The organism is Candidatus Poribacteria bacterium (assembly GCA_026706025.1).
Classification (GTDB): domain Bacteria; phylum Poribacteria; class WGA-4E; order WGA-4E; family WGA-3G; genus WGA-3G.
The window spans coordinates 115,344-173,014 of the sequence record JAPOZO010000020.1 but is presented as its reverse complement, the minus strand read 5'-3'; the positions used below and the strand labels follow the sequence as shown (position 1 = coordinate 173,014).

47 protein-coding genes (2 of these 47 cut by a window edge) are annotated in these 57,671 nt (G+C 48.3%); 17 read left to right on the top strand and 30 right to left on the bottom strand.

What is annotated here, in order from left to right:
- Both OXH00_04665 and OXH00_04660 read left to right on the top strand, forming a co-directional pair.
- Nucleotides 1-320, top strand: partial view of a hypothetical protein gene (locus OXH00_04665; GenBank protein ID MCY3740291.1) — the end only. It extends 1,636 nt beyond the left edge of the window; the window shows 320 of its 1,956 coding nt (coding positions 1,637-1,956); its start codon lies beyond the left edge, outside the window; its stop codon occupies nucleotides 318-320.
- Between the two features lie 77 nt (nucleotides 321-397).
- Nucleotides 398-1,234: a 3-oxoacyl-ACP reductase FabG gene (locus OXH00_04660; protein ID MCY3740290.1), complete on the top strand. Its 837-nt coding sequence runs from the start codon at nucleotides 398-400 to the stop codon at nucleotides 1,232-1,234.
- A 3-nt stretch (nucleotides 1,235-1,237) separates the two neighbouring features.
- On the opposite strand, the gene OXH00_04655 is transcribed toward OXH00_04660, so the two are convergent.
- Nucleotides 1,238-2,086, bottom strand: coding sequence for an acetoacetate decarboxylase family protein (locus OXH00_04655; GenBank protein ID MCY3740289.1), 849 nt, complete (start codon nucleotides 2,084-2,086; stop codon nucleotides 1,238-1,240).
- 167 nt (nucleotides 2,087-2,253) lie between these two features.
- Between OXH00_04655 and OXH00_04650 the strand changes: the two genes are divergently transcribed.
- The 6 genes from OXH00_04650 to OXH00_04625 all read left to right on the top strand — a co-directional run bounded on the left by OXH00_04650 (nucleotide 2,254) and on the right by OXH00_04625 (nucleotide 9,955).
- Nucleotides 2,254-3,600, top strand: a complete 1,347-nt coding sequence (locus tag OXH00_04650) for a hypothetical protein (GenBank protein ID MCY3740288.1) — start codon at nucleotides 2,254-2,256, stop codon at nucleotides 3,598-3,600.
- Nucleotides 3,601-3,652: 52 nt separating this feature from the next.
- The gene (locus OXH00_04645) at nucleotides 3,653-4,879 is read left to right on the top strand and encodes a superoxide dismutase family protein (GenBank protein MCY3740287.1); all 1,227 of its coding nucleotides are present in this window, start codon (nucleotides 3,653-3,655) and stop codon (nucleotides 4,877-4,879) included.
- Nucleotides 4,880-5,035: 156 nt separating this feature from the next.
- Nucleotides 5,036-6,205 (top strand): L-rhamnonate dehydratase, encoded by a 1,170-nt coding sequence (locus tag OXH00_04640; protein MCY3740286.1) that lies wholly within the window; start codon nucleotides 5,036-5,038, stop codon nucleotides 6,203-6,205.
- Nucleotide 6,206: 1 nt separating this feature from the next.
- Nucleotides 6,207-7,178 (top strand): SurA N-terminal domain-containing protein, encoded by a 972-nt coding sequence (locus tag OXH00_04635; protein ID MCY3740285.1) that lies wholly within the window; start codon nucleotides 6,207-6,209, stop codon nucleotides 7,176-7,178.
- A 4-nt stretch (nucleotides 7,179-7,182) separates the two neighbouring features.
- Nucleotides 7,183-8,853 (top strand): tetratricopeptide repeat protein, encoded by a 1,671-nt coding sequence (locus OXH00_04630; protein ID MCY3740284.1) that lies wholly within the window; start codon nucleotides 7,183-7,185, stop codon nucleotides 8,851-8,853.
- Between the two features lie 385 nt (nucleotides 8,854-9,238).
- Nucleotides 9,239-9,955: a cytochrome P460 family protein gene (locus tag OXH00_04625; GenBank protein ID MCY3740283.1), complete on the top strand. Its 717-nt coding sequence runs from the start codon at nucleotides 9,239-9,241 to the stop codon at nucleotides 9,953-9,955.
- A gap of 90 nt (nucleotides 9,956-10,045) precedes the next feature.
- On the opposite strand, the gene OXH00_04620 is transcribed toward OXH00_04625, so the two are convergent.
- The 6 genes from OXH00_04620 to OXH00_04595 all read right to left on the bottom strand — a co-directional run bounded on the left by OXH00_04620 (nucleotide 10,046) and on the right by OXH00_04595 (nucleotide 17,002).
- The gene (locus OXH00_04620; protein MCY3740282.1) at nucleotides 10,046-11,806 is read right to left on the bottom strand and encodes an alpha-amylase family glycosyl hydrolase; all 1,761 of its coding nucleotides are present in this window, start codon (nucleotides 11,804-11,806) and stop codon (nucleotides 10,046-10,048) included.
- A gap of 103 nt (nucleotides 11,807-11,909) precedes the next feature.
- The gene (locus tag OXH00_04615; protein ID MCY3740281.1) at nucleotides 11,910-12,836 is read right to left on the bottom strand and encodes an Ig-like domain-containing protein; all 927 of its coding nucleotides are present in this window, start codon (nucleotides 12,834-12,836) and stop codon (nucleotides 11,910-11,912) included.
- 250 nt (nucleotides 12,837-13,086) lie between these two features.
- The gene (locus OXH00_04610) at nucleotides 13,087-13,935 is read right to left on the bottom strand and encodes a fumarylacetoacetate hydrolase family protein (protein MCY3740280.1); all 849 of its coding nucleotides are present in this window, start codon (nucleotides 13,933-13,935) and stop codon (nucleotides 13,087-13,089) included.
- Nucleotides 13,936-15,060 carry a Gfo/Idh/MocA family oxidoreductase gene (locus OXH00_04605; protein ID MCY3740279.1) on the bottom strand — a complete coding sequence of 375 codons (1,125 nt, stop codon included), beginning with the start codon at nucleotides 15,058-15,060 and terminating at the stop codon, nucleotides 13,936-13,938. It abuts the gene before it with no gap.
- A gap of 15 nt (nucleotides 15,061-15,075) precedes the next feature.
- Nucleotides 15,076-16,095: a 3-dehydro-L-gulonate 2-dehydrogenase gene (yiaK, locus tag OXH00_04600; GenBank protein ID MCY3740278.1), complete on the bottom strand. Its 1,020-nt coding sequence runs from the start codon at nucleotides 16,093-16,095 to the stop codon at nucleotides 15,076-15,078.
- Nucleotides 16,096-16,144: 49 nt separating this feature from the next.
- Nucleotides 16,145-17,002, bottom strand: a complete 858-nt coding sequence (locus tag OXH00_04595; protein MCY3740277.1) for a phytanoyl-CoA dioxygenase family protein — start codon at nucleotides 17,000-17,002, stop codon at nucleotides 16,145-16,147.
- A 166-nt stretch (nucleotides 17,003-17,168) separates the two neighbouring features.
- Here OXH00_04595 and OXH00_04590 point away from each other — a divergent pair, with 166 nt between their 5' ends.
- Nucleotides 17,169-18,542: a hypothetical protein gene (locus OXH00_04590; GenBank protein MCY3740276.1), complete on the top strand. Its 1,374-nt coding sequence runs from the start codon at nucleotides 17,169-17,171 to the stop codon at nucleotides 18,540-18,542.
- Between the two features lie 10 nt (nucleotides 18,543-18,552).
- Here OXH00_04590 and OXH00_04585 read toward each other — a convergent pair whose 3' ends face one another.
- From OXH00_04585 to OXH00_04540, 10 genes are all read right to left on the bottom strand, one after another.
- On the bottom strand, nucleotides 18,553-19,986 hold the full coding sequence (locus tag OXH00_04585) for an ABC transporter permease subunit (protein MCY3740275.1): 1,434 nt from the start codon (nucleotides 19,984-19,986) through the stop codon (nucleotides 18,553-18,555).
- Between the two features lies 1 nt (nucleotide 19,987).
- The gene (locus tag OXH00_04580; GenBank protein MCY3740274.1) at nucleotides 19,988-21,445 is read right to left on the bottom strand and encodes an ABC transporter permease subunit; all 1,458 of its coding nucleotides are present in this window, start codon (nucleotides 21,443-21,445) and stop codon (nucleotides 19,988-19,990) included.
- 305 nt (nucleotides 21,446-21,750) lie between these two features.
- Nucleotides 21,751-23,178, bottom strand: a complete 1,428-nt coding sequence (locus OXH00_04575; GenBank protein MCY3740273.1) for an ABC transporter permease subunit — start codon at nucleotides 23,176-23,178, stop codon at nucleotides 21,751-21,753.
- A gap of 1 nt (nucleotide 23,179) precedes the next feature.
- The gene (locus OXH00_04570) at nucleotides 23,180-24,655 is read right to left on the bottom strand and encodes an ABC transporter permease subunit (GenBank protein ID MCY3740272.1); all 1,476 of its coding nucleotides are present in this window, start codon (nucleotides 24,653-24,655) and stop codon (nucleotides 23,180-23,182) included.
- Between the two features lie 359 nt (nucleotides 24,656-25,014).
- Nucleotides 25,015-26,208 (bottom strand): trans-2-enoyl-CoA reductase family protein, encoded by a 1,194-nt coding sequence (locus OXH00_04565; GenBank protein ID MCY3740271.1) that lies wholly within the window; start codon nucleotides 26,206-26,208, stop codon nucleotides 25,015-25,017.
- A gap of 204 nt (nucleotides 26,209-26,412) precedes the next feature.
- The gene (locus OXH00_04560) at nucleotides 26,413-26,967 is read right to left on the bottom strand and encodes a hypothetical protein (protein ID MCY3740270.1); all 555 of its coding nucleotides are present in this window, start codon (nucleotides 26,965-26,967) and stop codon (nucleotides 26,413-26,415) included.
- On the bottom strand, nucleotides 26,964-27,995 hold the full coding sequence (locus OXH00_04555; GenBank protein ID MCY3740269.1) for a hypothetical protein: 1,032 nt from the start codon (nucleotides 27,993-27,995) through the stop codon (nucleotides 26,964-26,966). The genes OXH00_04560 and OXH00_04555 overlap by 4 nt, the downstream gene beginning before the upstream one ends.
- Nucleotides 27,982-28,284, bottom strand: a complete 303-nt coding sequence (locus OXH00_04550) for a phosphopantetheine-binding protein (GenBank protein ID MCY3740268.1) — start codon at nucleotides 28,282-28,284, stop codon at nucleotides 27,982-27,984. The genes OXH00_04555 and OXH00_04550 overlap by 14 nt, the downstream gene beginning before the upstream one ends.
- The gene (locus tag OXH00_04545; protein MCY3740267.1) at nucleotides 28,274-30,202 is read right to left on the bottom strand and encodes a beta-ketoacyl-[acyl-carrier-protein] synthase family protein; all 1,929 of its coding nucleotides are present in this window, start codon (nucleotides 30,200-30,202) and stop codon (nucleotides 28,274-28,276) included. The genes OXH00_04550 and OXH00_04545 overlap by 11 nt, the downstream gene beginning before the upstream one ends.
- Nucleotides 30,202-30,753, bottom strand: coding sequence for a hypothetical protein (locus OXH00_04540; GenBank protein MCY3740266.1), 552 nt, complete (start codon nucleotides 30,751-30,753; stop codon nucleotides 30,202-30,204). The genes OXH00_04545 and OXH00_04540 overlap by 1 nt, the downstream gene beginning before the upstream one ends.
- A gap of 1,167 nt (nucleotides 30,754-31,920) precedes the next feature.
- Here OXH00_04540 and OXH00_04535 point away from each other — a divergent pair.
- The 4 genes from OXH00_04535 to OXH00_04520 all read left to right on the top strand — a co-directional run bounded on the left by OXH00_04535 (nucleotide 31,921) and on the right by OXH00_04520 (nucleotide 35,476).
- On the top strand, nucleotides 31,921-33,318 hold the full coding sequence (locus OXH00_04535) for a CUAEP/CCAEP-tail radical SAM protein (protein ID MCY3740265.1): 1,398 nt from the start codon (nucleotides 31,921-31,923) through the stop codon (nucleotides 33,316-33,318).
- Nucleotides 33,319-33,646: 328 nt separating this feature from the next.
- On the top strand, nucleotides 33,647-34,333 hold the full coding sequence (locus OXH00_04530; protein ID MCY3740264.1) for a DUF169 domain-containing protein: 687 nt from the start codon (nucleotides 33,647-33,649) through the stop codon (nucleotides 34,331-34,333).
- Nucleotides 34,334-34,338: 5 nt separating this feature from the next.
- Nucleotides 34,339-35,148 (top strand): SDR family NAD(P)-dependent oxidoreductase, encoded by an 810-nt coding sequence (locus OXH00_04525; protein MCY3740263.1) that lies wholly within the window; start codon nucleotides 34,339-34,341, stop codon nucleotides 35,146-35,148.
- Between the two features lie 136 nt (nucleotides 35,149-35,284).
- The gene (locus tag OXH00_04520) at nucleotides 35,285-35,476 is read left to right on the top strand and encodes a hypothetical protein (protein ID MCY3740262.1); all 192 of its coding nucleotides are present in this window, start codon (nucleotides 35,285-35,287) and stop codon (nucleotides 35,474-35,476) included.
- Nucleotides 35,477-35,556: 80 nt separating this feature from the next.
- On the opposite strand, the gene OXH00_04515 is transcribed toward OXH00_04520, so the two are convergent.
- The 4 genes from OXH00_04515 to yjjX all read right to left on the bottom strand — a co-directional run bounded on the left by OXH00_04515 (nucleotide 35,557) and on the right by yjjX (nucleotide 38,002).
- Nucleotides 35,557-35,805 carry a hypothetical protein gene (locus OXH00_04515; protein ID MCY3740261.1) on the bottom strand — a complete coding sequence of 83 codons (249 nt, stop codon included), beginning with the start codon at nucleotides 35,803-35,805 and terminating at the stop codon, nucleotides 35,557-35,559.
- Nucleotides 35,798-36,109, bottom strand: coding sequence for a DUF4258 domain-containing protein (locus tag OXH00_04510; protein ID MCY3740260.1), 312 nt, complete (start codon nucleotides 36,107-36,109; stop codon nucleotides 35,798-35,800). The genes OXH00_04515 and OXH00_04510 overlap by 8 nt, the downstream gene beginning before the upstream one ends.
- 87 nt (nucleotides 36,110-36,196) lie before the next feature.
- Nucleotides 36,197-37,279 carry a Zn-dependent alcohol dehydrogenase gene (locus tag OXH00_04505; GenBank protein MCY3740259.1) on the bottom strand — a complete coding sequence of 361 codons (1,083 nt, stop codon included), beginning with the start codon at nucleotides 37,277-37,279 and terminating at the stop codon, nucleotides 36,197-36,199.
- Nucleotides 37,280-37,450: 171 nt separating this feature from the next.
- A complete protein-coding gene (gene yjjX, locus OXH00_04500; GenBank protein MCY3740258.1) occupies nucleotides 37,451-38,002 on the bottom strand; it encodes an inosine/xanthosine triphosphatase in 552 nt (183 codons plus the stop codon).
- Between the two features lie 145 nt (nucleotides 38,003-38,147).
- Between yjjX and OXH00_04495 the strand changes: the two genes are divergently transcribed.
- Both OXH00_04495 and OXH00_04490 read left to right on the top strand, forming a co-directional pair.
- Nucleotides 38,148-38,666, top strand: coding sequence for a hypothetical protein (locus OXH00_04495; protein ID MCY3740257.1), 519 nt, complete (start codon nucleotides 38,148-38,150; stop codon nucleotides 38,664-38,666).
- A gap of 136 nt (nucleotides 38,667-38,802) precedes the next feature.
- Nucleotides 38,803-39,669: an ABC transporter permease subunit gene (locus OXH00_04490; GenBank protein ID MCY3740256.1), complete on the top strand. Its 867-nt coding sequence runs from the start codon at nucleotides 38,803-38,805 to the stop codon at nucleotides 39,667-39,669.
- A 3-nt stretch (nucleotides 39,670-39,672) separates the two neighbouring features.
- Here OXH00_04490 and OXH00_04485 read toward each other — a convergent pair whose 3' ends face one another.
- The 4 genes from OXH00_04485 to OXH00_04470 all read right to left on the bottom strand — a co-directional run bounded on the left by OXH00_04485 (nucleotide 39,673) and on the right by OXH00_04470 (nucleotide 42,921).
- On the bottom strand, nucleotides 39,673-40,533 hold the full coding sequence (locus OXH00_04485; protein MCY3740255.1) for an amidohydrolase family protein: 861 nt from the start codon (nucleotides 40,531-40,533) through the stop codon (nucleotides 39,673-39,675).
- Between the two features lie 157 nt (nucleotides 40,534-40,690).
- A complete protein-coding gene (locus tag OXH00_04480) occupies nucleotides 40,691-41,458 on the bottom strand; it encodes a phytanoyl-CoA dioxygenase family protein (protein ID MCY3740254.1) in 768 nt (255 codons plus the stop codon).
- A gap of 144 nt (nucleotides 41,459-41,602) precedes the next feature.
- On the bottom strand, nucleotides 41,603-42,442 hold the full coding sequence (locus tag OXH00_04475) for a LamG domain-containing protein (protein ID MCY3740253.1): 840 nt from the start codon (nucleotides 42,440-42,442) through the stop codon (nucleotides 41,603-41,605).
- A gap of 176 nt (nucleotides 42,443-42,618) precedes the next feature.
- Nucleotides 42,619-42,921, bottom strand: coding sequence for a hypothetical protein (locus OXH00_04470; GenBank protein MCY3740252.1), 303 nt, complete (start codon nucleotides 42,919-42,921; stop codon nucleotides 42,619-42,621).
- 188 nt (nucleotides 42,922-43,109) lie between these two features.
- On the opposite strand from OXH00_04470, the gene OXH00_04465 reads away from it, so the two are divergent.
- On the top strand, nucleotides 43,110-45,341 hold the full coding sequence (locus tag OXH00_04465; protein MCY3740251.1) for a TonB-dependent receptor: 2,232 nt from the start codon (nucleotides 43,110-43,112) through the stop codon (nucleotides 45,339-45,341).
- 65 nt (nucleotides 45,342-45,406) lie between these two features.
- Here OXH00_04465 and OXH00_04460 read toward each other — a convergent pair whose 3' ends face one another.
- The 5 genes from OXH00_04460 to OXH00_04440 form a co-directional block, all read right to left on the bottom strand.
- Nucleotides 45,407-47,449 (bottom strand): leucine-rich repeat domain-containing protein, encoded by a 2,043-nt coding sequence (locus tag OXH00_04460; GenBank protein ID MCY3740250.1) that lies wholly within the window; start codon nucleotides 47,447-47,449, stop codon nucleotides 45,407-45,409.
- 22 nt (nucleotides 47,450-47,471) lie between these two features.
- Nucleotides 47,472-49,496, bottom strand: a complete 2,025-nt coding sequence (locus tag OXH00_04455; GenBank protein MCY3740249.1) for a leucine-rich repeat domain-containing protein — start codon at nucleotides 49,494-49,496, stop codon at nucleotides 47,472-47,474.
- Between the two features lie 97 nt (nucleotides 49,497-49,593).
- On the bottom strand, nucleotides 49,594-52,266 hold the full coding sequence (locus tag OXH00_04450; protein MCY3740248.1) for a sigma-70 family RNA polymerase sigma factor: 2,673 nt from the start codon (nucleotides 52,264-52,266) through the stop codon (nucleotides 49,594-49,596).
- Between the two features lie 298 nt (nucleotides 52,267-52,564).
- Nucleotides 52,565-54,055, bottom strand: a complete 1,491-nt coding sequence (locus tag OXH00_04445; GenBank protein MCY3740247.1) for a dockerin type I domain-containing protein — start codon at nucleotides 54,053-54,055, stop codon at nucleotides 52,565-52,567.
- A gap of 61 nt (nucleotides 54,056-54,116) precedes the next feature.
- Nucleotides 54,117-56,321, bottom strand: a complete 2,205-nt coding sequence (locus tag OXH00_04440; protein ID MCY3740246.1) for an RNA polymerase sigma factor — start codon at nucleotides 56,319-56,321, stop codon at nucleotides 54,117-54,119.
- Nucleotides 56,322-56,611: 290 nt separating this feature from the next.
- On the opposite strand from OXH00_04440, the gene OXH00_04435 reads away from it, so the two are divergent.
- Nucleotides 56,612-57,671, top strand: the 5' portion of a protein-coding gene (locus OXH00_04435; GenBank protein ID MCY3740245.1) for a glycerate kinase. Its footprint extends 89 nt past the window's final position; only the first 1,060 of its 1,149 coding nucleotides appear in the window; it begins with the start codon at nucleotides 56,612-56,614; its stop codon lies beyond the right edge, outside the window.

The following is a 57,671-nucleotide window of genomic DNA, read 5'->3' as shown; positions in this document are numbered from 1 at the left end:
CATCAAAATTCGAGCAAATAGCTACTATATCTTCTCTCGTATATTCTCCAGATGGAAAAACAATCGCAAGCGGAAGTGGGGAGGTAATACACTTGTGGGATAGCACGACAGGGGAACATAAATTTACACTTGAGGGACATACATCAGATGTCACATCCGTTGTGTATTCTCCAGATGGAAATACGATCGCCAGCGTGAGTTACGACGGGACAATTCTACTCTGGTATATTCCTTCCCCTACATCGGTATTGAGGTCGATCGTATTGAAGTCAACAGAGGTTATTATCTATTTATGGGCACTTTTGCCATTCCTCTGGTAACTTCACAGGACAGAAAGTTTAGTTCCATAGGGGAAACTACAGAAATAAATGATACAATTCAAGGGAGTTATATCTGAATGTACAACCTACATGGAAAAGTCGCTTTGGTAACAGGCGCGGGAGGCAAAAATGGCATCGGACGGGCAATTGCGACGCGCTTGGCGAAAGAGGGTGCTGATGTTGCTGTTAATGACATCACCGAGCATCCCTACGCTGCAGATCAGACAGAATGGCAGGGTTTACCTGATGTTGTTCACGAAATTGAAGCGATGGGACGACATGCCATCAGCGTTGTCGCGGACGTTGGGGACGCAGAACAGGTAAAAGAGATGGTTGACAAAACCGTTGCACACTTCGGTAAAATCGACATTCTCGTCAACAATGCCGGAACAATCGCTGGTAAGGATCGTGTGCCTGTCGTAGATCTGACTGAAGAAGATTGGGACAGAGTCCAGCGGGTCAATGTGAAAGGCGTATTCCTCTGTTCACAAGCGGTGGCACGCCATCTTATTGCGCAGGGAACCGGGGGTAAAATCATCAATATGTCTTCTGTTACTGGGAAACGCGGGTCAGCGCGCTTTGCCGCATACAGTGCCTCGAAATTCGCTGTGATCGGTTTCACACAATCGCTCGCCTGTGAACTTGCCCCTTATCGGGTCAACGTCAACGCCATTTGTCCTGGACTTGTAGACACAGAACGCGTTACACATCTGGCATCTGTGCTAATGCCGGATAATCTTTCCGCTGATGAGCAACTCTCGGAATACACACGCCAATCCGAAGCAAATGTACCCTTTGGGCGACTCGCCGAGGGAGCAGATGTCGCCAAGATGGCTGCTTTCCTCGCCTCAGACGAAGCCGCTTATCTTTCAGGGGTCTCTATCACTGTTTCAGGCGGCACAGTGATGGACTGAAAATTAACGCAAGATGCGTTGATCACTGAGGTCTTTCCCACCGACTGTTTTGACGATAGACGCGCCACGCCACTCCTTGACTTCCAATTCGTGGAAGGCGTTGACAATGTTGTATTGTGTCGGTAGGTCTTCCCAGCGCGCTTTGTGGAATTGCACTGTGCCTTCACCGCGCCAATGCTCCTTCACAACTCGGTTCGGGGTACTCGCAGGCGTTAGCACGGCGTAAGTAACGTCGGCAGTGCCCCATTCGCCGGTTCTTGGCATATATTTATAATGGAGCGTGCCGGTGAGCGGTTGTTCGCCAGTCGTCTGTTGCGGTGAAGGGGACGTGGTTGGTATTGGAACCTGTTCTGTCGCTCGGACGTGCATGTCCATAAACTTAAAGCCGAGCCAACTGGCGGTACAGTGTGTCTCACCATTAAACGTCAGCGGATCTGGCAGTTCGCAATAGATTTTGGAGAAACCTAATTCCTCGCGTCCCGTCAAAATCGGATCTGTCAGATTTTCCCAGAGCACTGTCAAAAACGATCCCGTCGCTCGGTCTACTTCACCCTCGAAAACGACTGGAAAACTAACACCGAGGGTATTATAACCGCGTCCTGCCAACCACTCAATTTCTTTCATGTAGCCGCCTGACACGGATACGACGGGTTCACCGTTAAGCGAAAATCCCGGCGGTAGAAAAGCCTCCAATTGCTCGCTATTTGTCAGGAAACTCACCGAAACTGACGTTGATTTCGGGTTATCTTTACACTCAAATTTTCTGCCATCGGGTCCGTATCTCGGGCCTGTCCTCGGTCCAAAATGCGTCGGCATCCGGTACATTGCTTTCGGATCGAACTTATATCCCATCTCATTCCCTCCATGTATGTGATATATTTCTATTCTATCAATATAGAGTGGAATGTCAAGCCTAAAGTATAAACCTGATGGCTCTGATCGGATATGGATTTTGTGCGAGAAATATGATATAATACCTTCCAATACAACTATATCTCTAAAACAGAATCGATCATTTTATGAAAACGGATAAAAAGGGGAGCCTTGTTCTCCTCATTCTTTTCCTCTGTGGAAACATCGTAAACGTATTTGCGAATGGCACTCACGCCGCATCAAAAAAAGAATCGACTGAGCAGATAGCCGCCGCTCGCCCTGATAGCTATCCACCACTCGGTGTTATGGGAGACCATGGGCACAGGGCAGGAGAGATGATGTTGTCATACCGTTCCATCGAGATGGCAATGGACGGACTTCAAGACGGGAACGCCATCTCAATCGAAGAAACACTTGACGACTACCTGATGGTACCCGTCAGAATGCGGATGCGAACGCACATGTTCGGAGCGATGTTTGCTCCGCACGACAGGATTACGCTCATGGCAATGATGAGTTATCGGAACAACTTCATACAAATGAAAGGGGCACACCTCCACAGTCCCGGAGGAGACGGGCCCGTAGGACACCATCACATCATAGGAGATCCGTCAGGGACGATCGCCGGATTCGGGGATATTACACTTGCCGCCCTCATTCCACTGCTCAACGCGTCAAACGCCGATCTCCGCCTCAACGCCGGTGTCTCTATACCGACAGGATCTATTATTTCTGCAAGAGGCGCGTACACCAGCAGCACCGGCGTAACCGGTCTTCATTACCCGATGCAGGTGGGATCTGGCTCCTTTGAACTCAGACCGGGACTCACCTTTGCAGCAACGCACGGTGCTTGGTCTTATGGTGCTCAAGCACGCGGTGCGATCCGGCTCAACAAAAACAAGCGCGATTACAGATTAGCACCCACTATCGGTTCCACGCTTTGGAGTGCACGCAGGCTTAACGACTCTCTTAGCATTTACCTCCGCGGTTCATTTGAAAATTGGGGGAACATTACCACGTTCACCTCGGAAGAAGAGATGGTATCCCACGATAGGTACGCCGCACTCACCGGAACGACACGATCTGACTATACATCTCCGACGATGGATCCAAATCTTCAAGGGGGGAGGCGCGGAAGCATGTCCGCCGGTGTGAACTTCATCTTCCCCGACACACCCGGCGGAATTTTAGCAGGCCAACGGTTCACTTTTGAATTCCAGATGCCTGTCTATGAAAACCTTGACGGACTGCAGATGGCACTCGACGCAACAACCCTTCCCGATTGGCAAAATTTCATGCTACTTCACTATATCGACTGGACAATCGTCGCCGGTTGGCAATACCCTCTTGATCAGAATCCCGATGGGGCACAGATGAAACTCGACTGGACAGTCGTTGTGGGTTCGCGCAATTTCCTGTACCTTACCGATGTCTATATCTCCGAATTCGACTGGATAATCGTTGCCGGTTGGCAATACGCTTTCGGGTTATGATAAATGTTTTTTACCAGCACTCCACAAAACTGAAAGGATAACCTAACTATCTATGCGCATAAAATACAACACGCACGCAGCGTTAATAACGCTCATTATCACGGCATGTCTTCTGAGCAGTTGTGAAAGAATTCCGACACAGGTTATTCCCACGGAACCTGCTGAAAAAGTCGCAGTTGCCGTCATCTCTGAGAAAGACGGAAGCGGTCTGACGGGCAAAGCCGCGTTCACGGAAATGGATGGAGCAGTTCACGTCAGGATTGAGATTCAGCATGCGGTCCCCGGTTTGCACGCAGCGCATCTCCACGAAGGCACCTGCGCCGACGTGGGCCCACATTGGCATCCTATGGCGGTTCCCGCAGGGACAGTCGGTATCCCCGTCGCCGAGGCGACACCTGAGGCACCGCCTATCGGTGTCGGTGAAATCGGCAACATTCCAGTTGGTGAAGATGGAACAGGTGTCTTAGAATTTAAAACGCCGCTCTGGTCGCTTGGCGGCGATCCGAATACCGATATTCTCAGTAAACTGTTACTTATCCACGAAACAGGCGACACGTTCCAGACCAATCCCCATGCACACCATACAGCAATGGCGATGTCAGAGATGCCTACCGCTGATGCAGGCACAGCCGGGCATACCCACAATATGGCACAGATGCAGATGGAAACGGAAATGGCGATGGCGGAAGCCGCACACGTTTGTACGCTGACGGTACTTGGTCAACAAGTTGACTTGGAACTCGATCACCATCTTCCGGGTCAAACCGTGGATCAGCATAGCCATGACCCGTCGGAACTACTGCTGAATTGTTTCTTTACCGCTGAACAACTGCTGGACCTGGCGTTTTTGCCTGTGATTCAGATGACAGAATCGCCGGAGTTTCAAGCACTCTTGGCAAGTGAACAGCGCAGCTTAGCTGCCTACCACGAATTTTTTCGTTCTCAAGGCACGCCTATCGATCCCGATTTCTTCACCAATCAGTATCGCCAAACCTTTCCGACCGAAGCACCTGAAGCATTTGAGCAGGAGATGCGGATGCGGTTAACACACCTCTACATTTCATCCGGCATCGATTTTGAGAACCCTACAGACTTAGTGGGTTACAACCAACTCCTCATCACGTTTCTGGATGCACGGACGACTGCGTGGATGTTAGGCTATTTCCAAGGGGACGATGTGGCGTTTGGTGTGTGGATTGTTAACGTGCTTAAAGACGTACAAGTTAGGACAGGCGGCGGAGCTCGGATTGGCTGTGGTTTGATTGAGTTGATAAAATAAAATTATCTCTGCTGTAGGAGGGGCCTCCCCAGTCACGACCGTCCAATCAAATTGCTTAAAAAGTCGAAACTGAACAACCCTATCATTCTTGGCAAACCCCTTGAATTAAACATCGAGTTATGCTACGATGCCACAAACCTTCAACGGAGTAAGCGTATGAAAATCAAAGACATACAGACCGTCCGAATCAACGTACCACCGCGAGACATCAAACGCACGGAGCCGCGCCGTGAAGCGTGGAACGCACACGCCGAAGTCGCGAACCCGATGTCGCGCTACCCGCAATACAAACGCCACCGTTCGAGTTGGATGCCGAAGTGGGATACCGTCTACGTCAAAGTCACCGCTGAAGACGGAACTTGGGGGATAGGTGAAACTTCGTTCGGTACACCGGTCGCGGCGATTATTGATGAGCATTTCGCACCGATGCTGATTGGCGAAAACTGCTTCGCCGTTGAGAAGATTTGGGATATGATGTTCCGTATGTCCAAACCCTACGGTTCACAGGGTTTAACGAGTTGTGCGATGAGCGGGGTTGATATTGCCCTATGGGATTTGAACGGCAAGATTAAGAACCAACCTGTCTATGAACTCCTCGGTGGCCCCTTGCGTGAGAAGATGTTCGCTTACGCCACGGGTAACGATACCGATTGGCAGTTGGAGCTCGGATTCAAGGCAGTAAAGTTAGCATGTCCGTATGGACCCGTAGACGGCGAATGGGGCTTGAAAGAGAACGAAAAACTGGTGGCAAAAACGAGAGAGACCGTTGGCGATGATGTTGAGATTATGCTTGATTGTTATATGGCGTTTGATGTCGATTACACCATCCGCTTGGCACACCGGCTCCGTCCGTATCGTCTCAAGTGGATCGAGGAGTTCCTCATCCCCGAAGACATTGACGGTTTAGTGAAGGTCAGAGAGGCTGTTGATTGGGTGAGTTTAGCGAGTGGCGAGCATCATTATACTCGCTTCCCGTTTCAACAGATTATTGAGAGACGATGCTTGGACATCTTGCAACCCGATACCTTCTGGGTAGGTGGCATCACCGAATGCGTCAAAATCTGTCATCTCGCAGACGCTGCAGGACTGACTGTTATTTTTCACGGGGGTGGTCTCCGACAATCTGGACTCCATCTTTCTGCTGCGATGCCAAATACACCTTGGGTAGAATACTATCTCGGTGTCCCACCGGGTGTGCCGTTGGAGGAGACAAAGTTGTTTGAAGGCGAAACTCTCCCGACAGATAGTTATATCGCTCCAAACAACGGGCCTGGACTCGGTCTGCATATTGAAGAGGAGTGGTTGACACCGAGAAATCCGCGATAATATGCTGCGCTACATCACTTGTTTTCTCTTGCTTTGTATCGGCGGTAACACGAACGCGCAAGTGCTTATTGATTCGGTTATCGCGGTTGTCAATACGGATGCTATCACGCGCAGCGAACTCGAAAATGAATTTCGTATCGCTGCTATCATGGGGAAGCCTCGTGCCGAGGCACCAACATCTGCCGAAAAACGCGCCGTGTTAGAGACTATCATCAACCGTAAATTCGTCTTACAAGAATCGGACCGAATCGGAATTGTGGTTGCCGAGCGCGATGATGAAGTTGCGGGAAAGATTACGGAGATCCGCACAAGGCATGCTTCTATGGCAGATTTCCAGAGCGTTTTACAGCACTACCGGTTGGAAACCGAAACCTTGAAAATGTGGGTTTATGAACAGCTCATTTACGATGAATTTTTCCGGCGTAAATTTTTCAATGCTGTCAACAGTGCAGAAGTCGAAAAATTAGCCAAATCACACTATGATATGAATAGTGCCGAATTTGTCGTCCCCCCCACGGTCACCTTCAACTCGCTCCTTATAGTCGCTCCTGCAGATATATCAGAAGCGGAAGATCAGAACATGGTGGACCTGGTACACCAACTCAGTGCACATTTGCAGCAAGGGAAAACATTTGAGGCGGTGCGTAAAACTTACGAGACGCAGCTGACACTTAGATTTTCGGTCTCGACAGTTGAGACAGACACGCCGTTGGGGAACATTGTAACCGAATTGAAAACTTCTGCGCGAAGTCAACCGATCATGGTCGCGCAAGGATACCAGATTGTTGAACGCATTCGGCATAACCCGGCGTATCAAAAAGCATATTCAGAGGTCAGTGAGGAGATCACAGATCGGATTCGACAAGCGGAAGCAGAAAAAGCGTTTAAAACGTGGTTAACCAGACAGAAAGAAGAGAAAACCTGGCATATTTTAGATGATGAACTGACGCGAACGGAAAACGAGGTAGAATAAACAAATGTGGGATCATCAGGGTTTGATTCATCACGAAAATAGACGATCACGCGGGACTGTTCCTCAGGTGAAGTGGAAGCATTGCGTCATCGGCATGCTTCTGTTTATGTTCGCCACATGGGTGTCTGGAGATATATTGCGAGGGGATATAACAGCCTATCCTAAAACGTTTCAGGAGCAGTTGAAAGACGCACAACGCGCCTTTCAAGCCGAACAGTGGCAGGAGGCATTCCATTTATATCAAGTCCTCACTGAAGAGGCACCAGAATTGCCGATTGCTCATATTGGTAAAGGAGATGCCGCCGCAAAACTGAAAGACTATCCGACCGCGATTACTGCTTTCCAACGTGCCTTGCAACGCCTCTCAACGCAACAGCACGCCGACATCGCGATCGCGCGCCTGCGATTCATCGTACAAGCCAAACTTGCTGCGGCGTATCATCGCAATAAGCAGCTTGATGAAGCCGACATGTGGTTCCAAAAAGCCATCAAAGGTGCTGGTGAGGACGCACCGGTGGCGTGGTATGTGGCTTTAGGACAAATTGAAACCGAGCGTGGGAATTTAGAGCAGGCACGCAGATACTATATCGTCGCTGTGCAACTGCAGCCGGACACAACTGCTGCATACAACAATCTTGGGCATGTCCTTCTCAAACTCAACCGTATTGACGAAGCCGATGCCGTATTTAGGGAAGCACTCACCCAAGACGAAACGCTTGCGAGTGCGGCGTTCGGACGCGGTGAGGTAGGCGTAAGCCGTGGACACCTTGATGTTGCCCGTCATTTTTACAAACATGCTATCCAACACGCGCCGGACGAACCCACATTTCACAAATCACTCACAGATGTCCTCCGCGGTATGGGAAACAGTGAAGCAGCCGAAGCCTCTGAAGCGCGGTACCGCCGAACACTTGCTGAACGTTATCTCCGTCAAGCCCATTGGTTCATTGAGAAACAGCAGCTGCAGCGTGCCTTAGAACCTCTCAAGAAGGCACTTGAAACGGACGATACGTTTATGTCAGCACTTAAAGATTATGCGTATGTCCAGATGCAACTCGGCAAACTGGCAGCCGCGAAGCAGACATATCAGCGTGTTCTAACCGTAGAGCCGACCTCCCGTCAGGCACTTTTACATCTCGGCATGATAGAAGGTAAGCTCGGAAACGTGACGAATGCCGCAGCACACTATCTCACGCTCATCAAACACAATCCTGATTTTATGGATACCTACGTGCAACTCGCCAATTTATATGAGCACTCGGGAGACTTAGCAGCGGCCGAGCAAGCACTTACGATGGGAATAGAACACGCATCGACATGGGCACCCGGTTATTTATGGCGTGGAAAGATTTACCAAAAACAGCATGCGTCTGACCTTGCGGAAACCGATTTCCGTCATGCGATCCAACTTGCCCCGGATGTGCCATTTCCGAAAGAAGCGTTGGCATCCCTACTCGCGATGGAAAATAGGAAACTTGCTGAGGCACTTACACTTGCGGAGACTGTCGTTAAAAGGGATAACCGACCGGCACACCGTGCCACGCTTGCCTTTGTCTACTACCGCCTCAAGCGTGTGTCCGATGCGAAACGTGAAATTGAAGTGGCTTTTACGCAAGCCCGTAAACACCCTTATGTCCTAAAAATTCGCGCACAAATTCTAAAAACCGATAAGTAGTGACTCTTTATAGTAAATTCCAAAAATAAATACACACTTTCAACCCCCGGTAGGTGCGGTTTCCTAACCGCACCGATGCTGAGTGTATAAATAATTACAGAATCTACTATAATATTATTTTTTTCTTGAAAATTAAAACGAAGTATAGTACTATTTAATAAGGTTGTGTATACATAAACCAGAAGAGTTAAATTCTGAAATGAATGAGCTTTGTTGCATTAAGCTCGAAACTCTTCGTCAATTCTTTTTCAAATACAGAGGAAGGAGCATTATAATGCTTAGATTTCAGATAGCTTTGTCTATCATTTTGGTTGGTTGTATGGCTTTCCTATCTTGCGGCCGGATGCAGCCTGGTTTAGATGATCCGGTTACCGAGGAAGCACCCATGGAAACGGCAATGGAAACGACGATGGAAGAGGCCGCGCACAAGTCATGGGATCATGTTAAGCTTCCAGCACCGACGATGACCGTAGAGGAAGCTGCTGCAGCTATGAATCCTGGCGGAACTGGTGCAGCACACGGCATGGGCAGTCGCACTGTCTATTTCAACGAAGTTGGTGCCATGGCGAATAGGGCAGGCATAGTATCCCCCGCAGAGTATCCGGTAGGTACCATGATTGTCAAGGAAGTCATGGATGTTACCGAGATGTTTGTTATGCAAGTCGTAACGATGATGAAAAGCGACGACCCGATGTATGCAGCGCATAACGGATGGATGTACGGTGCAACCCAGCGTGCTTCAGAGACAGAAGAGTTAATGATGCCACACCAGCTTACCGTGGAAATGGCTCAAGGATGTCACGATTGCCACGCAAAAGCCTCGGTATCGGTACCAGTTGCAACTGACAGTGTCTTTGTGTCGCTTCCCATGAAAGCTGTTGAGACACCAGAAACGCCTGACGCTGATGCTGATGCTGACGCTGATGCTGACGCTGATGCTGATGCTGATGCCGATGCTGATGCTGATGCTGATGCTGATGCTGACGCTGATGCCGATGCTGATGCTGACGCTGATGCTGATGCTGATGCTGACGCTGATGCCAATGGTGGTAATGGCAATGGTGGTAATGGCAACGGTGCTGGTGCTGGTAACGGTGCCTAGTAGTTCTATCTCACAACACCTTCAAATAAGAAGGGGACCGGTAACAACATTCTATAGTTGCCGATCCCCTTTTTCCTTTCTACCAATGTCTTAGGCGATAAATGCACCACTTTGTGCTGCGAGCAAGACCTTTACGGAATCTTCTGATACTGTCACTTGATTCTCATTGAGCAGGTCTTTGGCGGAAGTTTGGAACAATACATTTGGAACTTCAATCGTTTGCGTACACCGACTTGTATTCAATGCGATCAAGACAGAATTGGTTTCTGAAGCGCGTAGGTAGGCGTAAGTTCCTTGTTGAACATTTAGATGGACAACCTCTCGCTTACCGGAAGCGAGTACCAGAAACTGTTTTCTTAATGCACCCAAACGTCGGAAATAGGTTAGCAAATCTTTGTCCTGTTTATCTTCCCATAGCATAGGCAAACGTGCTTCCTCAAAGCGTCCAAGCGGGTTTCGTTGCGAAACGCCTACTTCAGTACCGTTGTAAATTATCGGTGGCGCGGAAAGTGTGAACAGCACTAATGCTGCCAACCGGACCTTTGCCTTATCTTCACCTGCCGAATAGAGGATGCGTGTCATGTCGTGGTTGTCTAAGAACGCTGGGAGTGAAAAATCCTGTGGAAAGTAAGCCTCATGTGCCGCTAAAAATGCTTCAAACTCCAGTAGTGTAGAAGTTTCAAGGACGAAGGTTCGTCGGAGTGCATCCGCAAGCAGAAAATCAAGGCATCCATCAAAGTGCGGAACGTAAGCGGCTATTCCTTCCGAGTGACGGACCACCTCCCCGACAAGAAAAACATCAGGATTCACCTCTTTACATGCTTGGCGAAAGTCTGCCCAGAAAGTGTGCGGCGGTCCGGGTGCATAGTCAAGCCGATAACCATCAACGCCGCTTTTTAGCCAATACTGGGCACACGCTAATAGGTAGTCACTTGCGGGTTTGTGCCTTAAGTTTAATTGGGGCATCCCCTTCACACCGAAGAAGCTTGTGTATTCATCGGGCCACCGCTGCCATGTGTACCACGCTCGGTATTCGCTGTTTTCATCACGTTGTGCTGCTTGAAATGTCGGATGTTGGTTGGACCAGTGATTGGCAACAAAGTCCAAAATAACCCGAATCCCACGCTGATGCACTTTTTTAATCAGTTCGATTAGATCCGCGTTCGTGCCGAATCGGGGTTCAACGGTGTAGTAGTCTGTTGCATCGTAGCCGTGGTGTGTTGGGCTTGCGAAGAGTGGTGAGAGCCAAATAGCGTTGCATCCGAGGGATTGAATGTAGTCAAGTTTCTGAATTACACCGCGGAGCGTTCCACCGAAAAACCCGGAGAGATTTGTCGGTTCTTTCCACGAGACACCGTCACCCGGATAGAAACGATCCAAGAAAACATGATAGATAACGGCATCACGTACCCACATTGGGGTATCGTAATCATCAACTGAGATAGCGAATTCGGTTGCTTCCGATAACACGCGCGCTTGATTATCCGCGAAGATCCATCTATCCGTCCCTACGACGCGTCCGCCGATGCGGTAGTGTAATGTCGCGCCGCTTGCTTGCGGTGGGACCTGCCCGCGCCAATAGCGAACATATCGCCATTCAAGTGTATTCCATGCGGATTCGCCTGGGACGAATTCAAATGTAATCTCTTCACCATTTACATTCATCCAACAGCGAACCGAATCGTAAGCGATACCGCCAGATGTTGTCACGTGGAGCGTGATGGGTTGGTCGGGTTGAGGGCGCGTCGGCGATTCAGACTGCCTACCCAATCGGTGCAGATGCTTAATGCCTCCTAAATTGCTTCGGTATTCAGCGGTCCGATTATCAAAATCCTTTTGGGAGCCAAACATAATATCCTCTGTTGTCCTAATCGTGTGATTTGTTGCATGTTCCAAGCAACAAAAAAAGCCGTGTCGCGAGTACACGGCTTTTTTATTTCCGTTACGAATTGACTTATTTATCGCCCCAAGCGGCCCCGCGTGGAATCCATAAGCGTTGTCCGACACTCAGTTTCGTCCGGTCAAAGATATAATCATCTTGGTTCGCTGCGACTAACCGTTCCCACATCTCTGGGTTATCGAAAATCTCAGGACGTGCAGCGATGCGTTTGAGAGCCGCTTCGCCATTTGCTTCCTGAATATCCTCTTCTTGGACACGGTATCTGTCAAGTTTTTCCGGACTGGTAATGCTGAAGCTGAAGCTATGTGGACTTACGAGGGTATTGCCTGCCATATCGGCAGCCCCGGTGACGGTGACGGTGTACATCCGCCCTGCCCGCATCGGCATGTCGGATGTAAACATTACAGAATCGCCAGTCCCACTCACTGTCCCTGCCAGCGTTGCATCCATCGGTTCGCTCATCGAATCTTCCGTTTTCGCGACGGCTACACTTATTGAGACGCTATCGCTATTGACGGCTTCACTAAACGAGACCGACACGCTGTTCATCACATTGAGTGAATCCTCATATTCAGAGATGACTGTGCCATCAGCGGGTTCGTTCATCGTCACGGTTGGTGGTGTTGCGTCGGTGTATGTAAACTGCTGTGAAAGCGTGACCGGGACTTCGGGTTTCCCTTTGTTGGTAATGACAACAGAGACGGATTCTCCTGCCATGCCGCCGGGTGTCACTGCCGTAATTTGGGTTTCACTTGGAACCGTCACGCTTGTAGCGTTTTTCCCGCCGAACGTCACGGTTACCCCATTTTTCATATCAAATTTTTCGCCGGTAATCTGGACGGTTGTCCCACCGGTTTCGGGTCCTTGTGTGGGGTTCATCCCGCTCGGCAGCGGTTCTGGATTACAGCCGCCGCAGCCTACCATCCACGCGCAGACAATCGTGAGGATAGCCAGAACGGCTATATTTCTGGGTTTTTTCATTAATTCAGTCTCCTTATCGTCAGAAAAAGTCTCATTCCGTACCGCGGTTTTGGTGCAGCTTGCTGATTTCCAAAACTTGCTGTAAAGAAGTCGCGCAGCTGACTGGTCTCCAAAACTTGCTACTACAAAGTAGAATCTCGTGGATTAGAAGGAAGCCTCTAAATTACACCTTAAATTATTATACACCTAAATTGGTAAAGTTGTCAACATTTTTTCCGAATTTACAAGCAAACCCTTGCTCGGTAAAGCCTTAACCGCGCCAACTTGTCCGCTTTAACGGGTCTCGGACAGAGACAGTGAGGTCTGGACCGAAGCCTTCTACCGCCAATCTCACTGTGTCTCCGTCACCAACAGCGGTGAGTGCCTCATGATGTGTGCCTGTAGAGACGACATCCCCCGGTTCCAGTGTTACAACGTTGGTCACCTCTGCCAGCAATTCTGGAATGAAGCGTGCCATGGAATTCGTGGAAAAATCGTGTTGCAACCCGTCATTGATCCAGAGTTGCACGCCGAGGGCGTTCCCGTCAGCCACTTCGTCAGCGGTGATGAGCGCGGGTCCCATCGGGGCAAACGTATGCCAACTTTTCCCTAAGAAGAATCCACCGGGTAGCCCCCGTGCAGACACATCAATGAATTGCGTATAACCGAATACACAGTCTAAGGCATTTTCTTCGGAGAGATGTTTCGCTGTTTTGCCGATGACGATTGCCAATTCGGGTTCAAAATGGAATACAGTAACATCTGCTTCTGGTAATTCGACCGTGTTTTTTGTGGCAACGATACCGGTTGGCGACTTTAGAAAGGCGTTAAACTCACCGCGAGACGGGCTGTCCGGCTCAATGTAATTGCCAGCGAGGCATACGAGCTGACCTGGGCGCGGTAGCGGGGCTTTGAAACTAACACTGTCTAAAGCGGTAGCAGTTCCATTTTCAGCAGCATCCGCTATTGCTGGACGTAGATTATCGAAATCCTCAATCACCATCCGTATCAATTCTTGCGGTGTATGATGCGAAATACCAGTCAGGGCATCGCTGATGTTAACAATTCCATCTGCTGTTATTACACCGAGCTGATAGTCATTAAAGAATGCAAATTTCATTCAGTTATTTGCTCCTGTGTTAAGACGTTTTGCAAGCGGATGGTTCCGCTCCTTTAACGGCAGATGCACCTTCGCTCCACTAAAATGGGATACGTAGGTGGCACTCACACACTCAAGGGATGTAAGTGCGTTGCGTCCGCCGAGTTCTGGTTGATTTCCGTTAAGAATTGCGTCTCGCATATTTTTTGCACTCCAGATAGTGTGGCGAGACTGCCACGCTTTTCCAGAGATGAGAAATGCTGACGCATCAAGTTCTATCCGTTCCCATACGGGTGTGTGTGCTGCAAACGAGACATCAAAGGGACAGTACCACATCTCATCTATACCTGTGTCCGGGCTCGGTTTTATCATCAGTTGTCCTTCCGAACCGAGCAGATGGGGTCCCATCATCCATCCATGTCTCGGTTCGCGGCAATAAAGTTCCATAATACCGTAGGCACCACTCGCGCCACCAATATGCACAAGCATCGTATCGCCTGCGACGATGCCGTTGTCGCGGCGGTCGGTTTTGCACAATTCACTGCTGTGCATAATGTCTGCGTCCGTTACATCGTGTCCTTGATAGGTAATATGTGCTTGGATCCAAGAGATACCGTCCAAGAAGAAATCCATCTCGTCAAAATAGTGGACCCCCATTTCCATCAGTTCAAACCCGGCTTCGCGGCCTTTGCCGACTTCCCGAATTGAACGGAGTTCACCGATTTTGCCTGCATCAATCAAGACTTTCGCGTGCCGAAAGAGCGGTGTAAATCGAAATTGATGACTGACAGCCAAGTGTACACCTGCCTCACGACACGCCGCAAGCATCTGATCGGCTGTTTCTAAATCAACAGACAACGGCTTCTCAGATAAAACGTGGATGCCTGCTTTTGCGGCAGCAATCGCAATCGGGGCATGTAGCGGGGCATGTGTACACACACTTACGATATCAAGGGATTCCTGTGCAAACATCTCCTCATAGTCAGCGTATCGTTTTGAGACCCCGTATTCATCGGCGCGGTTGTTGAGGGCATCGCGATTGATGTCGCACATTGCGACGAGATCAATCCCTTCCAAGTTCGCGTGCGCTGCGGCGTGGCTTTTACTAATCCCGCCACAACCGACAATGCCTACTTGTAATGTCATCAATTTCCCCCAAATTTAGTTTGTGCCTGTTTTATTCATTTCAAGCAATGCCTGCCACTGTGTTTCGTCTACGAGAACACCTTTTTCGAGACTCTCATGCCGTGTCCGCAGCATACCTTCTCCCGGATACCGGACCTTTTCATTTTCATCTAAAGGTGTAGCCGCATGGAAATCGTTGATAATTGCCGCGACTGTTTCATTTAGTGCTGCTTGTCCCATCAATCCCGTGGCATTAATCGCGATGTACGCTTGGGAAACAGCGTATTCCGAATTCTGCTTTCCGATTTCGTGGGTCGCTTGGCCGCCTGAGATAACGGATGCCATTGTGTCAAGCACCAGTGCCAGTCCTGACCCTTTCCAATAGCCGATCGGAAGTGCTCTTTTGGAATCAAGGATATCGCCAGGATTAACGGTCAATTCTCCGTCTGCATCATATCCGCCCGGTAGTGGGAGTTCTCTTTTCTGGAGCTGCAGTACCTCTAATTTCCCGTTTGAATACTGGCTCATCGCCATGTCCAGCAAAATGTGCCCTTCTTCTCTCGGAATGCCAATTGCCATCGGATTGTTTCCGATCTTCTTTTCAGCGGAACCCCACGGTGGCATAAGTCGGGTCGTGTTGGTCCAGCAGATGCCGATGTATCCGGCTTCTGCGGCTTGTAGGGCATAAGCACCGCCGCGCATCCAGTGGTTGGTGTTTGAAAGCCCAACACACCCGATGCCGTGTATTTCAGCGAGTTCCGTTGCACGCTGCATACAGATATGGGCGTTGACGAGACCGACCCCCATCTTACCGTCCCAGCGTTCTAACGCTCCGAAACTCTCGGTTTTCTCGGGTTGCGCGCGGAAGTCGATCTGTTTACTCGCCAATCCAGCGACGAATCCGGGAAAGCGGTTGAGTCCGTGCGAATAGACTCCGTCGCGTTGATTTTCGGCGAAGAGTCGCGCACATAGCACTGCTCGCTCATCGGCAAAACCGACTGAAGCGAGCACACGATAAAATTCGTCGTGTAAAGTTTGGAAAGGCACACGTTTCATACGTTATCGTAACTGTTATGCCAGCATTGGCTGCTTTTTATTATAGCCGCTACCACATTTCGAGCCATTGTGTCAGAGGTGTCACCGACTGTGTTTCGCTACGGATGACCCATTTGAAATCAGGATCTCCCCAATAGATTGTGCCGGGATGGTCACCATCTCGCAAATACCGGATGTCAATCGCCCAACGGACTATATTACTTGTGGTGTGTGGTAGCGATCGGTGAAATGTCAGGTTGTGGAATACTAAGGCATCTCCCAACTCCATAGGACACGTGACAATACGAGACGTATCCACAAGCTCGTCCATTACCTCAAGAAATCTTCCCTCCCGTTCTTCTGTCCGATGATCAACCACACCTAATCGATGTGAACCCGCAACCACTTGTAGGCAGCCGTTGGTCTCATCTACTGGCACCAACGGTATCCATGCAGTCGGGATGAGGGAACTTTCGCTGACTGTGCCGAAATAGCCACTATCCTGATGCCACGGGACCACCGTCAATTGCTGACCGGGAAGTTTCGGACGCGCATTGAAAACGGGGTGTCCGATGACATCTGTACCTGTGAGTTGTCCGATTGCGTCCACGAGTGGCGGCGCGTGATGTATCTCGAAAATTTCAGGTGTCGCAACTTGGTCACGCCAAGAACGACCGAAGCGGTTGGCATGTTCACCAGCGACTTGTGCGAATCGCGTTTCAAATGGAAGTTCTAACCCTTCATCTTCGATAATCCCGTCTGCTTTCAACTCGCAAATGATGCCATCTACGACACGGGCAAAACTGTCGCGCACACCATTGATAGCAGATTCCGGGACAACGTCTTTTAGCAATAAATAGCCATCGTTTTCCCACTGATCCATCTGTTCGGGTGACAGTGGGGTTACCTGTTTTTGATCGCTTTTCATTTTTATTCAATTCCAAAGTTTGGATGATTCTGAGAATTAAGATGACAAAAGTCGAAAAGATTGTAAAATAATAGCATATTTGGCGAAAAGAGTCAAAGAAAATAGCCCGATCGCATTGATATTTTGTTTAGCAGATGGTCCGTCACACACCGAAAGAGGAGGCAGGATGGCAACTTTAACGCAAACCGAAAACCGAATCAGACCGCTCTATATTGATGGATATACCCATCAACTCAGTTATGCCCCCGGTGAAGAAATTGCATTCCACATTTCAACGAGCGCAGGCAGCTACTCACTTGAGATTGCCCGCATCGGTGCGACGCGTGAAGTCGTTTGGAGCCAGGCGGAGCTGCCCGGTGAAGCACAACCGATTCCCGCAGACGCGTCATCGCAGGGATGTGGATGGTCACCCGTTTTTAGCCTTGAAGTGCCTGAAACATGGCAGAGTGGTTATTATGAAGGCACACTCCGCGCAACAGACGGTGGCGGAGACACTATTTATAGGAACCACCGCACTGCCGAAAGCACGCTCTTCTTTATTGTTCGTCCCGCGAAGCCCGGCGCAAACACGCCGATGCTTCTCCAACTCTCTACTAACACCTATAACGCCTACAACAACTGGGGTGGCTTCAGTCTCTACGGATATCACGGCGCAAGCAAGATACAGGGAAACCGCGTCTCGTTTGACCGCCCTACTCGTGGTATCTTCAGCAACTGGGAGTCGGCTTTTATTGTCTGGGCGGAACAAAACGGGTATACGCTTGATTATGCTGCGAACTCCGATTTGGAATTTCACCCTGAAATTTTGGAACATTACAAACTCGTCTTGAGTGTTGGACATGATGAATACTGGTCTGCCCCGATGCGCGATCATCTTGAGGCATTCATCGCCAATGGCGGGAACGCCGCCTTCTTCAGCGGGAATTCCGTCTGTTGGCAGGTGCGTTCTGAAGATGACGGCAGGGCACTCGTCTGCTGGAAACAGACCTACAATCAAGATCCCGTCTACAAGACTGATGATCACAGCACGCTCAGTACGCTATGGAGTCACTATCTGGTGGGTCGCCCCGAAAATGAGTTAACGGGTGTAGGTTTTCTGCAGGGTGGGTATCATTTGAGTCATGGGCAGTTTATGGACGGTGCGGGAGAATACACAGTCCACCGTCCGGAACATTGGGTCTTTGAAGGGACAGACCTCTTGCGAGACGATACTTTTGGTGGTGCAAATACGATTGTCGGCTACGAGTGCGACGGGTGCGAGTGGACCCTTGAAAACGGTTTACCGGTGCCGACCTATCAAGACGGCACGCCTGAAAGCTTCACGATCCTCGCGACCGCGCCTGTCCGATGGCATCCGGATGACTGTGAATGGTACGAACGTTGGGAAAGAGGGAGAACCGGTGCCGCAACGATGGGCATCTATACACAAGGCGGGACGGTCTTCACTGCTGCCACAACCGACTGGTCGCACGGATTAGCCGGTGGCGACGCTATCGTTGAACAGATTACACATAATGTTCTGCGCAGGCTTGCAGAATAAGCACCCGTGATTATATTTCTTTCCGTTGAAATGAAACGTGTGCCGCCGCAAATAACACTGTAAAAAAGAGTAGCAATAGCATCACGTCTAACATCGCGCCTTTGAATGCGTCTCCTAAACGTACGCTGTCTTGAAATTTGGGAATGCTTTCAAAGGAGACGGGTTTATCAGACATGCCTTCTTTAACGAAGGGGACATGTAGACTGTCTGGATCTGCGCGATCGGCAGCGATGAGAAAATCGTTGAATGCATCGGCATAACGCTCAGCGTTTTTCAAGAAATCCAAATGCCTTTGGAACCCTGTTCCTGCAAGGGATTCAACGGCGTACTGCACAATTGCTGTCGGTGAGATACGATTGAACTCTCTTGCAACTTGGATCTGGTGTATCCGTGTTGCTAAGAAGTTTTTATTTAATCGGAAATCAGCCCGCCGCTCTTCGTTCAAAAACTCCGCCCAGAGCAACGTCGCGTCCGTTGGCGGTCGGACGCGCGTCGGCACATGATCGTATAATCCACGCGCTTCATAACGTTCTGTGATCTCTTTCCGCTGGCTTGAACGTTGTGCCTTGTAATCTTGCGTGCTTAAGGGTTGGTTCAATCCACTCAAAATCGTCCCAAATGTTGCGGGTATCAGCAGCACCCAAATAACCCATAGAAGTAAAAGAATGACGAGACTTGTCGCGGAGCGGTTCGTGAGTGAAGAGACGAAAAGCCCAAGCGCGATAAAAATGGAAAGATATATCAAACTTACGACACAAAGCCCTACGATTCGCCCCCATTCCTGTCCGTTTAATTCAAGGGTCCCAGAGAGCAGCAGTAGGTTCATCAAGATACCGATCAGGAACACGACGCCGAGACTCATCAGGATACTTAAAAACTTGCCAGCGAACACGGTGCCTCTCGCAACAGAATTAGACAACGTGAGACGGAGTGTTCCCCGTTCCACCTCTCCAGAAATCGCGTCAAAGGTAAAAACAAGTGCCAGAAAACTGAGCACAACGGAAATGATAAGTACCCAGTCGATTTTTAGGAACGTTGGAAAAATATCTGTGCCGGTTATCGGTGGTGAGACATCATACATGAGCCGCCATAATCCTGATGCTTGGTAGGTAGGATCACTTCTTCCCCATCCCGCGCTCCAACCCAATACAGATGTCGGTAGATAATCTTCACTACCCTGTGCACAGAAAGCGAGTTTTGAAGGCTGTTTGTTAAGTCCGCCCGGGCCACGCACAACGAGATTGTAGAGATTATCGCTGTTTTTTTTCAAACGTTCCGAGGCGATAGACACCTGCTGACCGTATTCTATTTGTCGCGTTTTGTATTGCTTAACATGTCCAATAGCATTGAGAATCATCAGAAAAACGATGAGGAGAAGTGCGAACATAAAACGGAGGCTGTTGAACTGTTGAAATAATTCGCGTTGGACGATGTGCCAAAGCATCTCACACCTCCTGTCTACTGAAAACCGCAATGGCTACTATCAACAGCACAAGATTTAGGAGGAGAAGCCGCAGTAACTCGCCAGAGGCACGGGAACTATCCTCCGCTAAACCCCTTAAAGCCTGATAAGAAAACCTGGGCAGGTCATCCCATCGGACTGCCCCCTTGTCACTGGCAAACCACTGTCGTGAACTGAATGCCTTTTTGTCATAGAAATAGTCCAATATCGTTTGCCGATACTGCCGAACCGCTTTGAAGAAAGCCTCCATTGCAGCGAGATCGGTGCCTGCGTATGCGGCCGTCGCCAGGTAATAGAGCCCCGCAGGTGAGAGTCGGAGCGCGTTTCGGGCGGTTGTTGATCTGTGAACGAAGGTTTCAGAATAGGCCTGTTTTCGCACCAGCCACGCAGCCTCTACGGCACGAAGCCGCTGAGGTTCTAATTCTTGATAATAGGCTTTAACAGTCGGGATTTCCAATTCGGATGCTGCTTCGATGTGTGTGACATCCTTAGAAATTGAGCCTCCGCCCCAGTGTCCTTTCAATAGGAAGGGGAACGCAAACGGATCTCTGAGTTTCGCCTTTTCGCGCTGAAAACCTTCCATTATCTGCGAGATTTCGCGATCGGCTTGTTCTATCTTCTCTTCTGTCTCAATGAAGTGATTCACCATAAAGAGACTCGCGTTTGGATAGATGAACGTCAAAACTACCCAAATGAACATTGAGCTAATCAGTGATGTCGCTGTGCGGCGACTGATACATGAAATGAGGAGGCCAATAAGGTAGAAGGCGGAAACATAAATGATAGTGATTAATAAAATGCCACCGATTCGGAGGAAATCAGCAGTGCTGTAATCAATAACAGGGGATTGAAGCTGCAGCATTAATGCTAATAGAAAACTCATAAGAACTGGCAGCATGAGGCAGATCATGGCACTCAGATACTTTGATAACACTATGAGACCGCGTCCTACAGGATTTGCCAGTATTAGATGAAGTGTTCCATTTTCACGTTCCCCGGCTATTGCATCGTAGGCAAAAACAAGTGCAAGCAGACTGAGAAAGATTTGGAAGACAGTCACAATATCAATGGACGCAAGAAGGTGTCGGAACGGATTATCAAAGCCGGTGCTGAAATAGTTATCTTCCCACACGGAAGGCACCTTGTCACGGCGAAGTCGAACAGAATTCGCGGCGCGCTTATCAAGTCCTTGGTTAAAAAGGCTCAATGGATTGGGGGGTCGATCCAACTGTAGGGTCAGACCTGAATAAGTTTTAGCACTGAAGTTTTTTTCCTGATGCGTTTGAAATGCTTCGTTGTAACTGGCAAGTCGTCGCTCGTAATTGTCCGTTAAGGCGGCGGTAATTGTAAGTCCAAGTATGACACACGCAATAACCGCAATGGGAAAGCGGAATGTCATCAGATTCGCTAAAATCTCTCGTTGAATCAGCGTCCAAAGCATCGTATCTGTTTTCCTTAACCCTTTCGGTGGCAACTTGGGTAGAGTCTATACCATTCTGATGCCAAAGTCAACCGCAAATTTTCATTTACCCCCATTTTTTCTTGAGTATAGAATATAGTTGTTATAGGTTGCCATGTGTGTAAAAAAATAATGCACGTCGCATTTGGGTGAGTACGCCGCAGAATTGCCCTACTACGAACCGGTCCCCTTGTCATTGTGCGATTTAATCGCACGTTGAGAAATTACCGAAGTAAAAAATTAATCTTCATTGCAAATCATGCGTATGAAAGGATATGTTCTCTGGTTCATATCTCTTTGCGCTGGAAGGAGACGTGTGCCGCCGCAAATAACGCCGTAAAAAAGAGCAACAATAGCATCACGTCTAACATCGCGCCTTTGAACGCTTCCCCTAAACGTACGCTGTCTTGAAATTTGGGAATGCTTTCAAAGGAGACGGGTTTATCGGACATGCCCTCTCTGACGAAAGGAACGTGTAGGCTGTCTGGATCCGCGCGGTCGGCAGCGATGAGAAAATCGTTGAATGCGTCGGCATAACGCTCGGCGTTTTTCAAGAAATCCAAATGTCTTTGGAACCCCGTTCCTGCCAAGGATTCAATGGCATATTGTGCAATTGCTGTCGGCGAGATACGATTGAACTCTCTGGCAATCTGAATCTGGTTTACCTGTGCGTTTAAGTAGGCTCTGTGCAATCTCGCGCCTTCTCTTGCCTCCTCATTTAGAAACTCAGCCCAGAGCAGTGTTGCGGGTGTCGGTGGACGTTCACGGGTGGGTGCTTCGTCTTCTAATCCGCGTGCTCTATAGCGTTCTTGGAGTCCACTACGTCTGAAATATACCGGACTCGGCCCCCGGCGGATTGATGGCTGGTTCAGCCCACTCATAATTGTCCCAAGCATTGACGGCACGAGAATAACCCAAATTACCCATATCAGCAGTAGAATTACAAGGCTTGTTGAGGCGTTGTTAACGAGCGTGGATATGAGAAACCCTAAGGCGATAAAGACAGCGATATACATTAAACCGACAACGAAAATACCACCGATTCTGCTCCATTCTTGGGCATTGAGTTGGAGGGTTCCAGAGAGGTGAAGTAACAGGAGGTTAACCAACACACCGCTCATAAAAACAGCACCGAGACTTATGAGACAGCTTAAGAATTTACCGGTAAGTACCGTTCGACGCGCAATAGAGTTAGATAACGTCAATCGGAGGGTGCCGTGTTCTACTTCACCAGAAATCGCGTCAAACGTCCAAACGAGGGCGAGAAAACTCAGGACATTGGAGATGATGAGGATCCAGTCAATTTTTAGGAACACCGGGAAAATATCTTTCGCTTTTATGGATGGAAATCCACTATATTTTAATCGCCAGATACCAGAGACGTTATAGATCGTTCCCCATCCAGCGCGCTCCCCTGATGCAAATTTCGGCAGATTATTTTCACTGCCGTGCGCGCAGAAAAAGAGGGGTGAAGGCTTCTTGTGAAGTTCGCCGGGACCGTTTAAAACGAGTTTGTAAAGATTATTACTATTCCCTTCAAGTCTCGCCGAGTACGCTGAAACCTGCTGCCCATATTCCGCTTGTCGTGTTCTATATTCGTCAATGTGCCCGACGGCGTTGACGAGCATTAAAAAAACAGTGAGCAGCATAGCGAGTGCAAAACGGAGGCTATTGACTTGCTCAAACAATTCTCGTTTCACAACATGCCAAAGCATCTCAGATCTCCTGCCGACTGAAAACCGCGAAGGTTATCATAAGTAGTATTGGATTCAGAGTGAAAAGTAGAAGTAGGTCGCGGAGGGCGCGGTTACTGGCATCTTTAAACACACTCGGCGGTTGATAAGAGAACCGTGGGGCATCGTCCCAGCGGACGGCTCCTCTGTCGCTCGCAAACCATTGCCGTGAACTGAATGCCTTTTTATCGTAGAAATAGTCCAATATTGTTTCTCTATACTGTCGTCCCGCTTTAAAAAAGTCTTGCATTCTCGCGAGACCCGTCCCAGCCCACGCCTCTGTTGAGAGGTGATATAAGCCTGCGGGGGAAAATCGAAGCACGTTTCGAGCAATATTTGATTTACGAATATAGGTTTCAGCAAAGGTTGTCTCTCGTATTTGCCAGACTTTGTTAGCAGTCCGAATCCGTCCAGATGTTAGTTCTTGAAAATAGGCTTTAACCGTTGGAACATGGACTTCCGACGCATCTGGAATGAACGTAATATCTTTCTTTAGATGTGTGTAACTGGAACTCCCACCACTTGATTTACTGTCCTTTAGTAATGGTGGGTTCTCAAATGGGTCCCCAGGCACTACTTCATTCCAATAGAATTGTTCCAAAACTTGGTCAATTGCTTGATCCGCTTGCTTTACTCTCTCCTCCGTATCAATGAAGCGGTTGACGAGGAACAGGCTCACATTCGGATAAAGCAGTGTCAACACCACCCAAATAAACATTGATACGATAAGGGATGTTGCTGTGCGGTGAATCAGGCTGGAGATAAACAATCCGATAAGATAAAACGTGGAGGTATAGATGACTGTTGTGAGAAAAATACCGCCAATCCGAAGAAAGTCGTCGGCACCATAATGGATAGCATTAGATTGCAGTTGGAGCAGTAGTGTCAACAGAAAACTCATTAACAGCGGTAGTGTAAGGCAGAGCATGGCACCCAGATACTTTGCCAATACAATTAATCCGCGTCCAACGGGATTGACAAGGATTAGACGTAACGTACCGTTCTCGCGGTCGCCAGCGATTGCATCGTATGCGAAAACCAGCGCGAGGAGGCTGAAAAGGATTTGGAAAATAGAGACCAGATCTATATCGGCGAGTAGGTATCGGAAAGGATTGCTGAACCCTGTATTACGGCTGACATTACCCCATAAAAAGGGGATCTCTCCAATTCTGATTTGGAGCGAGTTTTTCGAGCGTTTGTCAAGTCCTTGATTAAAGAGGCTCAGTGGATTGGGTGCTCTGTCAAGATCCGGCCTGAAAGAGGAATACGTTTTTCCGCTAAAGTTCCCTTCTTGGTGCCTCTGGAAATCTTCATTGTAACTCGCGAGTCTCCGTTCATAATTGTCCGTTAAGACGATGCTCCCCGCCAGCACCAGTGCCATAGCCGCGATAACCGCAACCAAGAAACGGAACGTCATTAAATTCATTAAGAGTTCATGTCGAATCAGCGTCCAAAGCATTGTGAGTCAGCATCTCCTGTGATACAACCTTCACTTATACACCTACTTGGATGCACTTTCCGAGTGTTCAGCAGGCTTATAGGGTCTTGCAGCAGGACATCTCAATTGAAATACAAAGCTATTTTTTGGTGAATTATCAAAATATGGACATTTACCAAGGATGATAGGGATTTAGCGGGTTGATGTTAATCGGGGGTGTATAAGTAGGATATCGCTCCTATTTCAACGGCTTTCGCATGACGAATATCGCAATCTGTGAACTTATCATGAATCTGAAATCTGTCTCTGTCGATTTTATATCAAAACTCGTTAAAAGCACTTATTCTTGACATGAGCCTCAACTTTTTATCAAACTCACATTAGAACACTAACTCCGTTTCCACCGCTTCATCGTAGTCCACACAGTCAACTTCAAATCCGAAGAGGTTTCGGAAGCTTCGTCTGAAGCCTGCGTAATCAGAGAGGTCCCGGAAGTTATCGGTATCAATCCGCACCCAACGCTCGGCGATTGCGGCGGTTACTTCAGTCTGCAATTCCTCGTCATCAAGACGGATGTAGCGTTCATTGTCGAGTTGGGGTTGTTGCCCAGGTCCGAGATGCTCAGAGAAAAGCCTTCGCATTTGTCCAATCGGTGCTTCATTGGTACCTTTGGCGTTAAGAATGTCATAGAGGATACTGACATAGAGGGGTACGACCGGGATCGCTGCCGATGCTTGTGTAACGACGGATTTATTCACCGAAACATATGCATTGCCGCCGAGGATATTTGCGAGTCGCTTGTCAAGCATATCCACACGTGCTTTGAGATCATCCTTCGCTCTACCAATAGTTCCGTCCTTGTAGATGGGCCAGGTTAAGAAACTCCCGATGTAGGTATAAGCAACAACGCTGACCTCTGGTGCAAGTAAATCGGCTTCTGTCAATGCATCAACCCACATCTCTAAATCTTCACCACCCATTACCGCGATCGTGTCTGAGATCTCTCGCTCATTGGCAGGGACAATTGTCACGGGGACGATGACTTCCCGATTCAGATCGATCGTTTTTCCTGTATACGGCGTACCAATCGGTTTCAGGACAGATTGATGTGTAACCCTTGTCGTCGGATGCCTGCGTCGTGGCGTGGCAATACTATAGACGAGGATATTTATCTTGCCAAACGCTGCTTTAAGTCGGTTAATAGCCTCCGACTTCATCTCATCTGAAAAAGCATCTCCGTTGAGACTCTCCGCGAAAAACCCATCCTCCGCTGCTTGCCGATGAAAGGCGACAGTATTATAGTACCCTGCTGTCGCAGTCCGCCTGGCATCAGCGGGTCGCTCATAAAGAAGTCCAAGCGTTTTCGCGCCCAAAGCCCACGTCAAAGCAATACGAGAGGCAAGCCCATAACCAGTTGACGCACCGATGACAAGCGCATTTATACCCGTTTCTCTGTAAGGAATCCGCTGTTTAATCTCGCCTATCTGCTCCAGTACATTCGTGTGACATCCAGTTGGATGGGCATTCGTAGAAATAAATCCGCGTATCCGAGGTTTAACAATTTGAATTGCCATTATATCCTCCGTGAGGGTTTTCGTTAAATGATAGGATAGTGGTCCTCCGATCCCTGATGTATCACATCCAAATGCTTTCGTAACACCAATCGACGCAGACGTGTCTTTAATAAAAATGCGTTCCCAACTGCGTCCCTAATTTTGTGGATACAGCCGTTTTAAACGGCCGAACATCGTTACTTGGACAATACTGTGAAAAAGAAGTTACCCAACACCAGATGGATACACGATTTCTCCTTGCGCAACGCACCGGCTATTGACTTCAGCTTGCACGAACCACGTGTGTATGTCAAAGGTGTTTCGATACACTTGATACACAAGGATACATCCTGGGAAAATGGGAGCGATCAGCTTTACGCGCAATCTCAGCGGGCCCTGTGCGAGTTGGCGTATCTCTGGTAAGGTGTCAAGTACCTGTTGGCACAGTTTTTTGTCCACTCGCGGTTGTAGCATTTTGGATCTTTGAAGCACCTGGAGCCCACCAAGGAGACCACGCTCGTCGAGTTGATGAAGTATATCAAAGAGTACACAGCATTGTCGGAGTCCTTCAATCGTATAGATACCGGGCCACAATTTCAAATCTGGAAAATGCCCAACAAATACTGGTTCATTCGCCGACACATAGCGTTCGGCAGAAAGTTGGTACGCTGGTGAACCGCGATAACCAATAATCTGATCCACCATTAGCATTGGATGTCGCTGAGGTAGCAGGTATCCGATGACATCGGCACCGATGCGGAATTCTTCACCGTTTCTCAAGAGGTATTCTCCTTCTCTCGTGTGCGAAAACTATCGCTGTAGGGGCTAATGTTCCAACTGAGGTTATTAACCACTGGTGGCGATAGCGTCTTTAAAGGGAATCCCTCAACCTGAAAAACATCCAATCCGGCGTGCCAATATGGGCGGCGGAGCAATGCCTTACCGACGTAATCGCCACGCGCAGGGGAATATCCGATTGCTAAAATATGTCCCACGACCTCATCATCACAGACAACCGCCGTATCAACTTTGACCGGATCCGGTGTTGAAAAACAGGTGAGTCTGCGCGTCCACCCGGATTGCCGGCGCGTACGTATCGCTTCAGCACCCGGATATACAGCCTTCTGTGAAGACAACCGCCACTGCAACTGCAACTCAAAGGGTGTAAGTCCGTACTGTCCCTCCCTGTTAATATCAAAGAAAAAATTCTCTAGCGCACATTGAGCCCGTGCTGCCTCATCGGCATGTGCCATCTCAAATGCGCTACCAGCAGTGCTCAGTTTTTCAAGCCAAGCGTTTTTCTGATCCGTCGGTACCAGCAGATGATACCCGTATTCCCCTGTCTTACCTGCCCGAAACACGAGCACCTCATCGGAAATTTTCATTCCCAAATAAGGCAAACCGAGTATATCAGGTCCGAGAACTTCCGCACACAATTCCCAAGCATAGGGACCGTCGAGGGCTAAGGGATCATACGTTTTGCTGAGGTCAATGATCGAAAAATCAGTATTTTCTGCACTGTGTTCAGTGATCCAATCAATGAGCGCATCAACACTGGGACCATAACCGAGCAGATAGGCATCTTCTCCGCTCCGGCAAACATAGATGTCGGCAAAAGGGGTGCCGTCTTCATTGAGCAGCAGTGTGTACTTCATCTGTCCATCTTGAAGAAAAACATCGCATGGACATACCGCATCAAAGACATCAAACGCTTGCCTACCTGTCAACTGGAGGCAGCAGAGGTTAGATTCTTCCGTAAATGCCACCGAGTTACGAATGGCGTTATAACCGACTTCAGTTCCTTTCATCAAGTTCAACCTCCTTTCGATTCATCACCTCATCGACAAGTGAATTGATGGTCCGTAAAAAGGACGCGCTTTCTCCGTCGTCTAAAACGATCCCGAATTCCGATTCCAAACTTATAATGATTTCGATAGCATCTATAGAGTCAAGTTCCAGTCCAACACCAAAGAGCGGCGTATCTGGATCCAAGTGCTCGCTGGAAATATCCAACGCCAGATAAGAGATCAGCAGTTCAGTCACGCGATTATACGTGTTTTCGCGTTGTTTAATTTTCGCTTTAAGTTCAGCTTGCATGTCCATTCTCCATTTGCAAAATAATTGCTGCCCCCGCAGACCCGTCCCCTCGGTTACTAATGAGGAAGGGGCCCGGTTCACCCTGTCTTAGGGCATCTACAGCTGCAGTAACTGCCCAAAGTCCTGTAACAGTAGGGGGTCCCGGCACAACTATTGGTACAACTTCTTCACGGTTGAGAGAGACTTTCGCCAGGGCGCGTTCAACGGCACCTTCAGAATCGGTTGCGAGTGCCCAACTCGCAAGATGAACAGGAGCGTCCGAGGTGCCTGCCTTAAGCAGGATACTGGCGGCACCGTGATCATAATCAAAGTCATCGCCCTCATACGGTTCATCAACTGCCGCTGCGAGTAAAGCACCGACATCGTCCCGCCAAGCAAGATGGTCCGCAGCGAGAACAAGAGCTGTCAGCCCACTATCTCGCCCTGTTGATAAGGTTGCCGCAGGGCCTTTCAAACCAAAAAGCCTACAACAAGCACCTGTCGCGTAACTACACGCCATTCGTGTGAAGGCGGATGCCGAGGGTTGTGCGAATCCGCGTGCCTCAACACTTTTCTGAAAGGCTTGGAGACTCTCCACGGAAGGACGGTTCTGACCGACGAAAATTCCGATGCCTTCACAGTCTGATGAACGCAGTCTCAGCCGGGCAGCTGTCAAGGTATTCGCGACAGCACTGGCAAGAAAGCGCGCTGTAGGATCTAACCCCCGCAGTTCGGTGCGTGGCACGTACTGGTGAATCTGGTGGCAATCCTTAACCATACTCGCATCGATGATCCCAATGGGACGCGGCAGTTTTCTTCGAGGCACCAACACGCCATTGGGCTGTCCAAAAACTAAAGCGGCGTTGAGCCCTCCAAACGCAGCATTGGCACATACTGAGTGCTGTGTGACGTGAGTCCTCGGCTTTCTCGAAGCGACAGGATCTGTTGGCGAATTCGGACGCGGTTCGGTAAAATTGAGGGTGGGTGGAACAACGGCGTGTGTCATCGCCAACAACGTAACCACAGCCTCAAGCGCACCGGCAGCACCTTGGGCATGCCCGAGGAAACTCTTGCTTGAACTGACAGGTAATTGGTCCGCGTAATCACCGAAGACAGACTGGATTCCCCGCCATTCCGCCGCATCGTTTGGGGCTGTACCCGTGCCGTGGGCATTCAGATAATCAATAGATTCAGGGGTAAGCCCCGCATCCGCCACCGCAGTAGAGAGTGCGCTCGCAATCCCGAAACCAGAAGGATCCGGCGTTGTATCATGGAAAGCATCCGCGGAGAATCCATATCCCATGCACTCAGCCAAGGGAGCGACATCCCGCGCGTTGGCGGAGGATTCGGATTCGAGGAGCAGAAACGCAGCGCCCTCACCGAGCGTTGTTCCAATAACTGTGCTGAATGGAGCACAAGGCGTTTTCGATAAGAGGCCGAGGCTCTGAAAGCCAGCGAAAATTTCAGGGTAGAGCTGATCCACACCCCCCGTGAGAACATACTCTACCACGCCCCGTCGCACCATATCCGCTGCAAACCCTATCGCATGCGTCGATGATGCACAAGCAGTAGAAACCGTAATCGATGGACCACCAAGCTTCAGGCAATTTACAAGATCAACACTTATAGCGTGTATCTCTTTCCTCCCCAATCCATTACATGTTCCAAGCACCAAGGCAACACGACTCGGATCAACAATACCAGCATTTTTGAGGGCTTCGGCAGCGGCGGCACGTCCATAAACCACGGCAGTTTGTAAGTCGGCATCGCAGGGGCTACTTGAAGAAATCATCGCTCCTAACTGAGTATCAAACCCATCAGCGTTAAAGTGATTGATCGGGGCAATACCGCTCTGACCTTCTTCTATAGCTTCCCAAAGCATCTCCGTATTTTCGCCCAAGGCACAGTGCGCCCCAACACCTGTAATCACAACTTTCATCAACTGCCTCCAAATGCCGCACCTACTAAGGTGCCCTGAGCAATTACCCGTGTTTCAACAGAAGCTTGTACGGCATAATGTATCAACGCTCCGAACATACGCGTCTGTTTTACTCTATATCGAAGCAATTCACCCGATCGGACCTGACCGGTGACCTCAACGTCTACCGAAGCTAACATTCCTATTTGGGGAACCTCTTTCATTGTATCTTCTTCAAGAAACCTTAAAAATCGTTTTAAGATGTCATCGTTGCTGGCATCCGCTAGATTCATTAAGGCAGGATTCACATTTTCCGATTCCAATTTTTTCGCTGTACCACTACGCTCACATGCCCATAAGAAACTCATGAGGGTACAACTTTGCCCTAACCCCTCAATAATATATACCGACGGCCAGTACAACGGTTGTTCGGCACCTGAAAACACGGGTTCCGACCCTCGAATAAGGTACTCGGCGTTAAGAGTAGGTACATCACCCCCCACGTAATCAATAATTGATTCAACCATCAGAACTGGAGGACGGTGTGGCAAGAAATGCTCTATAATTTTCATTCTTCCTCAAAAACCTGATGGATCACTCAAGAAACCACCCATTATGCGGATTGAGATACATCTCACGATGCCACCCAGAACAGCAGTGCTTAGTTAAAGATTTTGACTTTTGCTTTGTAAGCTTGTCTGTAAGTCTCTACATATTCTGGCGATTTGCCGATAAGTCGTGCTGCAGGAGAAGACAGTTGGGACTTTCGAGCTACAACGACTCCGGGTAAGATACTCGGAAAAAAAATGAATTCTTTCACGCGCCAATCCGGAGCGCATCGCCAACGAAACCAGGACGCAGCAAGCGACTGTAAAGTATAGAGCCACTATCAGAAAACCAGAAAAATTGGGGTGTTTGGACGTTGTCTTCTCAGACGCATACCCAATTGCCAGAGGGCGGAGACGGGAGGTAGCAGGAACTACTTCGGTAATCCGTCTCCAACGTCCATTCGCAATCATACATGATTCTCCGAGAAAAATCAAGTAAAAATTACGAGGCTGCTTAAAATATCAGAGACATCAAACGAGATATATGATATAATTAAACATGCACTGGCAATCCTGGTTGGCAGTGCCGCGGTTCGGGAGTCTTGCACACTCGCCGAACCACCTATAGAGGGTTTTTACGGATGCCAAAAGGTAATATAGCAAAAAAGAAAATAAATTACAACACTTTTTTATTCCAGCCCAATTTTTGTGCGCGCCTACGTCGCGATCCAACAAATTTTGAAGGATAGCCAATATCTTTCGCGCACTTCCCCCAATGCGACTTTGTTTGCCGAGGTTTCCCGTGCCTATCGGGAACTGCAAAATAGGAAACTAATACCATTATTGAGACAATACCGTCTCCGTAAGAATATGTGCAAGAAATGTGCCAATGTCAATAATCCATTGTAAAACACCGCGGACATTAGGTGAATCAAGGATGGTATCAAGAAGTATATCTTCACAGGTTGAGAAATAATTTTAGCGTTTACCAAAAAATTTTGAGGAATGGGTAAAAATTTTTAAGAGTTTATAGGTGGGTGGATAATAGATGTATCGAGTCTGGATTTTCAAAATTTGAATAAAAAACGGAAAACTAAATAACCCTATCCTGCATCCAACATTCCGTTGCAAATTCCGTGATTATATGTTAGTCTATTGGACATGAAAACCGAAGCGCGGATATCCTCAGCGATGAACACCCCTGGCGTAATCCTTTTAATCTCCTGCTACGAACTCGGACACCGACCCGCAGGACTTACGCGTCCACTCCACGCCCTTGAGGCAGCAGGATTTGCCCCTGACATAACTGATATTGCTGTTGAGCCTCTGGATGCTGAAAAAGTCAAACGCGCCCGGTTTATCGGCATCTCAGTCCCGATGCACACAGCACTGCGGCTTGGTGTTCATCTTTTGCACCGTATCCGGCAAATCAACCCGGAGGTCTCTATATGTATGTACGGACTTTATGCGACACTCAACGCTGACTATCTGCTATCACACGGTGTCGATTTTTGCCTTCCGTCTTCAGTAACCCCCCAACCCCCCTTATCAGGGGGGCAAGTTAGGGATGCGTCATCAGGGGGGCAGGCTACGGACACTTCAACGCAACTCGTTGCGTTGGTGCAATCTCTTGTGGAGGGAAAGCAGGTTGAGACACAGAAGACTGATTTCTATACTGCGAAACTGCCGCCGTTAGAGGAGTATGCCCAATTTGAGGATAAAGACGAGGTGCGGACTGTCGGGTATACGGAAACAACACACGGGTGCAAGCACCTCTGCACACACTGTCCTATACCGCCTGTTTATAAAGGTAAGTTTTTTGCTGTGAACCGGGAAATAGTGCTGGACGAGATTCAGAAACAAGTGGCTGAAGGTGCAATGCATATTACGTTCGGGGATCCGGATTTCCTCAACGGACCGATGCACGGACTTCGCATCCTCCGTACGATGCATGAAGCGTATCCAAATCTTACCTTCGATTTCACGACGAAGGTTGAGCATATTCTGAAGCATAGAAAGCATTTCCCAGAATTCGCACAACTCGGATGCAGGTTTGTTATCTCTGCCGTCGAATCACTGAGTGACACAGTATTAACGATTTTGGAGAAGCATCACACGCGTGCTGATGTCGAAACCGCAATTGACATCGTTCAGGGGACCGGTATCGCACTCCGTCCGACGTGGGTGCCGTTTACGCCGTGGACAACCTTAGATGATTATCTTGAGATATTCCAGTTTGTTGATACGCATCGTCTTGTGTATCACGTGGATCCCGTGCAGTATGCCGTTCGATTGTTAATTCCGCCGGGTTCATACCTACGCAACCGCCCTGAGACAAAAGCACTTCCACTCACCCTTGATGAAGCCGCTTTCAGTTATACATGGGTACATCCGGATGCACGGATGGATGAACTTCATAAAACGGTCAATGCCCTTGTTGAAAACGACGCGCGTGCCGGTGCGGATACCTTAGAGACCTTTTATCGGATATGGTCCCTCGCTGCGGATATGCGGAGTCAACCTTCACCGAAACAGAGTAGAGGTGTACATCAACCCGCACCACGGATTACTGAAGCATGGTTCTGCTGAGCAGAACCCACAGAAGGGCAGTTTGCCCCAATCCAATTTTTTTAACGATTGCGTTTTGCTCCGATTGGCCGGACCACCCAATCAGGTTTCACATAAAAATTTCATAGTACTATGAAAAAACGTTGAGTGAAAATTCCTCTTAAACATAGTTGTGGTCTGAGTTTATGGCATTTATTGGAATTTATATTTTTCGGGTTTTACTATGAAAACACGCAGTTATTCTGTTGTCAATAACCGATTTTGGTGATAGAATAAACACTCTATGAGATATTTCAGGTCTAATAAACTATCTGTTTTTACTTTAGGATTTTGGCTATAAAGGAGAACTATGCCGGAACAATTACAACAATTACTCAATTTGGAAACCGCCCCTATCGCGGTAACTTTTCACGATGCGAAACCAGAGGGTGTTTCCCGGACAGAAAAGGTCGAAGCCTCCGGTTGTACCTATTGGCGACGCGCAGCGGAAGGCAAAACTTTCTATACCGAAGCCTCCGACCACTACAACTGTCCAATCGGGTGTTATACACACAATGTTGAACTCCCGGATGCACAGATGAAGGAACTCGAAAACACGCTCGGACTGATGGGAGAACTCGGTTATATCGCTATGGAAGAGGTCCCGGGCATACCTCGACACGAAGATCCGTTTCAGAGTGCTGTCTATTCTCCTTTAGCGGATGCCACTGACACGCCTGATGTCGTTATCATCTCCGGCACACCGAGACAGATGATGCTTCTAACAGAAGCAGCGACCGCTGCTGGCATTGGTACTGAGAACGGGGTTATGGGTAGACCGACGTGTGCAGTTATTCCCGCTGTCATACAAGGTGGCGGGAGCGTGAGCAGTTTGGGATGTATCGGTAACCGTGTGTATACTGCACTCTCCGACGATGACTTCTATTTCGCTTTCCCCGGTGAACACATTGACGCGCTCGTCGAAAAGTTGGAGACGATTGTAAATGCGAATCGTGCGTTAGAGGAATATCACCAGCAACGCCAAGCAGGGATTTAAGAGTCATGCAAAAGGTTGCCGTTATTACGGGCGCAGCGAGTGGTATCGGAAGAGGATTGGCGGAACGGTTCGCAGCGGAAGGCATGAGGGTCGTTCTCGCTGATGTCGAAGAGAGAGCGTTAGTTAATCTTGAGACGGACTTAAAGGCTGAAGGTGCAACCGTTTTGGCTGTGAAAACAGATGTCTCAAATGCTGACGAGGTCGAGAATCTTGCAGAACAGACGGTGGATGTTTTCGGTGCGGTGCATATTCTCTGTAACAATGCTGGTGTTGTCTGTAGTCGTCCGATCTGGGAGCATACCCTTGCCGATTGGGAGTGGGTGTTGGGTGTTAACCTGTGGGGTGTGATTCACGGTATTCGCGCGTTTGTGCCGCGTATGCTCGCACAAGACGACGCGTGTCATATTGTGAATACTGCATCCATTTTGGGTTTAGTGGGCGGTAGTGGTGAAGGCATCTATAAGGTGAGCAAACACGGTGTCGTGGTGCTTTCGGAGACGCTCGCCGATGAATTGAAACAGAAAGAGGCGAATATTCAGGTGCATATTCTTTGTCCGGGTTGGGTTCGCACTGGAATTCTGGAGTCCTCTCGAAACCGTCCAGATGCATTGCAAAATCCAGAGACAGAGACACCACCACGTCAGGAAACTATTGGCGGTTCACGGAATGTCCGCACCGAGATGGAGGCGGGGCTGTTACCTACTGAGGTTGCAGAGCATGTCTATAACGCTATTCAGACGGGGACCTTCTATATTCACACACATCCTGAGCACAAGACGTGGGTTCGTGAACGTATGGAACGTATTCTTGCCTAACCATTTTTATAAAGTTCAGATTACATGGGAAAATGTAGTAGACAGTTAGATTAGGAGTTTGAGTAAAGTTTCGGAGTACGCGTGTAAAAATTGGAGAGACGATAGACTATAATGACAGCGAGGTTAAAATAATCAAATGAAACGTAGATTGGAAGTAGAATTAGATTTTATCACAGACTTATCGCCGTTGGAACTCGCGTCAAAAGTTGCCCCGCTCGTTCGCGAGGCCGTTGATGCGGTGAAACAGTCCTTGGATGCTGAATTGGAATTCGATATTTTTCTTATCCTTGATGGACACGAGGTTCGCTTCGTGATGGAGTCAATGTAACTTGCTCTGCCTACATTTATTACGTCAAATCAAGCACGCTCCATGCGCCTTCACCCTTTGTCAATGTTTCAAAGGCATTGTTAATCCGTTTCAAAGGGTAGGTCAGTATACTCATATACAGGAGTTTGGATGGTCCGAACAGGCTGGCACTGTTCCCATACTGCTTGATGTAAGCGTTCAACAGTCTCTGGAGAAAAGTGTTGTTCTCCTGTCTCAATGTTGACTCGAGCCGGAACATTTTCAATTAAAAAGAACCGTCCGTTCAATTCAATAGAGTACGTCACATTCTTCTCAATTAAGGTTTCATTCCAAACTGCTTTGTTAGACATTTTTTCCTCTCAATTTGAAATTGGTCCATCGTAATGGGTCTGGTTCGTATAAAGTTATAATCTTGACTAGGGGTCTTGATGGATAACTACACTGAATGTGCAGAGGTCTTCTTGATCGCGTAAATCCCAAAATTAGGCAACTCGGACCGTATTTATCATTCGGGTAATCTTCAATTATTTCACACTGTTCAATAACTTCACGAATTTCTTGCACCCGGATCTGACGAATAATACTTTGATCCGTAGCATGTTGTGAGAACTCAAACTGTCCATTTCTTATTTTCCTTCGGATCTCATTAAGAATTGTCATAAAACTGTTAGACTTATTGGATTGTCAATATCAATAGAAAAATTACGCCTGAAAAACTTCCATCCCAATTATGAGGGCATGTTAAGTTAAGTCCAAAACGCTCCGTGCGACTTCACCTTTTGCCAACGCTTCAAATGCGTCGTTAATCCCTTCTAACGGATAGGTACGCGTAACGAGTTCGTCGAGTTTAAGTTGCCCACCTTTATAGAGCGAAACTAAGCGTGGGAAATCCACATGCGGGCGTGCAGTGCCGTACATTGAACCGATAACCATCTTCTCCGGCATCAGCATCCGTGCATCAAATTCGACAGGCGTGTTCTCCGGTGCGTGTCCAACGAAGACCGTCACACCTCTGCTTCGCGTACAGAGAATCGCTTGCCGGAACGTTTCCCCGATCAGCCCAATCGCTTCAAATGCGTAGTGGACACCGCGTCCGTCGGTAATCTCCTTAATCCGTTCTACGGGATCTACTTCGGAGGCGTTAACGGTATGCGTGGCACCGAACTGTTTACCAAGTTCGAGTTTGTTGTCAAGGACATCAACGGCAATAACAGGTTCACCCCCAGCGAGTGCGGCACCTTGGATGCAATTTAACCCGACCCCGCCGCATCCGAAGACAGCTACTGAGCTGCCCGGTGAAACCTGAGCAGTATTGATAGCGGCACCAACACCTGTCATCACACCACATCCGATGAGTGCTGCCTGTGCCAACGGCATGTCTTTATCAATCGGTACGACAGCATCTTGAGGCACGAGTGTCTCGGTACCGAAGGTCCCTAACCCCGCCATCTGGTCGATTTCATGTCCGCCCGTTTTTGTGGTAGGTCTACCGGAGCCGTCAGCGGGAAGCGCGCATAAGTTCGGATACCCCTTCTGGCACATCTCGCAAAACCCGCAGTTCCGTTTCCATGAAAGGATAACGTGGTCACCGACTTGGACTTGGGTTACGTCGCTGCCAATCTCTTCTATGATGCCAGCCCCTTCATGTCCAAGAATAACAGGTAACCTGACGAAGGGCCAGTCGCCTTTAACGACGTGCCAATCGGAGTGACAAACACCGCTGGCGATCAGTCGTACCCGCACCTGATTCGGTCTTGGACGCGGTAAGTCAAACTCTTCAATTTTTAAGTACGTGTCAGTTTCATACAATACTGCGGCTTTCATGGGTCCCTCCGAGATTTATAGTAAAGCACGAAAATAAGTTGGCACTCCACGATAACGTCGCCCGCTCGTAGGGGTGTTTTTGCTGGGGTGTTTCTTCGGGGTCACCCAGCCCCTACGAGCAACTGCGTGTCCAAATAATTATGGGCTTTACTATAATATGTGAAATTCCACTTATTTTTTTTCAAAATAGAGGCTATCGTTAAGAAAAGGGATTAAGGCAAAAGTTACGGCTTGCGTGTAGTTCAGCAATCTATCCACTACACCGTTTGTGAAAAAACCGCTGGCACTCTGTTTCTCTCTCGTGTTGAAATCTCCGGTAAGTTCATCAATGATGTGTCCTAATTCAATGCCTGCCAAAAGTTTTTCGACGATCCAGTTTGGTAATTCATACAAGCCAGATGTGCCAACACTTTCTCGGTGCTGTTGATCCAATATGTGGATGACGGTAAATTGGAACCATCTGTTATGTAGTTGAAGTACCCCACCCTCAATACCGAGGAAAAAGTTGGCGTTTAGATGCTGTTCGTCGTTGATCCGCTTTGTATGTTCGGCACGGTTCTTGGCACCGACGAAGGTGTCTTGATTAAAGGGTTGAGCAGAAACGCCGGAGTCAACGGATAATCCATGAATCTCCAACGGATTGAAAAATTTTGAGAAACTTTGTCGGGCACTCTCAATTTTGACGCTATTTTCTGAACCGATTAAAACTTTAGTAGGTTTCATAGGCATTATTATATCACTTTCAAAAAGAGAGGCAAGGAAGATTTAGAATTGACATCTGTCCCCGAAAAAAGATATAATAATTAGACGGACTGTTCAGTATGAGAAGCCGTAAAGTACACCTAAAACCGACAAGGGGAGGATTGATGTGTTTCGCTTTAACTTGCTCTGCAAGCCTATATTAAAAAATCAACGCGTTTTACTTGTTAGCATCTGCGTACTTGTGATGCTTTCATGTGGAAGTGGAGAGATTCAGAATTTTGAAGGCATCGCGATCCATGCGGATCCGCGTGTCGATAGGATTGATTTAAGGATCTATTTGGTTGACAGAAATGGCACGCCGTTGATATGGAATCAAAGCATTCTCAGTCCGAGTGTCGGTGTGAGTACGATCTCTGAAGCGGATTTTACGACTAACGTCAAAGTCTACTCTATGCGCAATGGCGAGAAACATCGGAAAGTCTACGATGGACGGTTGATAGACCTCCGCTGGTCGCAGGAGCTGAATAGGTTGGATCGCCTCATGACCGCGGAGATCCCACGTGCCTTTATCGAAGAAGACCCCGAACGCGATACCCCTTTAGGTATCATCACGGTTGAAATCCAGACAGAGAAGCAGGGACCTTTCACAGATACCTTAGAAAAGGCTGAAATCTATAAATTCTAAACTAATTTATCACGATAGGAAGCACACACCGTGCCCCGTCCCCCAACGCATCCGCTTGAAGGGTCGTTTGTTATTAGAAAACGCAACCGCTTTTTACTGAAAACTGAAAACCGATAACTGGGAACTACTAAAAAATATGCCTATTCACACACAGGACTACCGACATTGGGAAGGAACGCTCAACCCTAACCATTACACACGATGGTGGATTATCACAAAAGCAGAACTCAAACTGCTGGCACAACGCAAAATTGTCCGATTAATTGTTGCTATTCCTCCCGCAATCTACATTTTGGTTCACGCAGTTCTTATCTACATCCAGAATCAGTTCCCGGAAACGGCATTTTTGTTTAACATTGACAACGAGTTTTTTCAGAACTTCCTATTCCGAAACCCCGGCACAGGCCCCCCTACCTCATTTCTCATCGCGCTGATCGCTATTTTCGGTGGCTCGGGATTAATCGCTACAGATCTGAAGAATAACACGCTCGCCCTCTACCTCTCAAAACCCATCTCATGGATAGATTATCTCATCGGGAAATTCGCAGTCATTGGGATCCTACTTGGTTTTCTCACGGTGGTGCCTGGGCTTCTGCTATTTCTGGAGCAGGCACTGTTAGCGGACGTGTCCTTTCTGAAAGAGAACTATTGGATACCTTTTCCGATTATCGCCTATTCTGCACTACTTATCCTCTCTGCCAGCCTGTTGATGCTACTTTTCTCATCACTGACTTCAAACCCTCGCTATGCCACAATCGGTTTCTGCGCTGTATGGTTTGGCTCGCCTGCCATCCAGCAACTGCTCAAAGTGATTACCCGGACCAGTAAAACGGCTGTCGTCTCGCTTTGGGCAAACTACGAGATTCTGGGTTCAGTACTCTTTGACGGTCCACAGAGTCATGCTGTACATTGGGTTTGGTCGCTTCTTATCGTGCTCGCGCTGATAGTTCTCTGCCTCTTCGTGCTCCACCGTCGGATTCGTGCGGTTGAAATTGTTAAGTAACTGTTAGCGGAGTCTTGCGCCGTTTGCATCCCACATCTCACGCTCCGAATAGATCTGTGGTGGTGTTATCGGTGCCAGCGTTGGCAACCAATCCTCGCGGAATTGCTGAACCAATCGTACCGCATTCTGATAGGCGATCCGTTCTTTTGTTTCCTCGTCAAGGGGCGCCGCCTCAATCTGTGCTTGAACTAACCGGAAATCGTAGTAGGGCAGATCGCTCCCGAACATAATCCTATCACTGCCGAGGTTATTGACGAGATGTACCAAGTCCCAACTTTCATCTGCGCCTTCCGGCTTCTGTGCTACGTCAAACCAGACATTCTCACACATTCCACATTGGGCAATGGCATCGAGGTGTCCGGCTTTGCTCATTGAAACATGCCCGATGATAAACGTTACTGATGGGAATCGTCTCGCGTAAGTTGCGATGTTTTGCGTGGAACCTGCCTGATGTAATAGGCAGAGTCCGTTGTGCATCGCTACCACTTCAAGGAATGCGTGCAGCTCACCGCCGAGGGAATGTCCTGACAGTCCCGGATGACACATAAATCCGACTAAACCGTCTTCTTGCATTGCTCTATCAAGTTCATCCACACCAGCCTGTTCGTGTCGAACTTCAACGTTGCCGAGTCCGATCGGAAAACGTTCTGGGTGGAGTTTGCAGGCATTGGCAACCGTCTCGTGTTGGGCGCGCGTATCTAATACACCGCGTGCCTGCGGTCCTCCGCCTGTTGGACACGGAATTGCACCGATAACATTTGCTGAAGCCATTCTTGCGAGACATCGTCCAACACTCTGCCCTATAGTTGGGGCGCGTGATACGGTCATGCCGATGTGGCAGTGTACATCAAAATAGGGACGCATTTTTTAATTATTCCTTGCGGTTCGGTGAGGCGAGTTTAGCAAATGCGTGCTTTTCCGTAGTGCTGAAGAAACACCCCACCAAAAACCCCTCCATTTCACTACGGGCTACGCGTTCTGGCTAATATTCTTTTAACGCTCCACGGGCGCAATTCCGCCGTTAAAATTCCGGTACAGGCGTGTAAGTATTAAAACCGTCTGTTCTATCTTTGCCCTGCAACAGATAGATATAGTGTGCGCGCCGCCACTCTGCACCGGGGTAACGGACATCTGCTGGCATATAGCGCATTGTGTAGCCGCATCGCCGTTTTTCGGAAACGTTCGGACTTGAGTTGTGGATTGTCCACGCATCGTGGAAATGACACTCGCCGACCTCTAATTCCAAGTTGACTATCTTGGATGTGTCAAGGTCATCTTCCACCACTTCGCTTCCGAACAGCATATTTTTTCGATCAACAGATTCATAACGGCGATCGCGTAAGTTGTGGCTGCCGGGGATGACGCGCATGCAGCCGTTTTCGACCTTCGATTCATCAACTGCCAGCCACATCGTGATAACGTGCATCGGATCAAGCGACTCACCCCAGTAGACCCCGTCTTGGTGCCATGGGACTGCCATGCCATCGTTCTCGCGTTTGCTAATAAAATGGCTTGACCAGAGGACGATATCCGGTCCGATAAACCGCTCGATCACCTTCAACACACGTGGATGTGTCAGGTATTTGAACAGATAAGGATGCGCAAAATGCGGCACATCCATCTGCTCTGGACGCCTACCGTCCGGCAAATTTTCGATCATATCGTCCACATAATCCCGAAGTTCATCTAACTCCGGTTTCGTGAAGATGCGTCCATAAGCGAGATACCCGTTTTCTTTGTAAAATTTGACCTGCTCATCAGAGACAGTCGTTTCCAGTTGCCAGTCCATGTGTCACCTGTTTCTCTAAAATTTCGATCCATCACTGTCGGCGTTTCAAACGTCATCAGCAACGGAGTTTAGTTGATTATAAATTCTACCGTCTCATCCAAAACCCGAAAGCCCAAACAGCACATTCAACTCAAAAGAGAAAGTTTATTTCCTTTTTATTTTCGCCCAGGTGGTAGCCAATTTATCATTTGGTGAAACCGCCTCTGCTCCCAACGTCCGCGCAAGCCCTTTTTCGGCAATTTCTGTTATCTGATCCTCAGTCAACACAACGTTGAAGAGTGCCGCTTCATCTATTGCTCCATCCACAAGACTTCGGGAGGCAACACCGGCTTCACCCCCAATAGTAAAGGGTTTATGGTTATCTTCATTCTCTTTTTGCTGCGCGGAAATATCTTTTTCAGCCTCCAGTTTTCCATCACGGTACAATTTCATGGCACCCTTTCGGTCAGCAGTTGCAGCGAGATGGTACCATTTCCCATCGTTGATAGGCGATGTTCCAAAGAGATGAACGCCTGCCCCTTGTGCCAATCCAAACCAAAACAGCGGTTTTCCTTTGTTATTCGGATCAAGATTCCCGCGAACGCACAAGAGGTAGCCGTGCCTCGGCATAGCGAAATCAGCCTTTTCGATAATAGTTGCGTGCCAATCGTCGGCGGTTTTAGAATACTTGAACCATGCTAACATAGAAAAATTTGCTTTGCCGACGTTCAGGAGCGGTGAAGTGCCAGCGTTAACCAATCCACCACTTTTGAATTCCAATCCACCGTCGAATTTGCCATCCGTCCACTTCACAGGGTCTAAGAACTCCGCATCGAGCGCGTTTTCCGTTAAGTCCTTGGCGAGATCGCCGCCATCCTCGTTGAAGAGCCAGACGGCTACTGCCGTGGCGGGGTCAATTGCGGTGTGTCCTTGCGTGGTAAACAGCAGGACGGCAGCACCTATAACAGACCAGAAAATGCTCGGTTTTTGATATCTACCTCTCATCTGTATTACCTCCAAGATTATTTGCTTTGGATTTTGACACACATTTGTATCAAATGTCAAGCATTTTTTTATAGTAAAGTTTAGAATTAATAGGACACTCCGCACCGGTTCGGTTAGGAAACCGAACCTACCGGGGGGATGAAGTGTCTCTTTATTTTTAGGATTCACTATAGTTGTCAGTAAATGTCGCGACCACAGATCGCTCCTACAAGAAAAATCCACCAATGAATCGCGACCACAGGGCCCCGTAGGTTGGGTAGAGCGGAACAGAAAAGGCGGATGTAGGTGTTCCAAATACACGTGAAATCCGAGATGGCATCATATCCACACAAGGATGCAGCGAAACCCAACTTCATACTGTGCTGGTAATGGCATCGGAAACCGAGACGTTGGGTTTCTCTGGGTTTCTGTTGAATGTAGGTGGATGGAGCGGTTGCATGTTTCTCTGCCTTTTCAGGGATTTGAGGGTATCCGTTCAACCCAACCTACGGGACGCTGCGTTTTTTCTTAAATTGACACCTATGCTCCCACAAAAAAATCCATTATTCGTTGACTTTTGGGTTTAGTATGCTACAATATTGTCCGTAGTTATCAATATTATGATGTGGATTCTACAACCACATTACTGTTTTATACGAAACCTAACATATCCTATACTGAGGGAAACATGAACTTTAGCAAACGATTTTATACGTTGGCTTTCTTGATGATGTTGTCTATATCTTTACCGGTTGTTGCTGATGAGGAGACCGAAGAAGTTGTTCGGTTGGAAGATGTCGTGGTTACTGCACGTAAACGTGAGCAGCGATCTTTTGAGGTACCGCTCTCCGTTTCAACACTCCAGGGTGAGAAATTCGACACGATACGCTCATCGGGTATGGATGTACGTTTTTTGTCGAACCGCACGCCGAGTTTACAGATCGAATCGTCGTTTGGACGTATCTTTCCGCGCTTTTATATCCGCGGTCTCGGCAATACGGACTTCGACCTCAACGCTTCGCAGCCGGTTTCGCTGCTCTACGACGGCGTTGTGCTTGAAAACGCTTTGCTAAAGGGATTTCCCGCCTTTGACTTGGATCGGGTTGAGGTGTTGCGGGGCCCACAAGGTACACTCTTCGGACGCAATACGCCCGCGGGGATTGTAAAATTTGAATCGGCGCGTCCGACACAGATCCTTGAAGGATACGTACGGGTGAATTACGGTCGATTTAACAGCAGTAATTTTGAAAGTGCTGTATCGGGTCCGATCGTTCCGTCTGTGCTTTCTGCTCGGCTTTCATTGCTTGTACAGCGGCGAGACGACTGGGTGGACAACCAACATACCGGTGAAGATGATACCTTAGGTGGACATCAAGACTTTGCAGGTCGCCTACAGTTGTTGTGGACACCTATCCCGGAGTTGGAAACACGATTCAAATTCCATGCCCGCGATCTCGACGGCACTGCACGCCTGTTCCGCGCCAATATCCTGTCACAGGGTGAAGGTGGACTGGTGCAGGATTTTTCTCGGGGCAGTATTGCACATGACGGACGTAATGAGCAGACGTTAAGCACACAAGGTTTGAGCGTTGAAGTACGCTACGATATTGGGGACTTCCAACTGGTGACGTTGACAGGCTTTGAACGACTGACCAATTTCTCGCGCGGAGACATCGACGGCGGATACGGTGCTGCGTTTCTGCCAGTAAGCGGTCCCGGTGAGATTCCCTTCCCTTCTGAAACCGCGTCTGGTATTCCGAATCTGCGACAATTTAGCCAAGAAGTACGCTTGATGAGTCCAGCCGCGCGCCGTCTCACCTACCAGCTCGGTTTATACTATTTTTCGGAATTCGTGGAGATGGAGGATTTCAACTATGATACACTCGCTGAGGGAGCTTTGGATGGTGTCGCGCGACAAGAGCAGGCATCCACAGCACAAGCGGCATTCGCAGCGTTAACCTTCCAAATGCTTGAGAACCTCGAACTCGGTGCGGGGCTACGATTGTCGCATGATGCGAAGGACTATACAGCATGGCGGGATCAAGCACCCGCTGTTACTGGGGCAGGTCCACTCGGTCCTATCCACGAGAACCCCGAAGACACCGTCTGGAGCGGAGATATGAGCCTCCGCTATCAAGTGGCACCGAGTGTGCAGACGTATCTCCGCGCGGCGCGAGGCTTTCGGGCACCGAGTATTCAAGGACGCTTGTTGTTTGGTGATGCTGTCACAGTCGCGGATACCGAGACGATTCTCTCCTTTGAAGGCGGCACGAAATTACGTTTGTGGGACCAGCGGTTGCATCTGAATATGGCGGCGTTCCACTATTTTATGCAGGATCAACAACTCACTGCGGTGGGTGGCGAAACCAATTTCAACCGGTTAGTGAACGCTGATAGCACTATTGGACGCGGCGTTGAAGCGGAGTTGATTTTTATGCCAATCACTGCCCTTGAGGTTTCAGCGGGATTTAGTTACAACCAGACGCGGATTGACGATCCGAATTTGGCGATACAGGGGTGTGGTGCGCCGTGTACGATGTTGGATCCGTCTGTTGCTGATGGAATTTACGCCATTGATGGCAACAGTCTGCCGCAGGCTCCGGGTTGGATTGCAGACATAGCACTGCATTATATTCTCGACCTACCAGCAGGTGCGCGCCTCATTGCGTCCACGGACTGGGCATATCGTAGCCGAGTCCGGTTCTTTCTCTACGATTCTGTAGAGTTTGCCGACGATTGGCTTTTGGTTGGCGGTGTCCGACTTGCGTGCCTATTACCGTATAGCGACATAGAGGTAGCACTTATAGGACGGAACATCCTCAACGACACGTCTGCGACAGGTGGTATCGATTTCAACAATCTGACGGGCTATGTCAATGAACCGCGATTTTGGAGTCTGGAAATAGGGCGGCGTTTTTAAGAGCTGATGCGGTTGGGAAACCATCGCTACGTGGAAACCAAGGGATGAAGGTAAGTGCCGCTCGCTCAAAAAGCGTTTGCGACTATCACTAAATCCTGTATATTCACAACACCATCACCATTGAGATCGGGCTCCGCTTCACCAAGCGCATTCGCAACTATCACTAAGTCTTGGATATTCACTGTCCCATCGCCATTGACATCTACTATGGGAGGGGTTTCTAACCCTGATTCTGATTTCAGATAAATTTCGCCATCTAAATCTGGGAGGGTATGTGAGCGTTGGTCTTCCACACCGCTGGCAACGCCTGATACATTCTCTGGAAGTTCAATCTGCTGCTCCTTACCAGAGCGATTATACACCGCCCAGCCGTTGGTATACTCACGGATAAATACGCCTTCGATAGCAACACGTTCTCCATTTTTGTAGGGTTGCCCCTTTTCACCAATAGGGCGACCCAACGGAGCATCATAGAAAGGGTGCCAGTAAACCTCGGGACCATACTTACCGAATAGCGTGAGATAGTTAACATAGCCATCAGAAAGCGTTAGACTCATGGTTGTGAAAGTGCGCATCCACTGCTTGTTGCGAGGAGAATCTGGGGGTTCTGTATCAATAGTGAACGCGTTTAAACTGTTGATACGCGGCTCGCGAAAATTAGATTCCGACCAGACCAAGGTGTCCTCAATATCCAAAAGGTTTGCCAGCGTATAACCGAGATGAACAGGCACACCTTCAATTTCCTCCACCCTCATAGGGTGTGTTTCTATGAAAGCACCGTTGATATATTCTGCCCATCTCGGAATCTTGCTTTCACCGGTGTTTACCATTATTAACATATCGTCCCCTATGATGGCACGCGCCCCTTGTATAATACGGTCTCGGGCGATATATCCTTCTGCTTGTGTGCGACCTGTCCGGGATTCCAAGAGTCCTGCCCCTCCGCTCCAATGATCAAAAAAGATGCCATCAAACAGCCCACACGCTTTGATAGCTCGCACTTGATCGAAAACGAATTCTTGGGTCTCAGGGAGTGTGAAATCTAAAAACGCAACTTCACCATCTCCTCCTATAATACGGTTTCCATTTTTGTCTCGAAGATAGAGATCTCGCAAAACACCATCTTCAGGATACAGCTGGGCAGGCAGTCCACTGTAATATCGAATCGGCACAAGCAATATTGCGTTTGGATTAAACGCCAAGATCGCCTTTCGGCGTTGCTTGGCATCCTCAATATTGGCTGTGCCTGCTGCTATTAATCGGACCCGTTCGCCACTACCGGGTTGATTAAATGCCCATTCGAGCTGAAGCGTTTGAGGTGAACCGAAATGGAGATCGAAATAAGCCATCGGCGTAATCTCGGAGGTCTCTGGTCTTAGTATGACTGGCAGCTTATTAGGAACGTAAGCCCAGGATCCGAAGACGGATGGATATTCACGATTTTCAATGCGGTCAGCAAAAGGGATACCCGGGACGTTACACGTTTCATCGTATACGAACTCTGTCAACTTTGCTGTTGGAATCTCAGAAATATCGCTACTCCTGTTGTGCTGGATTTCGAGCCATTCGAGGTTCACCAACTCCGCAAGCGGTGAGAAATCTTCAATCTGATTGAAGGCAAGCTTGAGCACCCTTAGGTTTACCAAGTTCGCAAGCGGTGAAACATCGACAATCTGGTTGCCCCATATAGTTAGCGTCTCAAGGTTCACAAGACCTGCAAGAGGCGTTATATCTGAAATCGGACCCCTGTTGAAACCAAGGAATCTGAGGTTCGTCAAATCCGCAATCGGACGCAGGTCCCGCACACGATGATCCCAAAGAAGAAGAGAGTGAAGGTTTACAGCATACTCCAAACCGGTTAGATCACTGAGCTCTGCGGTTATGTCCACTCTATTTGATGCCAACACAAGCAATCGAGACATATCCGCTTTCGTCAAGGGTGTATCAGCATCTATTTTCAGTTCCTGACGAACTGCCATTCGGAGAATCGGATCCGGCATCCACGCCTCAGCAGCTTCGGCATAGATGGAAGCATTGTAGACAAACATACCCATAACAGATATGAATGTTAACTGAAGACATAACGATTTACACAATATCTTTTTCATTGTCATAGGATAATCTCCTGACTCAAAATGCATTTGCTACAATCACTAAATCTTGTATATTCACAACACCATCGCCATTGAGATCGGGCTCCGTTTCGCCAAGCGCATTCGCGACTATCACTAAATCTTGGATATTCACAACGCCATCGCCGTTGACATCCACGGTAGGAGCGGTTTCTAACCCTGATTCTGATTTCAGATAAATCTCACCATCTAAGTCAGGTAGCACGTGCGAGTGTTTCTCCTTCACACCACTTTCAACGCCGGACACCGCTTCAGAGAACTCAATCTGCTGTTCCGTGCCACTGCGATTATACACCGCCCAACCGTTGGTGAACTCTCGGATGAATAAACCTTCTCGGTTCTCGTAAAGTTGACCCTTCGTTTCATCGCCGCCGACTGGAAGACCCAACGGAGCGTCATAGAAGTTATCCCAAATATGGTCATGGAGATGCGAATGTTTTATGCCTCGATCGTGTGTTTTCGAGTGTTCTTTCCATATATCAGAAAGATGCTCATGTTCTGGAGATAAGATTCCGCTGACGAAATTCACATAGCCGTCTGAATGCGTTAGACCCATTGTTGTAAAAAGTCGCATCCATTGTTGGTTTCTTGGACTGTCAAGCGGCTCTGTTTTATCTGCCCAACCCTCTAAACAATTGATCTGGGGCTCCCGAAGATTCTGCTCTGCCCAGAGCAAGGTGCTTTCAATCTCTGCCAGACCTGCATGAGAATAAGGGTCTATAGTTTCCATGAAAGTTCCATTTACGTAGGGTGCCGAACGTGGGATCTTGGAGCGATTGGTGTTGACAATGATCAGAAAGTCGTCTCTGACTTCATCAACTCCCTCGCGGATCCGCCGAAGCATTGTAATCGCTGCTTCGTGGACATCATAAGTATAGTAGGGAGCCATCTCCCTGTTGCGCCAATCATCTCGCCACACATCGAAAAAAATGCCATCAAAGAGTCCGCATTTCGCAAGCGCAACCGCTCGTCTCACCATATAGTCTTGATATCCAGGGTATGTGAAGTCAATAAGAAGTGTCCCATGATCCTCCGCCTGAATTATATTCCCCAATTCGTCTCGTGCCCAATAGGGCCAATCGTCTGGATACTCACCGGGGTTTGCAGCCCAATAGTTCATCGCAACAATAAAAATCATGTTCGGGTTGCGAGAAAGTAGGTCATCCCGCTGTTTCCTGGCGGTTTCAATATGCACCAAGTGTTTTAGACCTTCAGATGTTGAAAGCCACATCGTGGAATTAAACAGCAGGCCACTCCAGGTCAGGTCATGATATGCCCAGGCTTCCCTCCATGTTAGCTCTGGTAAGTTGATGATTATCCCTCCCCCGAATGCTCCGAAAATTGAGGGATATTCGCGATTCTCAACTCGCTCAGGGATCGGGACACCCTCTAAGTCACAGGTTTCATCGTATCCGAATTGCATCAGCTTTGATAGGGGAAGCGTGGAAAGCAAATTCTTTGTATTGCCATAGATCTCAAGATTTTCAAGATTCTCTAATCCCACAAGCGGCGATAGGTCTGGAATCTGATTGCTAACAAGTGAAAGCTTTTTTAGGTTCACCAATCCCGCAAGCGGCGAAACATCTACGATTTGGTTATTCGACAATCCCAGCAATTCAAGACTTTCTAACCCCGCAAGCGGTGATAGGTCTGTAATTTCGTTGGTTCCTAAATCCAAAAAAACAAGTCCTGTTAGGCCTGACAAAGGAGATAAATCGCTGATCTTGTTCTGTGGCAGAACAAGGAACTGCAAATCAGTTGCATGCTCTAAGCCGGTAAGATCAACAATCCCCTTATTTATAGCCCGAAGACTTGTTAGGCGTAGTTGAACATACGCCTGTGTCAAGGGGGTATCTGCGGGAACACCAAGTTTTTCCCGGACAGCCTCTCGGAGTGCAGGATCCGGCATCCACTCTTCTTCATTTTCTGCGTAGGCAAAAGTGTTATAGACAAATATGCCCATAACGGATAAAAGCAAAAACTGAAGCCCTAACGATTTACACAATTTTTCTTTTATTGTCATCAGCGAATCTCCTTATTCAAAACGCATTCGCCACAATAACTAAATCCTGTATATTCACGACACCATCACCATTGACATCCACAGATGAACCGGTTTCCTATTTCAGATAAATCTCACCGTCTAAATCAGAGAGGGTGTGATTAACACCAATAGTCCCGCTTGCGACACCAGTGGCTTGCATGGGGAGTTGTATATCCCGTGCCTTTCCGCTGCGATTGTAGACCGCCCAACCATTGGTGAACTCACGTATAAATAAACCCTCAACCCTATGTCCCTGACTATTATGATAAAGTTGCGCCTTCTTGCCCACAGGGCGACCCAATGGGGCATCCCAAAATGGATACCAATAGTGTTGGTGGTTGTGAAGATGCGATTTGCCTTCTATATGCGCCCTCTCATGTCCTGGCCAGATCTCGTATTCATGTTCATGGATGATGCCCATTACCCCGATGTTGTAACAAACGTAGCCATCGGAATGTGTGAGACTCAGGGTTGTAATGAGGCGCATCCTTTGCTGGTTACGCGGGGAATCTGGTGGCTCAAGCGATATGCCACGCCCTTCAAGCGCATTTATTTGTGGTTCACGAAAATTCTGCTCCGACCATAATAACGTGCTTTCAATTTCACGGAGTCCAGCATGCGTGTAACCTGTGTCCTGTTCGTCCAGAATCGCTTCCATGAACATCCCATTAACGTAGGGTGCCGAAAGGGGTGCTGGACGCTGGTTCGTTTTGACGATAATCAGAAAATCGTCACCAACAAACTCACGGATACGGCGTACCATAGAGACTCTTGCCGCCCCCTCGGCTTCAACACTTCGATAATAAACACCTTGGTCATTATTAAGCGTAGCCTCATCTTCCTGCCACCGCCCCAAGAAGATACCGTCGTAGAGACCACATTTTGCTACAGCAACGGCTTTCTGAACGAGAATATCCTGAACGACAGGGTGTGTAAAGTCTATCAGGCAGTCTGAAGCACCAGCGTAAACGCGAACGCGATTGCCGTTCTTATCTCTTATCCAATACGGCCAATCTTCAGGATAATCCCCAAGATTAGCATCCGTGTAGTCAAGACTCACAAGTCTTACAAAGTTAGGATTTTGTGAAAGAAGATACTCTCTTTTCCAGTGCGCATCGTCTATTCTGCCAAAGAGCCGCATTCCTTCAGGTGTGGGATGCCATTGCAGGTGAAACCCCGGTCCACCCCAAAACAGATCGTGATGTGTGACGGCTTCATCATCAGATAAGTTTGGTAAGTTGAGAATATTGTTCCCCGCCCACGCTGCAAAGATTGACGGGTAATCTCTCTCTTTGATACGCGGTGCTACTGCAACCCTCGGTATATAATCGCCGACCCGAAAATTGCCTTTAATTTTTACAACCTCTAAGTGACACAACCCATTGAGGGGTGAAAAATCCCTAATATCGTTATTCTGTATTGACAACTTTTTCAGATTGACTAACCCAGTGAGTGGCGAAATATTTTCTATTTCGTTCCGCCAAATGTGTAAAGTCTCTAAACGCGTGAGTGCTGCGAGCGGGCGGAGGTCTGAAATCTGGTTGCCTCCCAGATCAAGAAAACCGAGTTCCGTTAGACCGGACAAAGGTGATATATCGTGAATCTTGTTCTCTATCAGAACAAGTGCCTGCAAATCGGTCGCATGCTCTATACCTGTAAGATCGGCAATCTCTTTGCCTCGCACATCAAGGCTTGTCAAGCGTCGTTGAAGATATGCTTCGGTCAAAGGGACATCTGACGGAATATCAAGTTTTTCGCGAATCGCCTGTCGCAGTGCGGGATCCGGCATCCAATGCGCCTCCGAAACGCTGAGTGAATCCTCCGCGGCACTGGGCGTTGAATCCCGGTCAGCAGCTTGCAAGCCAGCACCGCGAGTTTCACTGGCGACGGTCCGCCCGATCTGATTTCGTACGGCCGGTTTTATGGCGATATCAAGCACAATAGGTGCCTCAATAATTTCGACTGTCGGTTCAGATGCAGCCTCGAAACTATAGGGTCTCTGAAAACGGAGGAGGTGTTGATTGCTCACACCGAGCAATAACGCAACCAAAACCACGGCAGTACCGACAGCTGCCCATGGGAGCAACGGTTTTCCAGCTGCGGTCGGTGTCGGGTTAATGTCAGCGATTCGCCGCATAATGTTCGGTCTTACATTCGCTGATAACTGTACACCGCCGAGAAACTCTTGGACAAAGAGATCTTCTTGCTGTTTTAAACGTTTGCGCGCCCGATGCAGACGACTACTTATCGTTTTGACAGAGACCCCTAAGAACTTGCTAATCTCCTTCATCGTCATTTCACCGAGATAGTAAAGGGTTACGACCGTGCGTTCGCTCTCTGGCAGCTTTTCAAGAAGTTTTTTGACAATTTCATGGCGACGTTCAGTCGCTTCTGACTCACGGTGTTCCGCCACATAACGCGCATAGGTTACATCGTCTATTTCTTTCACAGACATCTCCTCCAGCGATCGCATCGCAGGTTTCTTCTTTCGGAGCCAATCGGTGCATAGATTATTTGTAATGACATATAGCCACCCCACAAATTGATGCGGATTTTTGAGTGTCGCGAGTTTTTTGTACGCTTGGAGAAAGGCATCTTGCGTAATATCTTCAGCATCGTGAAAATCACCAACCTTCCGCCACGCGAGGGCGTGAACGCCTTTTTCATACTTTTCAACCAAAGTATTAAACGCTGCGTCGTCACCCGATAAAACCCTACGAATCAGTTGAACATCGTCTACTCTTTCCAAGATTCCTCTCCCAACGAACAAATTGCGGTGTGTTCATATTTGCTAAAAACTGAATCAAATCTTGAAGATTGCAGCATTAAGAAATACGATACAGTTATCCCCTCTATTATTAAAGACGAATTTACGAGCAGAAAAACTGCATAAAAAGCAAAAAATGTAAATTTATGAGGAATATAGGCGGGTTTTCTACTTGCAAAAAGGAGAAAAGACGAGGCACGATGACCTCGTCTAACAAAAATGCGGGTGTTGTTTGAACTTTGTCAGTTCCGAAGAGGTGTCTCCTATGATTTCTGGTTTCTTACTCAAACGCATTCGCGACTATCACGAGATCCAAGACGTTGACTATCCCATCGCCATTCAGATCCGGTTCGGATTCACCAAAAGCGTTAGCGACTATCACGAGATCCAAGACATTCACCACGCCATCACCATTGACATCCGCCGCCACGATGAGGGTTTTCAAAAAAATCTCGCCATCTAAATCAGGAATAGTGTGTTCAATAGCGGTAATCCGGCTTTCTACGCCACTTGATTTGACGGGAAGCTTGACAATCTGCTCTTCTCCGCTCCGATTATAGACTGCCCAGCCGTTAGTGAACTCACGGATAAACAGACCTTCTCTATCCTCATAACGTTGAAATTTCTCTCCTATCGGACGACCCAAGTCGGCATACCAAAAATCGTAACAGTAATGCTCGTGATGGTGCTCATGAACAATGCTTCTTGCGTGTAGGTCATCATGGTCAGGCCCACCAACCCAATGACTATCATGTACGTGATTCTGTCTATCACGTAAATTAACGCCCATCGTGTAAGTAAAAAATCCGTCCGAATGCGTCAAATACAACGCTGTTAAGCACCGCATAGCCTGTAGGTTTTCAGGACTCATCGGGGATTGAATCCCAATTCCTTCTGCTTCAAAACACGGTATCTGTGGGAAGCGACACTCTGATTCAACCCAGCGGAAACCCTCCTCAAGCCACAGCATAGAAAGATGTTCAAAGTCATCAGGCATTGCATGACGAAACGTCTCCGTGAACACACCATTAATATAGGGGGCAGAATACTTTGCGCCTTCATGATTTGAATTGACAACGATCAGAAAATCATCGCTCACAACATCCCGAATAGATTGCAGGATATGTATACGTGCTTCAAATTCTTCCTCAAGTGTTCTGTAACCATCTAATGTCAAACCTGTTTCATCCCACCAATCAATAAAGATGCCGTCAAAGAATTCACTATCATCTACGGCTTTCGCCATCCCGACAATCACTTTTTGTGCCTCTATATGTGTGAAATCTATGAGTCGTGACTGTGGGTTTACGTGATCACCTGTAAACCCTAAAACTTCCTCACCTGTTTCGTGGATTATCATGAAAGGCCAATCATCTGGAAAAATTTCTCCAAATAATGTGTTTTTGCTACCCTCGAGTGGGGCAACGGAGAAAGGAATATCCATGAGGAATATCATATTCGGGTTATACCGACGGTGTTCTGACCACCTTTCTCTTGCAGCCTCAACATCCCCAGTGAGGACAATCTTGCCATCAATTTTTTCAAACCGTCCTTCTGGGATACGGTGCCCCCACACCAAATCGTGTCGCCTTTCAGTCCAATTTGCGTCCGGTGGTATATAGTGACACCCAGCCCACGCCGCGAAAAGTGAGGGGAAATTTCTCGCATTCAGCCGTTCTATTACCGACAGTTTCGCTTCTTCAGCAGGCGTTGAAGAAAGGGAAAAAAACCCAAGCATCATAAATAGTAAAATAGACTTTATTTTATGCATCGTTAATCCTTTTTAATTTATTATCAACACCATCACCGTTGACATCGGTTGGTGATGAAACCTACTTCAAATAAATCTCACCGTCTAAATCTGGGACGGTGTGTGATGTGCCAATGATACCACTGGCGACACCGGTCGCAAATGCTGGTAGTTGGATCTTCTGTGCTTTCCCACTGCGGTTGTAAATTACCCATCCCTTGGTGAATTCTCGGATGAATAAGCCGTCCCGGTTCAGGTACAACCGCCCCTTCTTCCCAATGGGATGTCCGAGGTCGGCATCCCAAAAGTCATACCAATAATGGACACCTCCATGCGCGTGCAGAAAAGTGTCGTGCGAATTTGTATGTTGGTTCCAATAATCCCAATCCGTATGTTTGTGAGGATAATTCCAATAAAAATCATCGTGCCGGTGCGGTTCTCCCCAGTCAACACCCATAGTATAAAGAAAATATCCATCAGAATGCGTCAGAGAAAGGGTTGTAAAACAACGCATTGCCTGCTGGTTTGTTGGGTTCAATGGCAATTCACTGGCAACACCTTTAGCTTGCAAATAATTGATTCTCGGTTCACGTAGGTTTTCTTCCGCCCAGAGCAGGTTACTTTCGAGTTCAATAAGTCCCGTCCGTTGATCATTACTAAAGTCTTGATGGTCGCTGTACAGGATAATACCGTTGACATAAGGCGTCCCAAAACTCAACTGACCTGTACCGCCAACAATTATCAGAAAATCGTCTTCGACAGCATTACGAATACGTTTAAGTATGGATTCTCGAGCCTTCTGTTCTGCCGCATAAGAACGATAACCTTCAAGTACGACCTCTTTTTCATCCCAGTAACCGAAAAGGATACCATCCCATAACCCACTTTCAGCAACAGCGATGGCTTGATCAACAATAATATCTTGGGCGATGGGGTGTGTAAAATCTATGAGTAAATCTGTATATTGCTCCGCAGGTACCCCAAGAATGATTTCGCCAGATGCGTCTGTGATCCAGGGGAAATCATCACTGCTATAAAGTTCTTTCAAAAAGGGTGACCCAGGATCAGCCCCTCGCATATTCACCTCACATAGGAGTATCGTATTCGGATTTAAATCAAGCAACGCTTCCTGTTGTCTGCGTGCTTCTATCCAATCCCCGACAAGTGAAACACCTTCATCTGTTCTTTGAAAGCGTAATCCAAACTCAGGACTCCAAAACATATCGTGAGATACCGTCATTTCTGCAGGGGACAGATGATGCTTATTGACGAACCATTCTGTCCAAGGTGCCGTAACGGAAGGCAGGCTACGCGTTTGGACTTTTTCCATGACCGACAGCTGCCTTCGTGAATTTTTTAATGTGTTGGGCGTTGACCCTGTGTGAGAAACTTGTGTACTGGCACCATTGGTTTTACGAGTAAGCGTCGCACGTCCCACCTGATTTCGCACAGCAGGTTTTGACACAATATCAAGAACGATATCGGTATCAACGATCTCAATGGTAGGTTCAGAGGCTGCCTCAAAACTATAGGGTCTCTGAAAACGGATGAGATGTTGATTGCTGACACCGAGCAATAAGGCAACCAAAACCACGGCGGTGCCGAAAGCGACCCATGGGAGCAACGGTTTTGGAGTTGGAGACGGTGTAAGTTTTATGTCGGCGACCCGCCGCATGATGTTTTGTTTGATACTTGCCGGTATCTGCACACTACCGAGAACTTCTTGAACGAGGGATTCTTCTTTCGCTTTTAACCGTTTTCGTGCCCGATACAGTCGGTTCTGAATCGCACTGACTGAGACCCCCAAGAACTTGCTAATTTCTTTGACGGTCATTTCGCCGAGGTAATGGAGCGTCATGACTGTCCGCTCACTCTCTGGTAGTTTTGCGAGAAGTTTTTTGACGATCTCACGGCGACGTTCAGAGATAGTTATTTCCGACTGCTCCGATACGTGATGGGTATAAGAGGCTTTCTCAATTTCTTCCACAGATGTGTCCTCCAGCGATTGTATCGCAAGATTTTTCTTCCGTATCCAATCAATGCAGAGCCGGTTTGCGATGACATACAACCATCCAGCAAATTTATAAGGGTCTTTAAGTGTCGGTAGTTTTTTGTACACCTGAAGGAACGTGTCCTGTGTAATCTCCTCGGCATCGTGGAAATCGCCGACCTTCCGCCACGCAAGGGCGTGGACACTTCTCTGGTGCTTGTCGACCAAAACACCAAACGCCGCTTCATCACCCGATAATATTCTCTGAATGAGTTGAACATCGCTTTCTTTTTCCATGAAGTGCCCTCCTAAAGAACAGTTGGGTCGTGACCGAATCTTGTAAAATTACGCGGTCCGATACGGTTCATACCCTCTATTATTAAAGACGAAACTTTGGGCTGAAAATTCGCATAATTTGAAAAAAATCTGGAATTTGTGGATTGACACCCACAAGGGATTTGCGTAAGTCCTATTATTAATGAAACAATTTATCAGCGAAAAAGGTGCATAATCTCGGAGAAATCGTAAGAATAATTAGTTATCATCTGAACTTGACAGATTGCAGTGTTTGTGATAGATTATCCGTTATGAAAATTGTAGTTGCGCCTGATTCATTCAAGGGAAGCGTGAGTGCACTCGAAGCTGCGTGTGCGATTGAGCAGGGGCTCCGTCGCGTGTTTCCTGATGCTATTATTGACAAAATCCCGATGGCAGACGGTGGCGAAGGGACTGTGCAGTCGCTCGTTGATGCCACCGGGGGACATCTCCGAATACAACGCGTGCTTGCACCGCTGGAAAATGAAGTTGATGCACAATTCGGCATCCTCGCAGACGGAGAAACCGCTGTCATTGAGATGGCATCCGCTTCCGGTCTCACGCTTGTCGCACCGCATGAACGGAATCCGTTCCACACCACCACCTACGGCACTGGGCAGCTGATCCACACCGCTTTGGAAGCCGGATGTAGACGCTTAATCATCGGTATCGGCGGCAGCGCGACGAACGATGGCGGAGCCGGTATGGCGGAGGCACTCGGTGTTCGGTTGTTGGATGCAAACGGCAAACAGATTTCGCGTGGTGGTGGTGGACTCGGACAATTAGCGTCAATAGATGTATCGGGTTTACATCCAGCGGTTGCTGAAACAGAGACCGTTGTCGCTTGTGATGTCAACAATCCGTTGACCGGCCCCGAAGGCGCGTCACACGTTTATGGACCACAAAAGGGTGCCACGCCTGAAATGATTGAGACGTTGGACGCGCATCTCGCACATTTTGATGAAGTCTTGGCACGGACACTCGGTAAATCCTTTAACGACATCCCGGGGGCAGGGGCCGCGGGCGGATTAGGAGCAGGACTGATGGCGTTTCTCAACGCTGAATTACAACTCGGTATTGATATTATGGTTGATGCCGTTGACCTCAAGGAACGCGTGAAAGGTGCTTCTGTCGTTTTTACGGGTGAGGGGCAACTCGATTTTCAGACGGCGTTCGGGAAAACACCTGTCGGTGTTGCAAAGGTCGCAAAGACGCATAATATCCCTGTGATTGCGATTGCAGGCGGTATCGCTGAAGGGGCCGAAGCCGTTTACGAGGCTGGCATTGATGCGATGTTGGGTATCGTACAAGAGCCGATGTCTCTTGAAGATG

Coding starts and splice junctions, on each gene's coding strand:
- OXH00_04550 (MCY3740268.1), bottom strand. CDS start 28,284: ATGCAAGCTGAACTTAAAGCGAAAATTAAACAACGCGAAAACACGTAT.
- OXH00_04480 (MCY3740254.1), bottom strand. CDS start 41,458: ATGGACTGGCAACTGGAAACGACTGTCTCTGATGAGCAGGTCAAATTT.
- OXH00_04475 (MCY3740253.1), bottom strand. CDS start 42,442: ATGAGAGGTAGATATCAAAAACCGAGCATTTTCTGGTCTGTTATAGGT.
- OXH00_04570 (MCY3740272.1), bottom strand. CDS start 24,655: ATGCTTTGGACGCTGATTCGACATGAACTCTTAATGAATTTAATGACG.
- OXH00_04520 (MCY3740262.1), top strand. CDS start 35,285: ATGAAACGTAGATTGGAAGTAGAATTAGATTTTATCACAGACTTATCG.
- OXH00_04630 (MCY3740284.1), top strand. CDS start 7,183: ATGTGGGATCATCAGGGTTTGATTCATCACGAAAATAGACGATCACGC.
- OXH00_04655 (MCY3740289.1), bottom strand. CDS start 2,086: ATGGGATATAAGTTCGATCCGAAAGCAATGTACCGGATGCCGACGCAT.
- yiaK (MCY3740278.1), bottom strand. CDS start 16,095: ATGAAACGTGTGCCTTTCCAAACTTTACACGACGAATTTTATCGTGTG.
- OXH00_04460 (MCY3740250.1), bottom strand. CDS start 47,449: ATGAAAAAGATATTGTGTAAATCGTTATGTCTTCAGTTAACATTCATA.
- OXH00_04485 (MCY3740255.1), bottom strand. CDS start 40,533: ATGCGTCCCTATTTTGATGTACACTGCCACATCGGCATGACCGTATCA.
- OXH00_04565 (MCY3740271.1), bottom strand. CDS start 26,208: ATGGCAATTCAAATTGTTAAACCTCGGATACGCGGATTTATTTCTACG.
- OXH00_04440 (MCY3740246.1), bottom strand. CDS start 56,321: ATGGAAAAAGAAAGCGATGTTCAACTCATTCAGAGAATATTATCGGGT.
- OXH00_04595 (MCY3740277.1), bottom strand. CDS start 17,002: ATGAAAAGCGATCAAAAACAGGTAACCCCACTGTCACCCGAACAGATG.
- OXH00_04580 (MCY3740274.1), bottom strand. CDS start 21,445: ATGCTTTGGACGCTGATTCAACGAGAGATTTTAGCGAATCTGATGACA.
- OXH00_04455 (MCY3740249.1), bottom strand. CDS start 49,496: ATGACAATAAAAGAAAAATTGTGTAAATCGTTAGGGCTTCAGTTTTTG.
- OXH00_04625 (MCY3740283.1), top strand. CDS start 9,239: ATGGAAACGGCAATGGAAACGACGATGGAAGAGGCCGCGCACAAGTCA.
- OXH00_04590 (MCY3740276.1), top strand. CDS start 17,169: ATGGCAACTTTAACGCAAACCGAAAACCGAATCAGACCGCTCTATATT.
- OXH00_04535 (MCY3740265.1), top strand. CDS start 31,921: ATGAACACCCCTGGCGTAATCCTTTTAATCTCCTGCTACGAACTCGGA.
- OXH00_04575 (MCY3740273.1), bottom strand. CDS start 23,178: ATGCTTTGGCATGTTGTGAAACGAGAATTGTTTGAGCAAGTCAATAGC.
- OXH00_04640 (MCY3740286.1), top strand. CDS start 5,036: ATGAAAATCAAAGACATACAGACCGTCCGAATCAACGTACCACCGCGA.
- OXH00_04445 (MCY3740247.1), bottom strand. CDS start 54,055: ATGCATAAAATAAAGTCTATTTTACTATTTATGATGCTTGGGTTTTTT.
- OXH00_04635 (MCY3740285.1), top strand. CDS start 6,207: ATGCTGCGCTACATCACTTGTTTTCTCTTGCTTTGTATCGGCGGTAAC.
- OXH00_04585 (MCY3740275.1), bottom strand. CDS start 19,986: ATGCTTTGGCACATCGTCCAACGCGAATTATTTCAACAGTTCAACAGC.
- OXH00_04515 (MCY3740261.1), bottom strand. CDS start 35,805: ATGTCTAACAAAGCAGTTTGGAATGAAACCTTAATTGAGAAGAATGTG.
- OXH00_04555 (MCY3740269.1), bottom strand. CDS start 27,995: ATGAAAGGAACTGAAGTCGGTTATAACGCCATTCGTAACTCGGTGGCA.
- OXH00_04610 (MCY3740280.1), bottom strand. CDS start 13,935: ATGAAATTTGCATTCTTTAATGACTATCAGCTCGGTGTAATAACAGCA.
- OXH00_04645 (MCY3740287.1), top strand. CDS start 3,653: ATGCGCATAAAATACAACACGCACGCAGCGTTAATAACGCTCATTATC.
- OXH00_04545 (MCY3740267.1), bottom strand. CDS start 30,202: ATGAAAGTTGTGATTACAGGTGTTGGGGCGCACTGTGCCTTGGGCGAA.
- OXH00_04605 (MCY3740279.1), bottom strand. CDS start 15,060: ATGACATTACAAGTAGGCATTGTCGGTTGTGGCGGGATTAGTAAAAGC.
- yjjX (MCY3740258.1), bottom strand. CDS start 38,002: ATGAAACCTACTAAAGTTTTAATCGGTTCAGAAAATAGCGTCAAAATT.
- OXH00_04490 (MCY3740256.1), top strand. CDS start 38,803: ATGCCTATTCACACACAGGACTACCGACATTGGGAAGGAACGCTCAAC.
- OXH00_04650 (MCY3740288.1), top strand. CDS start 2,254: ATGAAAACGGATAAAAAGGGGAGCCTTGTTCTCCTCATTCTTTTCCTC.
- OXH00_04620 (MCY3740282.1), bottom strand. CDS start 11,806: ATGTTTGGCTCCCAAAAGGATTTTGATAATCGGACCGCTGAATACCGA.
- OXH00_04660 (MCY3740290.1), top strand. CDS start 398: ATGTACAACCTACATGGAAAAGTCGCTTTGGTAACAGGCGCGGGAGGC.
- OXH00_04540 (MCY3740266.1), bottom strand. CDS start 30,753: ATGAAAATTATAGAGCATTTCTTGCCACACCGTCCTCCAGTTCTGATG.
- OXH00_04505 (MCY3740259.1), bottom strand. CDS start 37,279: ATGAAAGCCGCAGTATTGTATGAAACTGACACGTACTTAAAAATTGAA.
- OXH00_04615 (MCY3740281.1), bottom strand. CDS start 12,836: ATGAAAAAACCCAGAAATATAGCCGTTCTGGCTATCCTCACGATTGTC.
- OXH00_04525 (MCY3740263.1), top strand. CDS start 34,339: ATGCAAAAGGTTGCCGTTATTACGGGCGCAGCGAGTGGTATCGGAAGA.
- OXH00_04530 (MCY3740264.1), top strand. CDS start 33,647: ATGCCGGAACAATTACAACAATTACTCAATTTGGAAACCGCCCCTATC.
- OXH00_04465 (MCY3740251.1), top strand. CDS start 43,110: ATGAACTTTAGCAAACGATTTTATACGTTGGCTTTCTTGATGATGTTG.